The following is a 55872-nucleotide window of genomic DNA, read 5'->3' on the forward strand; positions in this document are numbered from 1 at the left end:
CAGACCGCCAAGGCGCTGACGGCGGCCGCCAAGATCGGCGGCGAGGTTCATATTCTTGTTGCGGGCTCGGGAGCCAAGGCCGCAGCCGAACAGGCTGTCAAACTGTCAGGCGTTTCCAAGGTGCTGGTTGCCGAGGATGCGTCGCTTGCCAACAATCTTGCAGAGCCCTTAGCGGCGCTGATCGTATCGCTTTCCGGTTCCTACGACACCATCATCGGTGCCGCCACCTCGGTCGGCAAGAACGTGCTGCCGCGCGTTGCCGCCCTTCTCGACGTCGCCCAGGTCTCGGAAATCATCGAAGTGGTCTCGGCCGATACCTTCAAGCGGCCGATCTATGCCGGCAATGCCATCCAGACGGTGCAGTCGACTGACGCGAAGAAGGTCATCACCGTGCGCACGGCCTCGTTTGCCTCCGCCCCCGAAGGCGGCAATGCTGCGATCGAGACGGTGTCGGCTGCCGCGAACCCCGGTCTCTCCACCTTCGTCGGCGATGCGCTGTCGTCTTCGGATCGTCCGGAACTGACCTCCGCCAAGATCATCATCTCGGGCGGCCGTGCGCTCGGCTCGGCGGAAAAGTTCAAGGAAGTGATCCTGCCCGTCGCCGACAAGCTCGGGGCTGCCGTCGGCGCAAGCCGCGCTGCCGTCGATGCCGGCTATGCGCCGAACGACTGGCAGGTCGGCCAGACCGGTAAGGTGGTGGCGCCGCAGCTCTATATCGCCTGCGGCATCTCCGGCGCCATCCAGCATCTGGCCGGCATGAAGGACTCGAAGGTCATCGTCGCCATCAACAAGGACGAGGAAGCCCCGATCTTCCAGATCGCCGACTATGGCCTCGTCGCCGATCTCTTCGAAGCGCTGCCGGAACTCCAAAAGGCGCTGTGATCGCGCCGATTGATCTTCTCGCAGTTGCGAGAGACTGGAAAATCGTCTCTTATAGGTCTATCAATCTTTGCCGGGCTAGAAATGGCCCGGCAAATTTGTGGTTAAGAGCATAGCGCATCGCCAGGAGCGCGCCGGGGAGTTGGCAATGAGTTCGCTGAAGACGATCGGTATTATCGGCGCGGGTCAGATGGGCTGCGGCATCGCCCATGTATCCGCCATGGCCGGCTACAAGGTCCATATCTACGACCTCTCGCAGGATCGCATCGAAAGCGGATTGGCCACCATCAACGGCAATCTTGCCCGCCAGGTCGCCTCCGGCAAGATGACCGACGAGGAACGCAAGGCAGCTCTTTCCCACATCACCGGATCGGCCGATCTCAACGATCTCGCCCAGGTCGATCTCGCCATCGAGGCCGCGACGGAAGACGAAAGCGTCAAGCGCAAGATCTATGCGCAGGTGTGTCCCGTCCTGAAGCCCGAGGCATTGCTCGCCACCAACACCTCGTCGCTGTCGATCACCCGGCTGGCCTCCGCCACCGACCGTCCCGAACGCTTCATGGGCATCCACTTCATGAACCCGGTTCCGGTGATGAAGCTGGTGGAATTGGTGCGCGGCATCGCCACCGATGAATCGACCTTCTCCACCGCCAAGAACTATGTCGCCTCGCTGGAAAAGACGATCACCGTCGCCGAGGACTTCCCCGCCTTCATCGTCAACCGCATCCTGCTGCCGATGATCAACGAGGCGATCTACACGCTCTATGAAGGTGTGGGTACCGTCGATGCCATCGACACCGCCATGCGGCTCGGCGCCAACCACCCGATGGGTCCCCTGCAGCTTGCCGACTTCATCGGCCTCGACACCTGCCTGTCGATCATGCAGGTGCTGCATGACGGGCTCGCCGACTCCAAGTATCGCCCCTGCCCGCTCTTGGTAAAATATGTCGAAGCCGGCTGGCTCGGCCGCAAATCCGGCCGCGGCTTCTACGACTACCGCGGCGAAGTTCCGATTCCGACGCGGTAATCGTCAAACCTGACCTCGCCAGAAATCAGGTCGTCCGTGGGCAACTATGCGCTCTGCGCCCAGGATGTACCGGCAGCCGAAACCGTAGAGCGGTACTCGTTGGCTCGCCGCTCCAGAAGTCGCTCGAACGCCTGTTTGATTCTGGTCACATGCGGTGTCTTGTACTCAAAGCCGATATTGTGAAGGTGGATCAGCATCGACGCGTTGACCTCGAAGATCACCACCCTGCCCTGGGAATCGAGCGAGCAGTCGATCCCAAAATAATCGAGACCGATCTGGCGGCGGATGGCATCAAGGGCAGCCATGCCTTTTGGCCCGAAAACACGGCGGGGCTCATTGAGAAAAGCCTCTTCCTCCCTGCGCATCCATTCGACGCTGGCCATGCGCGTCGAGGCATGATGTACCTTCCAGCCATCGCCGATGGCCAGATGATAGGGAAGGATCTGGTCCTCGACGAAGATGAAGCGATATTTGCGAAAAAGCCCATCGGGTGAGCTGTAGTTGACGAAATCAGTCAGATAGAGGGTCTGATCTCCGGCCTCTTCGGCAAAGCGCAACAATGCGTCGGCATCCCCGGCCAGCTCCATCATGTCGCCGCCGTGCTTGCCCGCATGACGTACGATCAGCGGAAAGGCATTCGTATCGCCGTCACGCACCCGCCGCCGCAGATCCTTAGCCTCGATCCGAACCGTCGCCGGCATGACGGCATCCGCAACACCGGTCAACCGCCGCGAGATGGATTCGCGATCCGTCGCCAGCATCAGCCGCGGATGATTGACGACCGGCCTGTGCAGGCAATCGGCGAGATCGATAGCGGACGCCATGACGTCTAGGCCAAAATCGGTTTCCGAAACGAGATTGACGACGACATCAACCCGGTCGCTGCAGTCTCGCGGGTCATTGCGATAATTGCGCAGGACAAACATCACCTCGCTATCGAAGCAACCGTCTCTGATCAGATCCTCATAAGGTGTGTTGCCGGCCTCGGGCGAGAAGAGCAGGAGCGCTCGGAACTTTGCCGGCTTCCTCGCTGCCGGGTAATTGCGCACCACGCCCATATCGGCGACGATTTGAAAACAGATATGCGCAGCCGCAGGATTTCCGAACCTGAGTTCGAGCTTTCCGCAAAGCACCAAGGCGTCGCGATCGCTCGGTTCGACACGCAGCGCCCGCTGCGCCGTGACCAGGGCTTCGCTGTAGCGCCCCGTCGCCTCCAGCGCCTGCGCCTTGTGGCAGAGGCAGCGGAAGTCCTCGGGAAAGCGCGACAGCCCTTTGTCATAGGTTGCGATTGCCTTGTCGTAGTCGCCGTATTTCTGCAGGAGGTCGCCAAGTCGCGACCACGATGTCACGTCTTCGGGTGACAGATGGCAGCTGCGCAAAGCCGCCTGCATGGCCTCTGGCACATTGCTCAGCGACTCCATGACCTCGCCGCGTTTGGCAAGGGCCAGACTATAGTCGCTTTTGAGGGAGATTGCCCGATCGAGACTCGAAAGCGCTTCGATCGACCGTCCCAGCTCTTGAAGCACAGTCCCCTGATGGTACCAGAACACCGCCTCGTCAGGCTGTGCGGCAACCGCTCTGTCGTAGCACCGCAACGCCCGGCCAAAGTCGCCACAGTTCTGATATGCCGTGCCGAGACCGGATATCGCATGAACATAATCTGGCTTGAGGTTGAGCGCCGTTTCGAACCACGAGACAGCATCCTGCGGCCTGCCGACCTGCAGCAGCAGAAATCCCAGCATGTTGCACATAACCGGTTCGCGGCTGACAAGCTCGCGGACCGATAGCAACACGTTGATGGCATCCTGGTAATTGCCGGCATCCATCAAAATCTCGGCCTGGGCCAAGACAGAGGGAACCGCCGATGCATCGGTCGAAGCATACGCTGGAGATTGGTTCATCTGGATCGATTTTCAAAAAAGTGCCTGGGGTGATTCCAGCCTCTCAGTTGGGGCTTACCCGAGGATGACTTTCATTCGATCAGTTCCAAATCTTCTGCCAGACGACCCGCGCAAACGGCTTCATAACGCTGTCGCAGCCTTCACCAGCTTCTTGGCATCCTCGCTGTCCCAGACCGCCGGCCCGTTCATGGCGGACAGCAGGCAGCCCTTGTCGTCGATGAGCAGCGTCACCGGCAGGCCGAAAGCCAATCCCTGCTTCTTCAGCACGTTGAACACGCCCATGGTGCTGTCGCGATAGTAACCGAGCTTGTCGATCGCATATTCCGTGCGGAACGCCTTCGGCTTTTCGTCGTCGCCCGTGTCGATGTTGACGGCAACCACCTCGAACTTGTCACTGCCGGTGCTCTTCTCCAGCGCGTTCAATGCTGGCATTTCCTCGCGGCACGGCACGCACCATGTCGCCCAGACGTTCAGCAGCACGGTCTTGCCGGCAAAGCTTCCGATCGACAGCGGCTGACCGTCCGCACCCTTGAAGGAGACATCCTTGAGCGAGATCGGCGCCGGCGGCAGGCTCATGGCGGCGACCTGCCCCTTGGTAAAGGGCGTCAGCGCGGCGGCACGATCCCTGGCCGTCCCGCATTGATCGGCCGAGGCCGTTTCACCAATGCCATTGCCATACCCTGCCTCCTTCACGTATACCGCTGCCGCACCGGCAATGACCCCAGCGACGGCGGCAAGCATAACGAGTTTCATGGACGGCAGACCGAACGGCTTCTTTGCTGTCATTTCATTCTCCAGGTGGGCATCTCATGACTGACGGCACGGACACCAAATCCTCCAACCAGATGTGGGGCGGGCGTTTCGCTTCCGGCCCCGCAGCCATCATGGAGGAGATAAATGCATCGATCGGTTTCGACAAGAAGCTGTTTGCACAGGATATCCGCGGCTCAATCGCGCATGCGGGTATGCTCGCCCATCAAGGCATCATTTCAACCGAGGATAAAGACAAGATCGTTCACGGGTTGAACACGATCCTGTCAGAGATCGAAAGCGGCAATTTCGAATTCTCGCGCCGTCTCGAAGACATCCACATGAACATCGAGGCGCGGCTCGCGACCCTGATCGGCCCGGCTGCCGGCCGTCTGCACACCGCCCGCTCGCGCAACGACCAGGTGGCGCTCGATTTCCGCCTTTGGGTAAAGGAAGAGCTGCAGAAATGCGAACAAGCGCTGACCGAGCTGATCTCCGCCTTCCTCGACCGCGCCGAAGAACATGCCGAAACCGTCATGCCGGGCTTCACGCATCTGCAGACGGCGCAGCCCGTCACCTTCGGCCATCATTGCATGGCCTATGTCGAGATGTTCGGCCGCGACCGTTCGCGCGTACGCCATGCCATCGAGCATATGGATGAATCGCCGATCGGCGCCGCGGCCCTTGCCGGCACCGGCTTCCCGATCGATCGCCACATGACCGCCAAGGCCCTCGGCTTCCGCGAGCCGACCCGCAACTCGATCGATACCGTCTCCGACCGCGATTTCGCCCTCGAATTCCTGTCGATCGCCGCGATTGCCGGCATGCATCTGTCGCGTCTTGCCGAAGAGATCGTCATCTGGTCGACGCCGCAATTCGGCTTCGTGCGCCTGTCCGACGCCTTCTCCACCGGCTCCTCCATCATGCCGCAGAAGAAGAACCCGGATGCCGCCGAGCTCGTGCGCGCCAAGACCGGCCGCATCAACGGTTCACTCGTGGCGCTCCTGACCATCATGAAGGGCCTACCGCTCGCCTATTCCAAGGACATGCAGGAAGACAAGGAACAGGTGTTCGACGCCGCGGAAAGTCTGGAACTGGCGATCGCCGCCATGACCGGCATGATGCGCGACATGACGATCAACACCGCTCGCATGAAGGCCGCCGCCGGCTCCGGCTACTCCACGGCCACCGACCTTGCCGACTGGCTGGTACGCGAGGCAGGCCTGCCCTTCCGCGACGCCCATCACGTGACGGGACGTGCCGTGGCGCTTGCCGAAAGCAAATCCTGCGAGCTGGCGGAATTGTCGCTCGCAGATCTGCAGGCGATCCATCCCGACATCACCGACAAGATTTTCGATGTTCTGACGGTCGAGGCCTCGGTCGCCAGCCGCAAGAGCTTCGGCGGCACGGCACCGTCGGAAGTGCGCAAGCAGATCGCCTTCTGGCGCGCCCGCAACTGAAAAGACTGACGAAAACGGGACTCAAACAATCGGGGTGCACAAGCGCGGGAAACTTCGCTAAGAAGAGTGACTTTCGCGCTAGAACCAAAGAAGTAGAGCATGATGCCGAAAACCGCTCACACTTTTCGGCATCATGCTCTAGTCGCCCAAGAGGATTTCGATGCAGATCAACATGCCGCACATCATCCGCCTGACCGTCGTGCTTTCGGTCGTCGGCCTTGCCGTCGTCGGATGTGGCCGCAAAGGCCCTCTCGATCCTCCGAGTGCTCATGCGACCAAAGGCGGTGACGTCTCCAAGCCGACGAAGGAGCCGGGTACGGAGGACAAGAAGTTCTTCCTCGACCCGCTTCTCTGATTAGGCAGCGACCGTGAACCATTTTGAGTATCGCGACGGCATCCTCTACGCGGAGGATGTTCCGGTCCCCCAGATCGCCAAGGCGGTCGGCACGCCCTTCTACGTCTATTCGACGGCAACGCTGGAGCGCCACTATCGCGTCTTCGCGGAAGCCTTCGGCGATGTCGATGCCATGGTTTGCTACGCCATGAAGGCCAATTCCAATCAGGCGGTGCTGAAGACGCTCGGCCGTCTCGGCGCCGGCGTCGACGTCGTCTCCGTCGGTGAGCTGCGCCGCGCGCTGGCGGCCGGCATTCCGGCAAGCCGCATCATGTTCTCCGGCGTCGGCAAGACGGCGCAGGAAATGGACGTGGCGCTCGAAGCCGGCATCTATTGCTTCAACGTCGAATCCGAACCGGAACTGGAAGTGCTGAACCAGCGCGCCGTCCGCGCCGGCAAGATCGCCCCCGTTTCCTTCCGCATCAATCCGGATGTCGATGCCCGCACCCATGCGAAGATTTCGACCGGCAAGAAGGAAAACAAGTTCGGCATCTCCTGGCAGCGCGCCCGCGCCGTCTATGACCGCGCCGCCAGCCTGCCGGGTATCAATGCCACCGGCATCGACATGCATATCGGCAGCCAGATCACCGAGCTGCAGCCTTTCGACGATGCCTTCAAGCTGCTGCGCGATCTCGTGGAAACGCTGCGCGGCGACGGTCACGATATCCATCACGTCGATATCGGCGGTGGCCTCGGCATCCCCTATCGCGACGACAACAACCCGCCGCCGCTGCCCGACGCTTACGCGCAGATCGTCAAGAACCAGCTGCGCGGCCTCAATTGCAAGATCGTCACCGAGCCCGGCCGCCTGATCGTCGGCAATGCCGGCATCCTGGTGACTGAGGTCATCTATGTGAAGGATGGTGGCGACAAGAGCTTCGTCATCGTCGACGGCGCGATGAACGACCTGATCCGCCCGACGCTCTACGAGGCCTATCACGAGATCCGGCCGGTTGCGGTCGGCGACGCCAGCGCACCGCGCATCAAGGCCGATGTCGTCGGTCCGGTCTGCGAGACGGGCGACTATCTGGCGCTCGACCGCGAGATGGCGATGCCGAAGCCGGGCGACCTTCTTGCCGTCGGTTCGGCTGGCGCCTACGGCGCCGTGCAGGCCGGCACCTATAACAGCCGGCTTCTGGTTCCCGAAGTGCTGGTCAAGGGCAATGAGTTCCATGTCATCCGCCCGCGCGGCACCTATGAGGAGCTGATTGCGCTGGATTCGATCCCGGCCTGGCTCGAAGGATAATCGGCTTCGCCCTTGAATTTGGGCGAGGAAGGGCAATCTGCCCACCACGCCCGGGCGATCACGTTTCAGCGAAGTCCGATGAAAAAACAGGCTTTGGCGCCGCTTGCCCTCGTCTTCGCCACAAAGAATGTTATCTTTGCTGAATAGGTGTCTCGCCGGGCGCCGCGAGCCTGGACGTGTGGGACGTCCGGCCATTTCCAACGGGCCACTAGAGTCGGATGATTTTAGATCGAATCGATCTAAAATCTGAATCCGCTCTAGAATGAAAGAAGTGGAGCATGATGTCGTCCGAAAACCGCTTACACTTTTCGGCATCATGCTCTGGCCATCAACTTCAGATCGGGAGAAAACCGGACCGATGACCAGCCCCAGCAACCCTAAGAAGGGCGCTTTCGCCACCCGTCCGGCGCTGGCGCGCATGGTTGCGGTCAAGCGTCTCTTTGCCCGGATTGTGCTGGTTTCCGAACAGCTTCTGCCGCGACTGCTGCTGCCGGCATCCATTCTGGCCCTGTTCCTGTCCGCTGCCTGGTTCGGCATTTTCCGCATTGCCCCGGATATTCTGCGTTTTCTGATGCTTGCCGTCTTCGCGGTCGGCTTTGCCATCTCCCTCTATCCGCTGCGCCGATTGCGCTGGCCGGAGACCGCCGAGGCAGATCGGCTGCTGGAGGAGCGCAATGGCCTCGCCCACCAGCCGGTCACGGTGCAGGAGGACGAGCCGGCGCTCGACACGCCCTTTGCCCGCGCGCTCTGGCGCGAACACCAGACCCGTATGGCCGAGCGCATCGCCGCCCTGGATGCCGGCCTGCCCAGACCCGATATCACGCGTTACGACCGTTTCGCCATGCGCGCCGTCCCGGCTTTACTGCTGGTGACGGCTTTCAGCTTTTCCATGTCCAACAGCGGCGGCTCGATCGGCGATGCCTTCACGGCATCCACCTCCATGTCGAGCAACCCGGATGTTCGCGTCGATGCCTGGGTGACCCCGCCCTATTATACAGGCGAAGCGCCTGTCTATCTCACAGGCAATGTCGACAACGCCGGCAATAGCCTGAACGTGCCGCAATTCTCCGAGCTTACGGTACGCGTTTCGGGTGCTGCGACAGATGAGAAAGTGCTGTTCCAGGCAGCCGGCGCGGAAAAGAGCATCGAAATTCCCGAGCAGGCGGCCGATGCCGACAAGCAAGGCCCGGCGGGCGCAAAGCCTGCAACTCCGCCTGTCGTACCGCCTGCCGCAAACAGCAGCGGCAATACTCCGGCTACCGAGGGAATGGTTGCCCGCACCCACGTTCTCAAGCTCGAGAAGGGCGGCGAACTGACCGTCAACGGCAAATCCTGGTCCTTCAACGTGGTCATCGACAAGCCGCCGGAGATCACCTTCGACGGCATTCCGCACGCAACGGCGAACGGCGCGCTGGAACTCGGCTTCAAGGTCAAGGATGATTACGGCGTCGAGGAAGCCCACGCCGAGATCGTACCGGTCGAATCCGATCCCGCCGCGACCCCGCTCTACGGGCTGCCGGAATACAAGCTGGAGATCCCGCGTCGCGACCGCCGCAACGGCAAGGGCCTGGCGAGCCACGATCTGACGCAGGACCCGCTCGCCGGCAAGCGCGTCCGCATCACCCTGGTTGCCAAGGATGGCGCCGGCCAGACCGGCCGCAGCGCGCCTTACGAGATGGTGCTGCCATCTCGCAATTTCAGCCAGCCGCTGGCCGCCGCCGTGGCCGAGGAACGCCAGGTCTTCGCGCTCGATACCCGCAGGATGCCGGAGGCGATCGAGCTCAACAAGTCGCTGACCATCCGCCCCGAAGAGACCATTCCCGACCTCGGCAATTATCTGGCGATCAAGTCCGCACTGACGCGGATGAAGCTCGCAAGCAGCGAAGCCTCGCTGAAGGATACGGCCGACTATCTCTGGCAGATCGCGCTCGGCATGGAAGATGCGCAGCTGACCGACGCGGAAAAGGCTTTGCGCGACGCCCAGCAGAAGCTTTCCGATGCCTTGCAACGCAACGCCTCCGACGCCGAGATCAAGAAGCTTACCGATGAGCTGCGCAAGGCGATGGACGCCTATATGAAGGAGCTGGCCGAGCGCATGCGCAACATGCCGGCCCAGCCCAACCAGCGCTCCGCCAATATCCTGCGCCAGCAGGATCTGCAGCGCATGATGGACCAGATCGAAAATCTCGCCCGCTCCGGCAATCGCCAGGCCGCGCAGCAGATGCTCTCGGAGCTGCAGCAGCTGATGAACAGCCTTCAGGCCGGCAAGCCGCAGCCAGGACAGCAGCAGAACCAGGCCGCAAACGACAAGATGCGCGAGCAGATGGACAAGCTCGGCCGCATCATGCGCGACCAGCAGAAGCTGATGGACCAGACTTTCAAGCTCGACCAGGCCATGCGCGACCGCATGCAGCGCGGCGATTCCAACGAGGATGGCGACGGCCTGATGGACCAGCCGCTGCCCGGCCTCAACGACCCGATGCGCCCGGATATGGGCCAGCGCAACCAAGGCCAGCAGGATCAGCAGCAGGGCCAGAACCAACAGGGCCAGAACCAGCAAGGTCAGAATCAGCAGGGCCAAAAGGGCAGTGATCCCACCGACGGCATGACGGCCGATCAGCTGCGCGATGCGCTGAAGCAGCTGCGCCAGCAGCAGGACGACCTCGGCAAGCAGCTCGGCGAACTGCAGAAGAACCTCGGCTCGCTCGGCATGAAACCGAACCAGAATTACGGCAAGGCCCAGCAGGAGATGAAGGGCGCGTCAGGCCAGTTGACCGAAGGCAATGGCGAAGGCGCCGTGCAGGGCCAGGGACGTGCGCTGGATGCGCTGCGCAAGGGCACGCGCGAGATGATGAACCAGCTCATGGCCCAGATGCAGCAGCAGGGACAAGGCCAGGGTCAGGGACAGATGCCGGGACAGATGGGTCAGGGCGGTCAGAACGGCCGCGATCCGCTCGGCCGGCCCCGTAATAACGACGGTCCCCTGGACACTCCCGATTCCGACATGGTGCCGAAGGTCATCGATGCCCAGCGCGCCCGCGAAATTCTCGACGCCATTCGCGAACGGCTGAGCAACAATCCCTCATTGTCGGAAGAGCGGCGCTATCTGGAGCGTTTGCTGAATCTCGGTCAATAGGGCAGCCTGCCATCGTCGTTGCCTGCCTTTCATGCTTCGTAAAGAGGGATGATATGAAGACCAAGCTTGCCAATATTTCAGATCTGCCTGTCACGACAGGACTGCCCGGTATTGCCGACGCGGATGCAAGGCTCAGCGGCAAGCACGAGATCAGACTGGCCAAGGCCGTGGGCATTACGCAATTCGGCGTGAATCTCGTCACGCTCGATCCCGGAAGCATGTCATCATCACGTCACTGGCATATGGCGGAGGATGAGTTCCTTTATATTCTGACGGGCGCCCCGACGCTGATCGACGAAAACGGTCCCCATATCCTCGGGCCTGGCGATGTCGTGGGATTCCCGGCGGGGCAACCGAATGCCCATCATTTGCTCAATCATTCCGCCGCCGCGGTGACGATGATCGTCGTTGGCTCAAGAAAGCCGGGGGAGGAAACCATCTACTATCCGGATGACGATTTCGGACCTATCCGCAAATGATGATGAAGTCGGCACAGGAAACGACTGCGCCGACAATCGACAAATTTCAAGCAGCCAAGGCTCGCGCAACCGCCTTGCGGATATCGGGCAGCGCAAATGGTTTGGCGACGACGTCGACGATCTTTTCCATGAGGTCGTCGGCGCGCTCGCGCTGCTCGGCATAGCCGGTCATCAGCAGGATCTTCATCCCCGGGCAGGCCGAATGCGCCTGATGGGCAAGCTCGATGCCGTCCATCACGGGCATGCGAATATCCGACAACAGCAGGTCGTAGCCGCCCTGCTTCAGCTTCTCCAGGCCTTCCGCGCCATCGGCAGCCTCTTCGGTCTCGTGACCGTCCAAGCGCAGCGCGCGGGCGACGAAGGTGCGAAGCGAATCTTCGTCTTCCGTGATCAGAATTTTTGCCATGGTCCGTGCTCCTGGTCCGTCATGTTCCGCGACCGAAATCACCAGAATTCCGTTTGCGATCGGTAAACGACGGACAGGCGATGGGCTCCGTGGTTAACGAGTCGTCATCGCTGGAGCAGAATGGGACAGGCGGACAGGCGCCGGCATTAACTCAGAATCAAGCCTCGACGTCGCCGGTGACGACGCCGACGAAGGGCAGTTCGCGGAAGGCGTAGGCGACATCCATGCCGTAGCCGACGACGAAATAATCCGGGCATTCGAAGCCGACATAATCGGCCTCCAGCTCTTCCTGGCGCTTGACGCTCTTGTCGAGCAGCACGGCCAGCGTGACGTTGCGGGCGCCACGCTCATAGAGCAGCTCCTTGGCAAAACGCAGCGTGCGGCCCGATTCCAGAATATCGTCGATCAAGAGGACGTCACGGTCCTTCACGTCGCTGTCGATATCCTTGACGATGCGAACGCCCTGCGAAACCGTGCCGGCGCCATAGCTCGAAAGGGTGATGAACTCGACCTCGGGAGCAAGCCCGGTCTCATGCAAGGCGCGCAGCAAATCGGCTGCGAAGATGAACGAGCCCTTGAGAATGGCGATGACGAGGAGATCTTTCGTCGGCCCGCTGGCGATTTCCTTCGCCAAGGCGTGATTGCGCTCGGCGATCTGCTCGGCAGTGAAAAGCGGCTCGATATTCTTCCCGCGTACGACAGGCATTGATTGGCATGCTCCATGGCTGCGCGGCCCGTGGCCGCCGATCAAGCCTTAGCCCGTAGCACAATCGGCAAGCCCGACACACCCCCAGAGTCGGATGATTTTAGGTCGATTCGACCTAAAATCTGGTTCCACCCCGGAATCGAATAGGCAGAGCATGATGTCGCCCGAAATCCCCTGACACTTTTCGGCATCATGCTCTAAGGCATAAAGGAAAGCCGAACATCCGGCGTTTTTCCACCGGGATGCTGCAATCGCGTCGAGAATCCGCGGCTTTCATGGGGCCCGAGGCGGTCGACCGGTGTATCGACGACAATACTCCTGACCAGCTGATTGCCGGCAAAGAGATCGGCCCGCACTTGCGGAACCGAAAGCGTGGCACCGCTGACATTCTCGATGATGCCGTTCAATCTCAATACGGGCAGGCCATTCTCATCCCGTGGCGTCAGCGTCACATGCGAAAACTGCAGCGGTTCGGTCGTCGCCTCGGCGGATGCGCCGGAGAAACCCGAGAAACCGCCCGAAAGCCCGAAAATTAGTATTGCGAGGCAGACGATAAGCGCCACGAAACTGCGCCGCGATGCCTGCTGCAAGACTTCCTCGATACCGCGCAGGACGGACAGGATGCGTGAGAAGGTGGTCTTGCGCGTCGCCGGCTGCGGCCTTGATTGCGGCCGTCCGCCGGAGCGCATGTTGACGCCCGATGCGGTTCTCCCGCGCGCGCCGGAAACGGTCACGAATTCGGCATCGACGATATCGAGCTTCGGCATGACGTAATGCGCCTGGCCAGATCCCGTTCCGCGCTCGGGCGGAATGAGGTCATAAACCAGCCCCATCTGCTGTTGACGGTGGCGAAAAGCGCCCATGATGGCCTCCCGTTGCGGTGATCCACATGGTTTCGACGCCCATTGCCAATCTGGGCATTGAAACGAATCCTGCCCAGTCGTAAATTTTATTGGTTAATGCTTCGCAAAGATCGCCATGAATGGGGCGCCTTTCCAGAAAAATTTACCGGCTGTTAATGCCATTGGTTAACAAGTCGCCTGATTGAACCCTGCGGAAGACTGGACTGCCCGTTGATTCATTTTGAGAACGTCGGTTTGCGCTACGGCATGGGTCCGGAAATCCTCCGTGACCTGAGCTTCGACATACCGAAGAAATCGTTCCAGTTCCTGACCGGCCCCTCCGGCGCCGGCAAGACGACGTTGCTGCGGCTGCTCTTCATGTCGCTGCAGCCGACCCGCGGGCTGATCCGCATGTTCGACCGGGAGATATCCTCGATCCCGCGCAGCGAGCTGCCGCTGCTTCGCCGCCGTGTCGGCATCGTCTTCCAGGATTTCCGGCTGCTCGAACATTTGACGACCTATGAAAACGTCGCGCTGCCCCTGCGCGTGCGCGGCAAGGAGGAAAGCTCGTACCGCACCGACGTCTTGGAGCTTTTGAAGTGGGTCGGCCTGGGCGAGCGCATCAACGTGCTGCCGCCGGTGCTCTCGGGCGGCGAGAAACAGCGTGCCGCCATCGCCCGCGCCCTCATCGACCGCCCGGAAATCCTGCTTGCCGACGAACCCACGGGCAATGTCGACCCGCCGATGGCGCGGCGCCTGCTCAACCTGTTCCTGGAGCTCAACCGTCTCGGCACCGCCGTCGTCATCGCCACGCACGATCTCGCCCTGATGGACCAGATCGAGGCCAGACGCATGATTCTATCGGGGGGGCATCTCGATATCTATGACTGAGCCCACCCCCCGCAGGAACGCCCCCAACGCCAGGGTCCCGCAGGCGCGACAGACGCCCGCGGCACCTGCGGAGCGCAAGCGCCCGGAGATGCGCGTTCGCCCGACCGGGCCGATCGTGCCTTCCTCCAACATTCAGGGCAACGCGCTGATCGTCGTCATTGCCATCATGGCCTTTCTCGCCTGCCTGACGCTCGGCGCGGTCAGCATGGTGCGCTCGACCGCGGCAAGCTGGGAAAGCCAGATTTCCCGCGAGATCACCATCCAGATCAAGCCCGACGACAATCTCGACATGGAAAAGACGCTGGCGAGCGCCCGCGACATCGCGCTAAGCTTCGTCGGCACCAAGTCGGGCCAGATCGTCGACGAAGCGGCGACCGCGCGCCTGCTCGAGCCCTGGCTCGGCGCCGGCCTCGACATCAAGGAACTACCGGTTCCGCGTCTCGTCATCATCACCATCGACGAGACGCATCCACCTGACTTCGAGGCGATGCGCAGCCTGCTCAAGGCGCAGATCCCGCAGGCGACCTTGGATGACCATCGCACCTGGGTCGACCGGCTGGTGTCGATGGCGCATACCACAGTCCTCATCGGTACCGGCGTCCTGCTGCTGGTCTTCACCGCCATGGTGCTGACGGTGGTCTTCGCGACGCGCGGCGCGCTGTCCGGCAACCGCCACATCGTCGAAGTGCTGCATTTCGTCGGGGCCGAAAGCACCTTCGTCGCCAATGAATTCCAGAAGCATTTCCTGAAGATCAGCCTCAAGGGATCGGCAGCCGGCAGCGGGCTCGCCGCCCTGTTTTTCGCAACGGCCGGCGTCCTGCAGAGCCATACGATCGCCACGCCGCAGACCGATCAGGCAACGGCACTCTTCGGAACTTTCTCCGTCGGCGCGCTCGGCTATGTCGGCATTCTCGCCACCATGATCATCATAGCGCTGCTGACGACGCTGACGGCACGCTTCACCGTGATGCGCACAATCTACGAGATCGATCTGATCCGTTCCGATCCCGGTCGGGCGGATAGCGTACAGAATTGACGTTTCGGTGATGTTTTTTTACCGTCTGCCAGCCCGTTCCTTGCCGCAATTGGCGTATAGTAGCGAATCATGAGCATGGATCTGACGACTCGCAAGACCGTGAGTTCGCAGACGCTGCGTGAGCAATCCCGCGGCGACAGACCTGTGCGCCGCAGCCTGTTCCGGCGCCTTTTGCGCTGGGGCGGCTTCGCCTTCATTTTCCTGGTCGCCATCGTTTTTGGCGGCTTCCTGCATTTCGCCGATTCGATCACCACCTTGAAGCCGCCGCTGGACCCGAAGGCCGACGCCATCGTGGTGCTGACCGGCGGCTATCAGCGGATCGATCAGGCCGTGGAACTGCTGCGCACGGGTGCGGGCAACCGCTTGCTGATCTCAGGCGTTCATCCGACCACGACGCCGGCGCAGATCCGCAAGCTGACGCAGAGCCCGGCCAATCTGTTCAACTGCTGCGTCGACATCGGCTATGACGCGCTCGATACGATCGGCAATGCCCGCGAAGCGGCAAAATGGATTCACGCCAGAGGCTACAAGAGCGTTCTCGTGGTGACGAACAACTATCACATGCCGCGCAGCCTGGCGGAACTGAAATATGTCGACCCATCGACCGACTTCATTCCCTATCCCGTCGTCAACTCCGATCTGAAGACCAAGAACTGGTTCACGGACCCGAATGCGCTGCGCACGATGATCGCTGAATATGCCAAGGTACTGCTCGCAGGCGCCCGCAACATCACCGGCCTCGGACGTCCTACAGGCTTGCGCTCGCGCCAACCGCTCGATGACGACGACTGAGGCATGTCGCTGAAGACACAAAACCGCGCGCGCGACGACTTTTTATTGACGCTGTAATCGTGTAGGCAAACCTTCGGATGCCGGCGCAAGCCGGTGCGTTGGGAAAGCCTCGATGATTATCTTGCGTTCGATCCTGTTCAATACAGCCTTCTATGCCAATCTGATCATTCGAATGATCGTGTTGACGCCGATCTATTTCCTGATGCCGCGCAAGGCGGCCTACGCGATCCCGAAGGCATGGGCGAAATCCAGCACCTGGCTGATGGAGAAGATCGTCGGCACGACCTTCGAGGTCGAGGGCCTGGAGAACATCCCCAAGGGCAGTTTCATCTTCGCGCCCAAGCATCAATCCTTCTGGGACACCTTCGCGCTGCTGCCCTATCTCGACGATCCGGTCTATATCCTGAAGCGCGAGCTCCTATGGATTCCGCTGTTCGGCTGGTATGCCATGAAGCAGCGCATGATCCCGGTCGATCGCAGCGCGCGCGGCAAGGTCATGTTCGACGTCCTGAAGCGCACCCGCGAGGAACTTTCCACGGGCCGCCAGCTCATTATTTATCCCGAAGGCACCCGCCGCCCGCCGGGAGCCGAGCCCGTGTATAAGTACGGTATCGCTCGCATGTACCGCGACCTTGGAATTCCCGTCGTCTCGGTCGCCATGCACCCCGGCCTGTTCTGGCCGCGCCGCACCTTCCGCAAATATCCCGGCCATATCAAGGTGCGCATCCTGCCGCCGATCGAGCCCGGCCTGGACCCTGATGCCTTCTTCGCGCGCCTGATCGAGGAAACGGAAAAGGCAAGCGACGAGCTGCTGGTCGAGACGGTCGCCGACAACCCGCATCTGCCGCTTCCTCCGACCGCGGCCCAGCGTCTCGCCGAAATCGGCAAGGCGAAGCCGGTGACCGCCGCGGTTTGAGACTCTCGACGCGAAGAAGCGGGCTCAGGATGCCTCTCGCATCCGCTCCACTTCACCGGCCACCTGCTCGAGCCAATGATCGCGGATGCCCATGTCGCGCAGATGCGTCAGCGTATTGAAGAGGTAGGCATCGTTCGGACCGGAGCGTCCGTTGGCGGCTTCCACCACATGGGCCGCCTCGATCGCATCCAGAGAACCGGCATATTGCCTGTGGTTGCGATCGACGACATAGGCGACGGCGGTGACGCGCCGGCCGTCGGCAAGCCGGATCGGCAGCGTTTTTTCCAGATAGACGTTGGTGACGAGCTCGCGGTCGCGCAGATAGGTCAGCACCTCATCCCAATCGGCGGCCGGCACGCGAAAGGCGATGCCGCGGCAGGAGCCGCCGCGATCGAGGCCAAGGACGAGGCCTGGGCTTTCTTCCGTGCCGCGATGGACCCAGGAATGGACGCAGAGCGAGCGGCGATAACCAAAAATAAGGGCCTCGGCCCGTTCGTCGTAACCAAAGCCCGGATTCCACATAAGCGATCCGTAGCCAAACACCCAAAATTCGTCCATATCCAACGCCAAATCACTGTGAAGCTTCAGTCCAACCATTGGAGAACAACATGGCAGCGTCAAGCCAGAGCGTAACGACTGGTCGAGGCAAGCGTCTTTGGCTTATCCTTCTGGGGCTGCTTGTGGTCGTAGCCGGGCTTTATACCGGCGGATGGTATTACGCGACGAGCTTCGTCAGAGCCAACGTCCTGAAGGCGCTCGGTCAGCAGAACAGCGCCGGCGTTGCCGGCAAGTGCGAGAACATGGCCTTCAACGGCTTTCCGTTCTCAATCGGCCTGACCTGCGACACGGTGACGGTAGACAACCAGACCCGCGGTGTTTCGGCCAATTTCGACATGCTGAGCGCATCGGCTCCGGTCTTCCAGCCCAACCACGTCAGCTGGAACCTGAAATCTCCGGCCGAATTGCGCACGACCGCCGGCCTGACGGTATCGGCCGAATGGGCCGACCTGCAATCGAACCTCGTCGCCAGGGGGCGCGGCGTCGCACAGAGCCAGACCGTTATCGATGGGCTGAAAGCAGGCATCGTCTCCTCCTTCACCGGCCAGAGCGTCGATGTCACGGCCGCCCATACCGAGATGCATGCCAGTCAGAACGGCAGCGACCTGGATTTCGCCATCGGCGTCGAAAACGCCAATGCCGTGATCAAGGATTTTCCACAGACCCTGCCGACCGCCTCGACCAGCGCCAACGTGACGCTGACGGGCAAGGCCGGCTTGCTCGACGGCAGCGACCGCGAAGGGCTTCGCGGCACCGCGGGCGTGCTGCACCAAGCCGTCATCGATATCGGCGACGGCCGCGTCATGACGCTCTCCGGCCCCTTCAATTTCGACGATAGCGGATTTTTGTCCGGCCAGTTCAAGCTGGAGATCAACCAGATCGAACCGTGGGGCGACAGCCTGACCGCCGCGCTTCCCGCCGCCAAGAGCATCATCAAGACAGCAACCAAGATGCTGAAGGCACTTGCAAACGGTGCTGACAAGGTTTCGGTCGACCTGACCGCCGATCGTGGCCGCCTGTCGCTCAGCGGCTTCATCCCGCTCGGCAAAATCCCGCCGATCTGAGAGATCGGCACTTTCGCCTCAACGGGGAGAACACAAGAGACTTCGCTACGCTTTGCCTCCGCCGGAAATATCCTTCAGGAAGAATATTTCCGGGCTCGATTGGACGATGCGAAGATCGATGCTGCCGGCCGCCTTGAAGCCATTGCGGCGATGCCAGGCCTGCGGCTCGACTTCAGCCCATTCGCTCGAGGTCATCAGATGCTCGGCGCCCTCTTCGATCATGGCGCTCTCCCAGGCCCGGAAAAGGGCGGTCCCCACGCCACCGCGCTGCTGCAATGGCAGCACGCGGATCATGTCCATATAGGGTATCTTGCCCCAGAAGCGGCTGAAGCGCAGGAAACCGAGGATTTCGCCATCCTGTTCGGCGATGAAATATTCGCCGTGCCGGATGCAACGCCCGATCCAGTCCTCGCTTGCGTCATCGTGCTCAAAGAGCCAGGGCAAGTCTTCGCAGCGCCCGCGTCTGACGATCATGAGCCCTCCCTCGGCCCCTCATCCGCCCTCCTGAGCTTGTCGAAGGGCGGCACCTTCTCCCAACGGGGAGAAGACGGAAGAGCAGCTACTCCTTCGCATCCAGCGCGTGACGGCCGAAGTCAGGCACGTCGACATCCTGGCCGGCCTCGACGATCGAGCGACGAATGGCGCGGGTACGGGTAAACAGTTCGAAGATCTTCTCGCCGTCCCCCCAGCGAATGGCGCGCTGCAGCGATGCGAGATCTTCCGAGAAACGCGACAGCATCTCCAGGATCGCATCGCGATTGTGCAGGCAGACGTCGCGCCACATCGTCGGATCGGAGGCGGCAAGGCGGGTGAAGTCCCGGAAACCGGAGGCCGAATATTTGATGACTTCCGATTCCGTCACCGTCTCCAGATCGTCGGCCGTGCCGACGATGTTATAGGCGATGAGATGCGGCAGATGCGAGACGATCGCCAGCACCTTGTCGTGATGCTCGGGGTCCATCTCGTCGACGCGGGAGCCGAGCGTTTCCCAGAAATTGCGGAGCGTCTTGATCGCGGCCTCGTCGGTACCGGGAACCGGCGTGAAGATGCACCAGCGTCCCTTGAACAGCCCGGGAAAGCCCGCATCCGGGCCGGACTTTTCCGTACCCGCCAGCGGATGGCCCGGAATGAAATGCACGTTGGACGGCATATGCGGCTGCATCTGCGCGATGACCGAGGCCTTGGTCGAGCCGACATCGGTGACGATGGCGCCCGGCTTCAGATGAGCGGCGATTTCCTTGGCGACGCTTTCCGAGGCGCCCACGGGCACCGAGACGATGACGAGATCGGCGTCCTTGACGGCTTCAGCCGACGACGGCGTGTAGCGATCGCCGAGCTGCAGCTCCTCGGCGCGCTTCAGCGTCTCGGCGCTGCGGGTCGAAATCACCACTTCCTTGGCGAGGTTCAGCCGCTTGAGGTCATGCGCGATGGAGGAGCCGATGAGGCCGATACCGATCAGCGCGATACGGTCAAACTGGATCTTGGTCATGCCTTGCGTCCCATGAATTCGGTCAGCGTGTCGACGAGGCCGAGATTGGCCTCTTCGGTGCCGATGCTCATCCGCAGCGAGTTCGGGAAGCCATAGGCGCGCACGGCCCGCACGATATAGCCGCGGCTGGTGAGGAAATCGTCCGCCTCGGTCGCCTGCTTGCCGTCGATATCAGGGAAGTGGACGAGAACAAAATTCGCGACCGACGGCGTTACCCGGAGGCCGATCGCCTCGAGCGCGGAGGTCACCTTCTCGATCCAGAGCGTGTTGTACGCAACCGCCTTCTCGGTAAAGGCCTGGTCGCGAATCGCCGCCGCTCCGGCAGCGATGGCGGCACCATTCATGTTGAACGGCATGCGCACGCGGTTGAGCGCATCGACGATATCGACAGGCCCGTACATCCAGCCGATGCGAAGCGCCGCCAGGCCGTAGATCTTCGAGAAGGTGCGGGTCATGACGACGTTCTGGTTGGCCGAGACGAGCTCGAGGCCGGCCTCGTAGTCGTTGCGGCGGACATATTCGGCATAGGCCGCGTCGAGCACGAGAATGACATGCTTCGGCAAGCTTGCCTGCAGACGGCGAATTTCGCTGACCGGCACATAGGTCCCGGTCGGATTGGCGGGGTTGGCGATGAAGACCATCTTGGTCTTCTCCGTGACGGCCGCAAGGATGGCGTCGACATCGACGGTGCAATCCCTTTCCTTGACCGTCACCGGCGTCGCGCCGGCAGCCATGATCTGGATCTTGTAAACCAGGAAGCCGTGCTCGGTGATGATGCCTTCGTCGCCGGTGTCGAGATAGGCGTGGCAGAGCAGGCCAAGCAACTCGTCGGAGCCGTTGCCGCAGAGGATGTTGGCCACGTTCAACCCGTGCACGTCGGCGATCGCCTGACGCAATTCCTTGGCCTGGCCATCGGGATAGCGCTCAAGCTGGCCGGCACTATTGCGGAAGGCTTCGATAGCCCTGGGGCTGGCGCCGAGCGGCGTCTCGTTCGAGGAGAGCTTGAACACGCGCGCAACGCCCGGCGCATGCTCCTTGCCCGGCACATAGGCAGCGATATCGAGAATGCCGGGACGGGGGGCGGGCTTGCTCATTTCCATGCTCATCGGATCGACCTTGGGAAGGGCCGGAAAATTCCGGCTTTAGACACCCCGTCGCATTAATGCGGATTGACAAATTTGTCGAGTGTGACGCTAAGCCGACCGCATCAGGGGCCGTCGCGTGTCGTCGGGACGCCGCGCGGTGCCAGAACCGGCACGAAGACACGGCGCGAGGCCCGAACCGCAACCGGGAGCCCCTGATAAAGCCGCTTTTGCGCCTCGACGATGATGACGCCGGAGAAGGCGGGCCACAGGGTGCGGCCGACCCTTTCGAAGGCGCGGCGCAGCCGCAGCACGGTGCGCAGCTTCGAGGGCGGGAAGAACAGCGCCTCGGCCGTCGCGCCCGGCGTGAAATTGGTTTCCCTGAGAAGCGCGGTCAGCTGGCCACGCGAATAGGGCCGGCCGGAGCCGAACGGCGTGTGCTCCATGCGCGCCCAGACGCCGCGCCGGTTCGGCACGGCTATAACGAGCCGTCCACCGGGCGCCAGCACCCGCCAAAGCTCCTTCAACGTCTCGCGCGGGCTTTCGGCGAATTCCAGCGAATGCACCATCAGCACGCGATCGATCGAACTGTCGGGCAGCGGCAGTTCCTCATCAAAAATCAGGGCCGTCGACGATGCCGAGCCCAGCGGCCAGTTCACCGCGCCCTGCCCGGCTGGCATGAAGGCGAAGGTGCGCTCGGTATCCGCGCGGAAACGATCGAGATAGGGGACGGCGTAGCCGAGGCCGACAAGCCGCTCCTCCGGCATGCGCGCCCAGATGGAGGAAAGCGCCATGGCGATCGACTGCTCCGCCAGGCGGCCGAGCTCGGAATGATAAAACTGGCGAAGATCGACAATATCTGCGTGCATCGAAACAAATGTTATCAGCCGAGCGTTGGACTTCAAGGCCGATCGGCTTACATTCTATGGCAACGGAAAAGACGAGGACGATTTTGATCATGAAACCATTGGAATTAGAGATTTTTATCTGCCGTTCCGACAATTACGGCGTCTTGGTCCATGATCCCGAAACCGGGTTGACGGCATCGATCGACGCTCCGGAGGCGGATGCGATCCTGAAGGCCGCCGATCGCCGCGGCTGGACGATCAGCCATATCCTGACGACCCATCACCACACCGATCATGTCGAAGGCAATCTGGCGCTGAAGGAGCAGTTCGGCTGCGAGATCATCGGCCCGATCAACGAGGCTGTCGCCATTCCCGGCCTCGATCGCGCCGTTGCCGGCGGCGATACGTTCGAGTTCGCCGGCCATACGGTCAATGTCATCGAAACGCCCGGCCATACCGCCGGCCACGTCTGCTATCACTTCGCCGACGACAAGCTGCTCTTTGCCGCCGACACGCTGTTTGCACTGGGCTGCGGCCGGCTGTTCGAGCGCACGCCGGCCGACATGTGGGCCTCGCTGCAGAAGCTCGCCGTGCTGCCGGACGAAACGGCCGTCTATTTCGGCCATGAATATACGCTCTCTAACGCCCGATTCGCGCTGACCATCGATCCCGACAACGAGCGGCTGAAATCCCGTGCGGCCGATATCGAGGCATTGAGGGCGGCCGGCAAGTTCACCATCCCGACGACGCTCGCGCTGGAGAAGGAAACAAACCCGTTCCTGCGTGCCGCCGATCCTTCGATCCGCCGCCACCTGCTGATGGAGAGCCGCAGCAACGACGAGGTCTTCGCCGAGATCCGCAAGCGCAAGGACAATTTCTGATGCAGGCAAAAGAGATCATCGAAACGCTTTCCATGCAGCAGCATCCGGAAGGCGGCTGGTACGTGCAGACATTTCGCGACGAGAACGGCGACGCACGCGGCCATTCCACGGCGATCTACTACCTGCTTGAAGCGGGCGACCGCTCGCATTGGCACCGAGTGCGCGATGCCGCTGAGGTCTGGCATTACTATGCCGGCGCGCCGCTCGCACTGCGTCGCTCGGCCGATGGCAAGGCCAGCGAGACGCTCGTGCTCGGCTTGGATCTCGCAAAGGGCGAACGCCCGCAGGCGATCATTCCGGCCGACTGGTGGCAATCGGCCGAAAGCCTCGGCGAATTCACGCTCGTCGGCTGCACGGTCGCCCCCGGCTTCGAATTCTCGAGTTTCGAAATGGCTGCCCCGGACTGGAAACCCTCCTTCAGCTGAACCTCTTTCAGCTTTCACCGACACAGGCCGGTATTGCGGCCAGACAACGCAGTGCGGCGACCTTGAAAAAGCGCCGCTCTGTGTCAGCTTTACAAGGGGAGAGAGAAGATTGATTCAACTGGAGGAGGTTTTTTCGTGCGCCTATTGTTTCCTTTGCTCGTCGCCGCAGGCTCTGTCATGAGCGCTCCTGCCCTTGCCATCGATGCGCCGGCGTCGCCACCGGCCGAACAGCCCCTGAAAAACTTCGTGACCTCGGTCGAAAAGGACGGTTCGATCACGTTCCGCCTCTACGCGCCGGCGGCAAAGGCGGTCTCCGTCGGCCTCGGATCGCGCGATCCGCTGGCGATGCAGCGCGGCGACGACGGCACCTGGAGCGTCAAGACGGACGTATTGAAGCCCGATCTCTACGAATATTATTTCAACATCGACGGTTTTCGCAGCATCGATACCGGCACCAATGCGCCCAAGCCGCAGCGGCACGTGAACACAAGCCTCATCCTGGTGCCGGGCAGCATTCTCGACATCCGCAACGTGCCGCATGGCGATCTCAGGCTCGTGACCCTGAATTCCAAGGCGCTGAAATCGGAACGGCAGATGTATGTCTACACGCCGCCCGGCTACACCGATTCATCGAAGCCGTTGCCGGTCCTCTATCTCTATCACGGCTTTGGCGACACCGTCGGCTCCTGGGTGGCACAGGGTCGAGCACCGCAGATCCTCGATAACCTTCTGGCCGAGAAGAAGATCGAGCCGATGATCGTCGTCATCCCCGACACGGAAACCGACGTGCCGGACGCCATCGCCGAGAATATGCCTAGCTCGGACATCCGCAAGGTGTTCTTTCCGGCCAATGCCGAGGCGGCCGATCGAGAGCTGATCGATGATCTCATCCCCTATATGAAGCAGCACTACCGGGTGCGGAACGACGCGGACGGCCGTGCCGTCGCCGGTCTTTCACAGGGCGGATACCAGGCGCTTGTCTCCGGGCTGTCGCATCTCGGCACCTTCGGCTGGGTCGCGACCTTCAGCGGCGTCAGCACCACCAGCTCGCCGAACAAGGCCGTCGATGCGGCGCTGAACGAACCGGACAAGGTCAACAAGGCGCTGCGCAACTTCACGGTGACGGTCGGCAGCAAGGATGGGGTCGTCGGCAAGGATGTGGCCGGCCTGAAGGCGACGCTCGACGAGAAGAAGATCAAGCACGAATACCACGAATATCCGGATCTCCAGCATGAAATGGATGTCTGGCGGCCGTCGCTTGCCACCTTCCTGGAAGAGGTCTTCAAGAAATGACACCGAGGATAACAGGCAGCGATCGCGGCGGAGCTATTCCGCCGCCTCAGCCTGTACGGGGCCGGTTTTGTCCCGGCGCAGGATCATGCGATGGGCGGCAAGCACCGCGCCGCCGGTGACGAGCAGGCAGGCAAGCGCTATGCCCCAGCTCGGCTCGGCAAAGCCGAAAAGCGTCAGGATCAGCGTCGAGAGCAACGGTGCGGCATAGCTTGCCGCGCCGAGAATCTGGATGTCGCCATTCTTGACGCCGTAATCCCAGGCATAGAAGGCCGCCCCGACCGGAAAGAGACCCAATCCGAGCACCGCGCCCCACTGAGCCGTGCTCTCCGGCCAGATGGTCTCTTCCAGCCCAAGATGGCAGAGGAACGAGAGAATCGATGTCGCGAGGCAGAATAGCGTGACGACGTCGGTGGAAACCGCCTCGAAACGGCGCGTGATCAGCGAATAGCCGGACCAGGTGAAGGCACACAGAAAAGCCGCGCCATAGCCAACGGCATAGGCGCCTTCGAAATGAAAGCCGTTGCGGCCGACGATCAGAACCGTACCCGCGAGCCCCATCAGCGCGCCGACGATGTGATACCAGCGTAGCCGCTCGCCGGGCAGCAAGGCCGAGCCGACGACGATCAACAGCGGCCAGAGATAGGCGATCAGCCCGGCTTCCACCGCCGGCGCATGACGCAGCGCCGTGAAATAGAGGAAGTGGTAGCCGAACAGGCCGACAATACCCGTGATCCAGACCCTGGCAGGCTGGCGCAGCAGTCGCAGACGCTCGGGTCGCAGCAGGAGCACGACGATGCCGGGGATGCTGCCGATCGCAAAGCAGATGGCGAGCAGCTGAAACGGCGGCATCTTGCCGGATGCCACCGTCAAAAGCGCCAGAAACGACCACATCACGATCGCCGAGAAACCCGTCAATGTCGCGCGAAATTTCACCCCTGCCCCCCGGCTCGTTACTGCGGGCATCCCAGACCCGCTGAAGCAATTCCAGGAAAATGCATAGCGATTTTCCATGCGGAATTGCGTAGAAATTGATGGCCTAGACCGTCAAGCGCCCCTATCGAGCTTTTGGCGGTCCTAGCTGCCGTATTTTACGGCTGTGATCGTCACCGTCCCATATTGCGTGGGTATGCGGACGTAGACCGGAGCATAGACATTCATGGCATCGGCCTTGGCAAACCAGATTTCCATATTGTCGCTCTTGGCGAGATAGACATAATCCTTGCGCGTGCTCTTATAGCCGCTCTTCGGCGTGAAACGCACGCCGCAGGCAACCGTCTTACCCTTGAAGCCGTCGGTCGAGAAGGGATGCGATCCCTTTGGCGACAGTTTCAGATCCATGCGCATCTCGCCGTCGAACACGGCCAACGTCTGATTGCAGAGGTTGAGGCTCGGCGTGATCGGAAAAATCATGCCCGATATCGGATCGAGCACGGACTTCAGATCCTCTCCCGTAAGCGGGACCCAGGTATCCGGCCGCTTCGGTTCGGGCGTGATCGTATTCGACGTCACATTGCCGTTGGCATAGGCAACATCATAGGTACGCTCTTTCTTGCCGCTCTTGTAGAAGAGCGTGTAGTGCGTTGCCTGCAGCTTGCTGTCGGCGACGACACCGGTCACATCGGTCCTCGCATCGATTGACGTGACAAGATCGGCAAGCCCCGCGGACGTGATATCGCCACGGATGGTGAACTGCTTGCCGGTGACCTCGGTCTTGAAATCGGCCCTGGCGATCGGCAGCCCGGCCAGGGAAACGCGATAGCGCGTTTCGTGCCGCAGCACGTCGGCCAATGCCATCGCCGGCATCGACGCAACGATCGCTGAAATGAGAAGCCACTTCCGAATTTGAACCATAATCAGGGCCTTCAACGAGGATCAGGCAAGTTATATAGTCGTTTTGCTCACCTGCTGCGAGCGCCAGACAACAGCAGCTTTTTGACGGAATTACGGGAAAACACAAGGTTTGGCTTGACGCGGCCGGCCGCTCTGACTATAGAACCGCAACTTTCCAATTATGGCCTGTTGGATTGCGCGTCGGGTTTTGCCCGGGATGTCTATTCGATGGCCGAGAAAAACAAAAGTAGGTGTACCATGTCCCGCATGTGCGAATTGACCGGCAAGGCCGTCCTCGTGGGCAACAACGTTAGCCACGCCAACAACAAGACCAAGCGTCGGTTCCTGCCGAACCTCTGCCAGGTCACGCTGATCTCCGACGTTCTCGGCCAGCGCTATCGTCTGCGCGTTTCCGCTGCAGCGCTTCGCTCGGTCGAACACCGCGGCGGTCTGGACGCTTTCCTTATCAAGGCAAGCGAAAACGAGCTCAGCATGCGCGCCCGCCTGCTGCGTCGCCAGATCGTCAAGAAGTCCGCTGAAGCGGCAGTCGCTGCCTAAGCTCTAGCACTTCGCGACTATCATACGGACTGAGAGGCTTGCACGGATCATTTCCGGACAAGCCTTTTTCCATGTCCGGTTTCGTTCAACTGGTGGCATCTCCCAGGATAAAAAAATGCTGACACTACGTCACACCCTTATCTACGTTCTGTTGATGACGCTGGTCGTCGTTGCCTCGAACATCCTCGTGCAGTATCCGCTGCAGGCCACGCTCGCCGGCATCAATCTCGCGGATATCCTGACCTGGGGCGCTTTTACCTACCCGGTCGCCTTCCTCATCACCGATCTGACCAACCGCCAGTTCGGCCCCAAGGCTGCGCGCAAGGTGGTGTTTGCCGGCTTCGTCGTCGGCGTCGCGCTGTCCTTCTATACGGCGCAGCCGCGCATCGCGATCGCTTCCGGCTCGGCCTATCTTGCCGGACAGCTGCTCGACATCTCGGTCTTCAACCGCCTGCGCCGCATGGCCTGGTGGCGCGCGCCACTGTTCGGCTCCCTGATCGGCTCGATGCTGGACACGTTGATCTTCTTCTCGTTCGCCTTCGCGCCCTTCTTCGTCTTCTTCGGACCGAACGATCCCTTCGCGATCGATTGGGCGCCGATCCTCGGCACCTTCTCCACATCGGCACCGCGCTGGGTTTCCTGGGCGATCGGCGATTTCTCGGTGAAGGTAACCGTCGGCCTCGTCATGCTGCTGCCCTATGGCGCGCTGATGAACATGCTGAAGCCGATGTCGCAGGCGCCGACCGCCTGAACGACTGACGACAGCGCATACAACATGCTTGTCGAGCAAAAGCAGTAGCGGGCGGAACTGACCGTCCGCTATTTCTCGTTCTGGCTCATGACGTTTTCGTCATGCAGGCGAAATTCCAGCATGAGGCTGCGCTGCAGGATCGAGTGATTGTCGTCCGAGATCAGGATGAGATGCAAAGAGCCGTCGGTGGCGCGGAAGACGTCTATGCCTTCCATATTGTCGATCTGATCTCCTGAACCGGCCTCGAAGATCACCTCGCCATCCACAACCGCGCCCGGCTTGATATCCTTGCCGGCAATGCGGCGGATGCGCGCGCCGAGACCATGCATCAGCGCGAAGCGTCGTTCCAGCAGCAATAGATCGCCATCGGGTAGAAACACGCCGTCGCTGACGCTGAAGCCGGCATGATGCCGGATGGTAAAACGACCATTCAACGGCCCGTCCAGAATGGCGGCAAGCATATTGCCCTCATCGTCCAGGCTCTCCTCGGTGACGATGACGGCACCGCCGGCAAGCGGGCTGGACTGTGGCGCGATCATCAGCGCCTCGAGGCCGCGATTGGCGCGCAGCTGCAACCTCGGGATGGGGACGGGCAAGGCGCCATCAGGCGGCGAAATCTCGAAGCCAGGATCGGGATAGGCATCGACGCGGTGATATTGCTCATAGCTGACGAGGACTTGATTGCCCCGCAGTGCCAGCCCCTCCGCATCCAGCCCCCCCTTGCCGACATCGGCAGCGCCGCGGCGCTCGATCATCGGCATGATGCGTGCGTCGCCGATCCCCTTCAACCGTCCGCCGTCGTCGCGCTCGATCGCCCCGGTCAGCCAATGACCGGTATCCAGTACGGAGATGAAATTGCGTTGGTCGGGACGGAAGCGAATGGCAGAGATGGCGCCGAGAAGCGCGTTGTCCGAACTGAGTTCGAGGCCGCCGACGAATTCCAGCGCGCCGAACCGCGTTTCATTCGAACCCGGCCTGAAGGTGGAAATCACCGTGGCGCGGATATTTGCCGAACCACCTTCTTCTCCATCATCGCCCGAATTGCAGCCGGCGAGCAGTGTTGCAAAAACAGCCGCCGTCAAAACGGTCCATGCTTTGCGTGCACGTCGGCCAGAGAAAGCAATGCCCCCGGGCGGAAAGGGCACCGGCCGCAAGGCCGATGCCGAAGGAGGCCCGAGCGCGCTCAGCTGGCGCGGCGCATGCGCGAGCGCGGCATGCTCGTCTGATCTTCGAACAGTGAGGCAAGCTGCTCCGTCATGGCACCTGCGAGCTCGTCGGCGTCGACGATGGTAACGGCGCGGCGATAATACCGCGTCACGTCATGGCCGATACCGATGGCCAGAAGTTCGACGGGCGAACGCGTTTCGATCTGATCGATCACGGCACGCAGGTGCCGCTCCAGATAATTGCCCGGATTGACCGACAGCGTCGAATCGTCGACCGGCGCGCCATCCGAAATCATCATCAGAATGCGGCGCTGCTCGCGCCGCCCGAGCAGGCGGTTATGCGCCCAGATCAGCGCCTCGCCATCGATGTTCTCCTTGAGCAGGCCTTCGCGCATCATCAGGCCGAGATTGCTGCGCGACCGGCGGTAGGGCTCGTCAGCCGACTTGTAGATGATGTGACGCAGATCGTTCAGCCGGCCCGGTGTCTGCGGCTTGCCGCTGGCAAGCCACTTCTCGCGTGCCTGCCCGCCCTTCCAGGCCTTGGTGGTGAAGCCGAGGATCTCGACCTTCACGCCGCAGCGCTCCAGCGTGCGTGCCAGAATGTCGGCGCAGGAGGCGGCAACCGTGATCGGCCGTCCGCGCATCGAGCCCGAATTGTCGATCAGCAGCGTCACGACCGTATCGCGGAACTGCGTGTCGCGCTCCATCTTGAAGGAGAGCGCCTGCATCGGGTCGATGATCAGACGCGGCAGCCGGGCCGGATCGAGATAGCCCTCTTCCAGATCGAAATCCCAGGAACGGTTCTGCTGCGCCATCAGACGACGCTGCAGGCGGTTTGCGAGCCGGCCCACCGCACCCTGCAGATGCGCAAGCTGCTTGTCGAGGAAGGCGCGCAGGCGTTCGAGTTCGGCCGTGTCACAGAGCTCCTGTGCCGTCGTGGTCTCGTCGAACTCCTCGGTATAGACGTGGTAGTCGACCTTCTCGTTGAAGTCAGCGAAGGGCGTGTTCGGACGGCGGGTTTCACCCGGCGTTTCCGAATCTTCCTCGCCTTCTTCGCTCATGTCGTCGTCGGAAATCTCGCCGCCGTCTTCGGTTGCGCCGTCCTCCATCTGCTCGTCGGAGGCCTCGCTGTCCTCCGCGGGAGCGGCGTCGGAGCCCTCGTCTTCCTTGACGTCGTCATTATCCTGGTCTTCGCCGTTCGGCTTGTCCTCTTCGCTCGGCTGCTCGTCGCTGTCGGGCTCGGACTGCTCGTCACCATACTCTTCGGCCATCTCCATGGCCGACAGCATGGTGCGCACGACACGGGCGAAGCTCTGCTGGTCGTTGATCGCCGAAAGCAGATTATCTAGTTCGCCGCCGGTCTTTTGCTCGATGAAGGGGCGCCAGAGATCGAGAACCTTGCCGGCGCTCTCCGGCGGCTTCTGGCCGGTCAGCTTCTCACGCACGATCATTGCCATGGCTTCGCCGATCGGCGCGTCTTCCTGCCGCTCGATGCCGGAGAAGTTCGCCTTGGCGTATTTCTCCGTATTCATCGAATTGAGGTTGGCGGCGACGCCGCTCATGCGCAACGAGCCGATCGATTCGACGCGTGCCTGCTCGACGGCATCGAAGATGCTGCGGGCATCGGCACCCTGTGGCGCCATGACGGCATGCACGCGGGCGTCGTGACAGGCAAGACGCAGAGCCATCGAATCGCCAAGCCCGCGGGTCACCGCGAGCTCATGGGCTGTCGGCCGCTTCGAAAGCTCCGGCAAGCGGATGCGCTCGCCGGTCATCCCCGGGCGTTCGTTGGCAAATGCCACCTCGACCTCGGCATCGCCGGCGATCGAGCGCACGCAGCCTGTGATCGCCCTGCGCAACGGCTCCATGTCCACCGGAGCACCCGGCTTCGCTTTGGAATTATCTCCGCGACCTGACATGATGTGTCGGCTTTTCCTTAGGCTTCGAGCACGATGTTGGCGGCACTTTCCTTCAGCTCGACACCGAAGGCGCGCTGATAGTGCTCGGCGACCAGCGGGCGCTCCAGCTCATCACACTTGTTGAGGAAGGTGACGCGGAAGGCAAAGGCGACATCGCCGAAGATTTCCGCATTCTCAGCCCAGGTGATGACGGTACGCGGGCTCATGACGGTCGACAGATCGCCGTTCATGAAGGCCGCGCGCGTCAGGTCGGCGACGCGCACCATCTTGGAAACGGTGTCACGACCCTTGTCGGTGCGGAAGGACTTCACCTTGGCGAGCACGATATCGACTTCGTTGTTGTGCGGCAGGTAGTTCAGCGTCGTCACGATCGACCAGCGGTCCATCTGCGCCTGGTTGATCTGCTGCGTGCCGTGATAGAGGCCGGTCGTGTCGCCAAGACCGATCGTGTTGGCGGTCGCAAACAGGCGGAAGGCGGGGTGAGGACGAATGACGCGGCTCTGGTCGAGCAGCGTCAGGCGGCCCGACGATTCCAGCACGCGCTGAATGACGAACATCACGTCCGGGCGGCCGGCATCATATTCGTCGAAGACGAGCGCGACATTGTGCTGATAGGCCCAGGGCAGGATGCCATCCTTGAATTCGGTGATCTGCAGCCCGTCCTTGACGACGATCGCATCCTTGCCGACGAGGTCGATACGGCTGACATGGCTGTCGAGGTTGATGCGGACGCAAGGCCAGTTGAGGCGCGCGGCAACCTGCTCGATATGCGAGGACTTGCCTGTGCCGTGGTAGCCCGAGATCATCACGCGGCGGTTGTGAGCAAAGCCGGCGAGAATAGCGAGCGTGGTCTCGCGGTCGAAGAGATAGTCCGTGTCCAGATCGGGCACGTAGGCGCTGCCCTGACTATAGGCAGGAACGCGAATGTCGGAATCAATGCCGAAGGCTTCACGGACCGAAACGGTTGTGTCGGGAACTTCGGAAATATCAAGGTCAATCTTGCTCATCATGTCTCCAGGGCGGGTGGCTCTCACCCTGCCATATCAAACTCAACCGATTTATCCGAAACGCCGCAGCTTGTTGCCCGCATCCGTTCGGTCGGAACAGCGGCGATACTTCTCCGGGACTAAAGCAAAATCTCGGCGCGATGATATGATCGCTTGCGAGCATCCTTGAACAGAGTCCCCGGACAAGAAACGCCGCGTCCGGAAAGTTGACCGAGGTGCAGCAAGCCAAATGCGCACCCTGCCGCGGTTGCCCGCAGCTTCAGCCGATTTGGACCATACCTGATTGAAGGCGGAGAGCAAGGACGGGAATTAACAAAAACCGTTCTGCTTCAATAATTGATAGGCCTGAATAACCGCGCGAAAGCGCTCCTCGGAACCACGGTCGCCGCCATTGGCATCGGGGTGGTGCATTTTCACGAGTTCCTTGTAACGTCGCTTGATATCCGGTGCCGAGGCATTGGCGCCGAGCCCCATCGTGTCGAATGCTTTCGCCTCCAGCGTTTTCAGCTTGCGCTGCTGCGGGAAACGCGGGCCGCTGCCGCGGCCGTCGCCATCCTTGACGAACCCGAAGGGATCGCGAACCCGGGTATAGGCGCCAGAGCGGATTTCCGACTGCAAGGGGCTGTTCTTTGCCGCCTTGTTGACGCCGACCGTCCAGGTCGGACGGTGGCCGGTAATGGCTTCCTTCTGGTAGCGCGCGATTTCCCCGTCCGAGAGGCCGGAGAAATAATTGTAGCCCTTGTTGTATTCTTTGACGTGCTCGAAGCAGAACAAAAAGAACTGCCCTTCCGCATTGCGCCCGACCGGGGCGCGATGCGTGCCGTGCTTGTCGCAGCCGTCCCACTGGCACGTCGGCGGGCCCTGCTCGGGCTCCTGCGCGCGTTTGCGGCGGGTACGGATGCGATCGAAATATTTTGAATCAAGTCTCATGGCGCCCTAATTATGGGGCCTTGGTTACCCCACAACAAGAATTGACAAACAGGAATGTTATAGGCTTTGTGGGAGCCTTTTTTCGAGAGCGAGGTCGAAGCGGGAATATGGAAACGACACTGCAATCCCGCATTGAGCGGAAGCTCAGCGACGCTTTCGCGCCCGAGCGCCTTGCCGTCATCAATGAAAGCCACCTGCATGCGGGCCATCAACCCGACATGACCGGAACCGGTGAGACTCATATAAGAGTTCGCATCGTTTCCGCCAAGTTCGCGGGCATGCCGCGTCTTGCGCGGCACAGGGCGATCAACGAGCTTTTGAAGCCGGAACTGGACGCAGGCCTGCATGCGCTGGCCGTGGAGCCTGCAGCCCCCGGCGAATCGGTTCGCTGGTAGCCGGGCAAAAGGTGGCGGCCTAGTCCGGCTTTGCCTCTTCCGTCTCGGCGGGGCGAATGCGCAGCTTGGTGATGCGGTTCTTTTCCCGCTTCATGACGATGAAGCGCTTGCCGTAGAAGGTGAACGCCTGACGCTCTTCCGGAATGGTCATCGATTCGTGGATGACGAGGCCGGCAATGGTAGTCGCCTCTTCGTCGGGCAGGTCCCAGTCGAGCGCGCGGTTGAGGTCGCGGATAGGCACGACGCCATCGACGACGATCGAGCCATCGGCCTCCTGACGCACGCCCTGGATATCGAGATCGTGCTCGTCGGCGATATCGCCGACGATTTCCTCCAGAATGTCCTCCAGAGTAACGATGCCCTGCACCTCGCCATATTCGTCGACGACGACGGCAAAATGCTGCTTGCGGCGCAGGAAGGCATTGAGCTGATCTTCGAGATTGGTGCTGTCGGGCACGAACCAGGGTTTTTGCGCGATCTTGACGATGTCGAGATTTTCCGGCTCGACATTCCGCTCCGCCAACGCCCGCAGCAGATCCTTGGCGTGGACCACGCCGATGATGTTGTCGATCGTGCCGCGCCAGAGCGGCATACGCGTATAGGGACTGTCGAGGATGGCGCGCACCACGATCTCTGGCGGGTCGTCGGCATTGATGGCGCGCATCGCCGTGCGGTGAACCATGATGTCGGACAGTTCCAGCTCGCCGAGATCGAGCACGCCGCCCAGACGGTCGCGGTCGGCCTTGACGACCGATCCCTCGCGATGAAGCAGGTCCACCGCACCGCGCAACTCCTCATGCGCCGACAGCATCGATACCTCCCTGGAAAGGTTGATGCCGAACAGGCCGAGAATCCAGCGGACGATGGCATTGACGAAACTCGAGACCGGGCCGACCACGGCAACGAATAGCCGCACGGTGCTGGCGACGTTGAGGGCGAAACGATCCGGCGTCGAAATCGCCCAGCTTTTCGGCAGCACTTCGGCGAAGATGACGAGGATGACCGTCATCGCCGCCGTCGCCAGCGCCACGCCGGAATTGCCGAACAGGCCGAGGAACACGCTGGTCGCAAGCGACGAGGCCAGAATGTTCGCGAGATTATTGCCGATGAGCAAGGCGCCGATCAACCGGTCTCGCCGCTCGATCAGGCGACGCACGATCCCGGCCTGCTCGTCGCCGTTCGCTTCCAGCGTATGGATGCGGGTGCGCGAGACGGCGGTGAGCGCCGTCTCCGAACCGGAGAAAAAAGCCGACAACAGCACGAGCACGACGATCGAGACGATCTCGGGCCAATATTCCAACAACACAGCCAGCGTGCCCTCGACCGTCATCAGGGATGCTTTTCCTTCAGGAAGCTCAGGACCTCGGAAGACGGCACGTCGTCGGCAACGAAGGACTGGCCGATGCCATGGGTCAGGATGAAGGTGAGTTTGCCGCTCTTGACCTTCTTGTCCTGCGCGATCGCGTCCATCAGCGTTTCGGCCGGTGGCAGCTCGCCAGGGATATCTCCCATCCGTGTCGGCAGGCCCACGGCCTTCAAATGGGTCTCGACGCGCTTTGCATCATCGGGACTTGCCAGATTGAGGCGTGCGGAAAATTCATGCGCCAGCACCATGCCGATCGCGACACCCTCGCCATGCACCAGCCGGCGGCTATCATAGGCAGTGGCCGCTTCGAGCGCATGGCCGAAAGTGTGGCCGAGATTGAGCAGGGCGCGCGGTCCGTTTTCGCGCTCGTCGGCAACGACGACATCGGACTTTGCCTGACAGCTTGCCGCGATCGCCTCGATGCGGGCCGCGCCACCGGAAAAAACATCCTTCCAGTTTGCCTCCAGCCAGGCGAAGAAATCCGGCTTGTCGATCAGGCCGTATTTGGCGACTTCGGCATAACCGGCGCGGAATTCGCGCTCGCTGAGCGTATTCAGCACATCGGTATCGGCAAGCACGAGATCCGGCTGATGGAAGACGCCGACGAGGTTCTTGCCGTGACGGGTATTGATGCCGGTCTTGCCGCCGACGGACGAATCCACCTGCGACAGAAGCGAAGTCGGAACCTGGACGAAACGGACGCCGCGGCGCACGATGCCGGCGGCAAAGCCCGAGAGATCGCCGATGACGCCGCCGCCAAGCGCAATCACCGCATCGTTGCGCTCGACGCGCGCGGTCAGCACCGCGTCGCACACGGTGATCAGATGCTCGAAGCTCTTGGTCTTTTCCCCGGCGGGCAGAACGAGACTGGAGGCCTGGATGCCGGCCGCTTCAAGGCTTGCGACCAACGCATCGAGATAGAGCGGTGCGACGTTCTCATCGGTGATGATGGCCGCCTTGCGGCCCTTCAACCGCGCTGCGATCTCACGCCCTGCACGCGCGATCAGGCCGGGGCCGATCAGGATGTCATAGGCGCGCTCGCCAAGAGGCACGCGCACGAGACGCTCTGCTAAGGCCGGTGTGATCGCATTCATGGCATTTTGCTTTCTGCTGTCTTTCCCTCGGCGATGGCGGCAAGAACTTCCTTGACCATGATGTCCTTGCTGACGTCGCGGGAAAGAACCGTGAGATCGGCTTCCGCATAGATCGGATAACGCGCATTCATCAGGTTCTCGAGGGTCTGTTTCGGATTCTCGGTCTTGAGCAGCGGCCGCGTGTCACGCTTGTTGACCCGGTCCCAAAGCACGTCGAGATCGGCCTTCAGCCAGACGGATAGGCTGCCGCGCTTGACATGTAGCCGTGTGCTTTCATTGATGAAGGCGCCGCCGCCGGTCGAAACGACACGCGGGCCGCCCTTGAGGAGCCGCTTGATGACGCGCGTTTCCAGCGCCCGGAACTCCACCTCGCCGTAAGCGGCAAACAGTTCGGCAATCGTCATGCGCGACACGCGCTCGATTTCGATATCCGTATCGACGAAGGGAAGGCCGAGCTGCTGCGCAACGGGCCGGCCGATCGAGGATTTTCCTGCGCCCATCAATCCCACGAAGACGAGATTGCGCTGACCCAGCGCAGCGCGCGCCCTGTCTTTAAGGCTCTCGGCAAGGGTCAGGACTTGTTCACTCATCGGCCCATTCACAATTTCTTTGGAAACGGTATCGTCAAATGCGCTGGTAGCGTCAAGACGCCGCTGCCGTAAACATGTCTGCAATATCCTTCAGCTAACCCTTGAAGGACATAATTATCGCGCATCGCCACGCCAATGAACGGGCGAAGGAGAGTTTTCGAATGCCGACCCTGTTTCGCTTCCTTGTCATCTGCGCGGTCATCGCCGGATCGGTCTATGGAGCGATGTGGGCGCTCGTGCTATTCGTCGATCCGCAGCCGCGCGACGTGACGATCCGTATTGCGCCTGAGCGCCTCAACCCGCCAACGACTGGCTCGCTGAAACCATGAGCGCGCAAACCGGGAATGCAAGGACCGAGAACACACGAACTGCCAAGAGGGATCTGGGGCGAGCCCATCTGGAAGCCTTTCTGGAGATGATGAGTGCCGAGCGCGGCGCGGCAATCAACACGCTGCAATCCTATGAGCGCGATCTCGAAGATCTTCATTCCTTCCTCTCCGGGCAGGGTGTCCGCCTGACGGAGGCCGGCCCCAACGATCTTGGCGCCTATCTTTCCAGCCTGTCGAGCCAGGGTTTCAAGCCATCCTCCCAGGCACGCCGCCTCTCTGCCATGCGGCAGTTCTACAAGTTCCTCTATGCGGAAGGCCTGCGCACCGACGACCCGACGGGAATTCTCGATGCGCCCAAGAAGGGACGCGCCCTTCCCAAGACGATGGGCGTCGAACAGGTGACGAGGCTTCTGACCCAGGCGGAACAGGAAGCCTCGACCGACGGACCCGACCGGTTGCAGCGCCTGCGCATGCTGGTGCTTCTGGAAATGCTTTACGCCACCGGCATGCGCGTCAGCGAACTCGTCTCGCTGCCGGCAAAGGTGCTGGATCAGGAAGGTCGCTTCCTCATAATCCGTGGCAAGGGCAACAAGGAGAGGCTGGTGCCGCTGTCGCATTCGGCCATTTCAGCGTTGAAGGCCTATGGGCGGCTGCAGGCCGAGATTGCGGCAAAGGCCAAGCATCCCGCCCCGGAAAGCCCATGGCTTTTTCCCGCCGCCTCCAAACAGGGCTACCTGCCGCGCCAGGTCTTCGCGCGCGATCTCAAGGATCTTGCCATTCGGGCCGGTCTCACGCCTTCGATGATCTCGCCGCATGTGATGCGCCATGCCTTCGCAAGCCATCTTCTCGCCAACGGTGCCGACCTGCGCGTGGTGCAGGAACTTCTCGGCCATTCGGACATTTCGACGACGCAAATCTATACCCATGTGCTGGAAGAACGCCTTCATCAGCTGGTCCAAACGCATCACCCCCTTGCCAAACAGGCAAAAAAACAGGATTAGGACCGGCATACACGCTAAGGCCGCCATCTCTCGTCACGGGCAAAAGGATCGGAAACGCACCTCATGCACAATTATCTGGACTTCGAAAAACCCATCTCGGATCTCGAAGGCAAGATTCACGAGCTCAAGAAACTGGCGAGCGAAGACGAAAGCATCGACACGTCCGAAGAAGTCGGGCGGCTTGAAATCCGCGTCCGCGAGGCAACGGCCGATATCTATTCCAAGCTCAACGCCTGGCAGAAGACTCAGGTCGCGCGCCATCCGCAGCGCCCGCATTTCGTCGATTATGCCAGCACGCTGTTCACGGAATTCACGCCGCTGGCCGGCGACCGCCAATTCTCCGAGGATGCCGCCATCCAGGCGGGCTTTGCCCGCTTTCGCGGTCAGCCGGTCGCCCTCATCGGTCAGGAAAAGGGCAACGACACCAAGAGCCGCCTGAAGCATAATTTCGGCAGCGCCCGGCCGGAAGGCTACCGCAAGGCGATCCGTATCCTCGAAATGGCCGACCGCTTCCAGCTGCCGATCATCACGCTGGTCGACACCGCCGGCGCCTATCCCGGCGTCGGGGCGGAAGAACGCGGCCAGGCCGAAGCGATTGCCCGCTCGACCGAGATGTGTCTTGGCGTGAAGGTGCCGATCATCTCCATCGTCATCGGCGAAGGCGGTTCGGGCGGCGCCATCGCGATTGCCGTCGGCAACCGCGTCTACATGCTCGAGCATTCGATCTACAGCGTCATTTCGCCCGAAGGTGCGGCCTCGATCCTGTGGCGTGATTCCACCCGCGCCAAGGAAGCCGCAACCAACATGAAGATAACGGCCGATGACCTCAAGGCTCTCGGCGTCATCGACGGCATCATCTCCGAGCCGGTCGGCGGCGCGCATCGCGATCCGAACGCCGTGATAAGCTCGGCCGGCGAGACGATTGCGAACGCGCTTGCCGAACTTTCCAGCCGTTCGGGCGAACAATTGCGCAACGACCGCCGCCAGAAATTCCTCAACATCGGTCGCAATCTCTAAGCAGCATTCGGAAAAAGTGATCGCTGAAAGCGGGAATGAGGCCAAACCTTGGCCACATTTCCGTTATCGAAGCTGTTATGGCAAAGAAAAGCTTGCCGGCGCGTCGCGGGCACGTCATAGGCTGGTAAGGAATTTTCAAGTATAAGCCGTTTATGATTCCGTTTCATGCTTCGAGGGGAGTGGCGAAACAGACCGAACTGCCACTCTTCGCATTTATGGGCTAAGTCAGAATGCGCATCCGTCACCTTGCCTACGTCTCTTTGATGGCGCTGACGCTCGCCGGCTGCAACGATGCGCTGGATACGGCGTCGGTCGACCTGTCGACGGTCAAGAACAAAGTCGAGCAGCCGCTCCCGAGCCATATCCTCGCCGACATGACCAAGAAGGGCATGGACCGCAATTCGCCGATCATGATCCGCATCTTCAAGGAAGAGGGTGCGATGGAGATCCTGAAGGCGAACCAGAGCAACCGTTTCGAAGTCATCGCGGATTACAAGATCTGCGCCTGGTCCGGCCGTCTCGGCCCGAAGGTGAAGGAAGGCGACCGGCAGGCACCGGAAGGCTTCTACATGCTGACACCGGCCAACCTGAACCCGAATTCGAAATATTATCTCGCCATCAACACCGGCTTCCCGAACCGCTATGACGCCGCCAACGGCCGCACCGGCGCCGATCTGATGATCCATGGTGCCTGCTCGTCGTCCGGCTGCTATTCGATGACCGACCAGCAGGTGCTGGAGATCTATGCCTTCGCGCGCGACGCCTTCAAGGGCGGCCAGAAGGCCGTTCAGCTCGAAGCCTTCCCCTTCCGCATGACGGCGGAGAACATGTGGAAGCACCGCCTCAGCCCGAATATCGATTTCTGGAAGATGCTGAAGGTCGGCTACGATAATTTCGAGGTCACCAAGCGTCCGCCTGAAGTCGAGGTCTGCGAGAAGAAATACGTCTTCAACCAGCAGGCCAGCGGCCCGTTCAACGCCAGCGGCAAATGCCCGGTCATGACCACGCCGCCCGCCTTGCAGATGGCGCTTTCGACCTATGACAAGCAGTATCAGGCAGATTACGCCACCGCCACGAAGAAGTTCGATGGCATGGCCTGGTACGACCCGACAGAAGCCGAACGCAAGGCTGTCGTCGCCAAGCAGCGCAAGGGCCACGATCTCGCCTATGCTCCCACAGGCACGGCACTTGCCGCCGGCAAGATGATGAAGGTCGCCGATCTCGAGTCGATGATGTCCAATCAGTCGGCCCAGCAGATCGCGCGCGGCGGCACGGCAATTGCCCCGACAGCCAATCCGGCAACCGCCAGCATCCGCGTAGCAACGGCTGCGCCAGCCGGCCCCACCGCGACAGCACAGCAGCCTGCCGCCGGTCCGCTGATTGCGGCCAACGTTCCAGCGAATGTTCCGATCCCGACGGCGAACCCGATGACCTCCGGCCCGGCCATCGGTGCTCTCGCCTACGCGCCGAATCCGGCTGTCGAAACCGCGCAGACCGAACCGGCAAAGAAGCCGCCATTCTGGAAATTCTGGGCCAAGAGTGAATAGCTCGGACGCTGAGATCTATGATCTGCGCGGACTGAAGTGCCCCTATCCGGCGATCAAGACGGAAAAGCGCCTGCGCGGTATGGCAAGCGGCGCCACGTTGATCGTGGAAACGACGGACCCTCTCGCCATCATCGACATTCCGCATCTCTGCAATGAAAAGGGCCACGCCCTGCTATCGAGCGAAAAGACCGACGGCGGCCATCGCTTCGTGATCCGCAAGGGCTGATCATTTGCGTCCGGGGCCGTCCTCTTGGTTCGAGGGTCGCCATGCTTCCCACCTCACCATGAGGATGGAGCGACCGCAGGTTGCCCTTGTCGCGCCGCCTTCTCTCTGATCGTCGGCGACCGTGTGGCCAAGATCAGCCTCACCCTGAGCCTGTCGAAGGGCGAGGCGGGTTGTTGGATCTCATCGGGGCGAAACTAGAACTTCATCCCCGGCACGGCGAGCGGATTGTCCTGCAGCGCCGCCCTGTCCGGCGCATCGACGCGCGGCTTGCTGAGGAAGGCATCGAACAGGCCCTTCACGAAATCCTCGGGCAGATCCTTGGTAATGATGACCATGCGCGTGCGCCGGTCTTCCGGATCGGGCCACGCCGGCAATCTTTCTGGCGCATGAAAGATATTCTGCACGCCATGCAGTACGACGGGACGCTCCGGCCGGTCGGACACGGCAACGATCGCCTTCATGCGCAGCAGCTTTTCGCCATGCGCCGAACGCAGCAGGTCGATGAACATCTCCAGCGCCATCGGATCGATGGGCTGCGTCTCGACGATCGAGAAGGACCGGATCGACCCGTCGTGACGGGTGACGTCATGAGCATGCTGATGCCGATGGCCGTGGTGGTGCCCATGATGGTGGTGATGATGACCATGGTCTCCGTGATGATGATCATGATCGTGGTCATCATGGTGACGGTGATGATCGTCGTCCGCCTCCAGCTCGTCCTGCAGCCAGCGGCCGACATCGGCGATCTTGGAAGCCGGATCATAGAGGCCGTTGATGAGGATGGCGGCGCGGCCGGCTTCGTCGCTGTCGGCATTCAGGATCTGCGCACGCGGATTGAGCGCCCTCAGCCGGTTCTCCAGCTGCACTTCGGATACTGCGCCGGCAATCCCGGTCTTGGACACGATCAGCCGGTCGGCAACCGCCACCTGCTTGCGCGCCTCTTCGTGATTGTCGAGCGTCTGCAGGCCGTTGACGGCATCGACGACGGTGACGACGCCATCGAGATCGAAATTGGTCGCGATGATCGGATTGCCCATGATCGACTGCATGACGGGCGCGGGATCGGCAAGGCCGGTCGTCTCGATGACGACGCGCTTCAGCGGCCGGATGCGGCCGGTCTGCATGGCATCCATCAGGTTCGCCAGCGTATCCACCAGCTCGCCGCGCACCGTGCAGCACAGGCAGCCATCGGAAAGCTCGATGATGGCATCGCCGGAGCTCTCCACCAGCAGATGGTCGATACCGACATCGCCGAACTCGTTGATGATGACGGCCGCATCGCGCATCGCCTCATCCTTGAGGATGCGGTTGAGCAAGGTCGATTTGCCCGCACCGAGAAAACCGGTCAGGATGGCAACCGGCACTCTTTGCTGCGAAACGCTCATGATTTCAATCCGATATTAGAGCAATTCCAGGAAAAGTGCGTAGCGGTTTTCCGTCCGGAATTGCGTGAAGACAAAGAGACAGAGCGGTTCAGAGATTCCGTGAAAAGCTGAATCGCTCTAGAAAGTGGGACGCGGCATCGGGATCGGCACGTTGGACGCGCCGCCGGAAATGGCGATCTTGCTGTCCTTGGTCGCCTTGTCGCCCTTGGCGGTGGCATCGTCCTTGTCGCCCTTGGCGGCGGTCGCGATATCCTGGCCGCCGATCAGGCCGGCATAGACGAAATTGGGCTCATGATCCATTTCGTGGATATAGGGCGACTGCACCTTGGTACGGCCGAACGGATCGCGCGTTTCGCTGCGGGCCTGCGCGCCCTTGGTGCTGCAGATGTCGGCGGTGACATCGGCGACATCGGCCGTGAGCGGCGTATCGGGCCTGAGGGTCGCAAGCGTATCCCGGGTGGACAGCTGGTTCTGGAAGCCCTTTTCCAGCAGATTGGCGGAATCATCTGCGCGCGACGCCAGGCTGTCGGTTCCGAGCACGACCGAAATCAGCGTGCGGCCGTTGCGGGTCGCAGAGGCGATCTGGTTGAAGCCGGCGGCGCAGATGAAGCCGGTCTTCATGCCGTCGGCACCGTCGAAGCGGCCGATGAGCATGTTGATGTTCGGCACCTGCTTCACGCCGTTGGTGAAGCCCTCCAGCGAGAAATAGCCGGCATATTGCGGAAATTCGCGGCGCAGCGCGACGCTTAAGATGGCAAGATCGCGCGCCGTCGAATATTGACCCTTGCCAGGCAGGCCGTTCGGATTGACGAAATGCGAATCGCCCATGCCGAGGCGGACTGCCTCCGCATTCATCCGCGCCACGAAGCCCTGCTGCGAGCCACCGACCGTCTCGGCGACGGCCATGGCGAGATCGTTTGCCGATTTGACCAGCATCATCTTCAAGGCATTGTCGAGCGTCAGCTTCTGGCCAGGCTTGAAATACATCTTCGCCGCCGGCTGCGCGGCAGCAAGCTTCGACATGACGACAGGCGTATCGAGCCTGACCTGGCCGGACTGGAGCGCGCGGAAGGTGACATAGGTCGTCATCAGCTTGGTGAGCGAAGCCGGATACCAGCGGCGAAACGCCTCTTGCTGGTCGAGGACACGGCCCGTGCTGACATCGACGAGAATATGCGGATTGGCTCCGGCCGTCTGGGCGGTCGACAGGAAAAGCATGGATGCTGCTGCGGCCATAGGAACGAGCCGCAGGGCGGCATACAAACGATTCTGCTTCGTCGGCACGATCTATCCTTCAGAAGTCCGGAATTTTCTCGAAAGCTTCGTCTATTTAACCTATATGGCTAGGAGAAGGCAAAGGCGATCGACGACTTTATTTCCCCGGTGGCACGCCGCAAAGGCCGCCATGAACTGGCCAGTGCCGTGCGGCACACCGAAGAGTTGAACCAGAATCGATATTGAGCAGCAGGAAAATCAGCACATGCCGATCTTGAACAGAGCCGCAGAACTCCAGGGCGAAGTGACCGAGTGGCGCCGCCATATCCATGCGCATCCGGAGCTCCTCTATGCCGTTGAAAACACGGCTGCCTTCGTGGCCGAGAAGCTGCGCGCCTTCGGCGTCGACGAGGTGGTGACCGGCATCGGCCGCACCGGCGTCGTCGGCCTGATCCGCGGCAAGGGCGAAGGACGCACCGTCGGCCTGCGCGCCGATATGGACGCCCTGCCGCTGACGGAAATCACCGGCAAGCCCTATGCGTCCGAGACCCCGGGCAAGATGCACGCCTGCGGCCATGACGGCCACACCGCCATGCTGCTGGGCGCTGCGAAATACCTTGCCGAGAACCGCAACTTCAACGGCAACATCGCCGTCATCTTCCAGCCGGCCGAAGAAGGCGGCGCCGGCGGCGACGCCATGGTCAAGGACGGCATGATGGAGCGCTTCGAAATCGCCGAAGTCTATGGCATGCACAATATGCCGGGCCTGCCCGTCGGCCATTTCGCCATCCGCAAGGGCGCGATCATGGCTGCGACCGATGAATTTACCGTCTCGATCAAAGGTGTCGGCGGCCATGCCGCCATGCCGCACAAGACGATCGACCCGATCGCCATCGGCGCGCAGATCGTCTCCAACCTGCAGCTCATCGCCTCGCGCAGCGCCAATCCGCTGAAATCGGTGGTCGTTTCCGTCACCACGTTCAACGCCGGCAATGCGCACAACGTCATCCCGAACGAGGCGAGCTTTGCCGGCACGGTGCGCACGCTCGATCCCGAGATGCGCGATCTCGCCGAACAGCGCTTCAAGCAGATCGTGACAGGCATCGCCGCAAGCCATGGCGCCGAAGTCGAGATCGAATTCCAGCGCAACTACCCGGTCACCTTCAACCATGCCGACGAGACCGATCATGCCATCGCCGTCGCCGAGGAAATCGCCGGCGCCGGCAACGTCATCCCGGATATCGACCCGATGATGGGCGGCGAGGATTTCTCCTACATGCTGCTTTCCCGCCCCGGCGCCTTCATCTTCGTCGGCAACGGCGACACGGCCGGCCTGCACAACCCGGCTTACGACTTCAACGACGAAGCCATCGCCCACGGCATTTCCTACTGGGTGCGGCTGGCCGAACAGCGCCTCAACGCCTGAGACGCCGCCACCATTTGCCGTGCGCCTTGCCGGGGCACACGGCCCGCAAAAGCGAATTGTCCTCAGGACGGAAAAGGGCTTGGCTTCCGGCCTTTGCTTTTGTATGGATCATCCCGAGTGGTCTCGTAGCTCAGCAGGATAGAGCACCAGATTCCTAATCTGGGGGTCACGCGTTCGAATCGCGTCGAGATCACCATTTTCTACCTTTAGTATGCTCTCTCTTCATCGGCTCGCGGCGGAGACGTCGAACCAATCACAGAGTGATGCCAGCCGCTCGCCAGAAATTATCGCATCCGACTCTGTCGCTACGACTATCGTCTGGTGGGCGTCACAAGTCTGCGCCATAGTCTTTCCATGCACCCAGCCGCGATGCAGGGTCTGGGCTCGTTCAATGGAGATTCATGTGGCAGGATTTCTTAACTCCCGACGCTCTTCAAGCCTGCTACGGATGAGTACGCTCGTCGTCGCTCTCGGCGCGTTCGTGGCCACAACAGCCGACGCATCGGCAACGACCGTAGTGGCGCTCGGCGCAAGCCAGACCTATGGCAAGGGTGTGGCGCGCGGCAAGGATTTTCCGGCGCAGCTGGAAATCCTGCTGAAGGCCAAGGGCCTTGCCGTCCATGTCATCAATGCCGGCATCAACGGCGATACCACCGCGCATATGGCCGCCCGCCTCGACAGGGTTTTACGTCCGGACACAAAGGTCGTCATCCTGCAGCCGGGTGGCAATGACGCACGGAAGGGACAGGGCGATCGGCGCGAAGGCAATTTGACGTCAATCCGCCAGACCCTGCAGAGCCGCGGCATCAAGGTCGTGATGGTGCCGAATTCGATGTTCCACTCACTTCCGCGCAGCGCCGACCAACAACATCTGACGCCAGAGGGCTACCATCAGCTCGCCTCGGAGCTTGTTTCCGAAGTGGCGAGCGCGCTCCAGCATTGAGAAGGCGAAACCCCGTCGGCTTGCTCAGTCACTTGTAATTGAAAGCATCCGGATGGTTCTCCAGACTGCCCGTCAGCGCCGCGTACAAAATCGTCCTGCCGTCGATCGTTTCATTGCCGCCGCCGAGGTTCATCCATGTCAGCTTCGCCGCGGAACTGGGAGCTTAAAGAAAGACCTGTTGCACGCGGCCATCAGCGCCAGCATCCCAGGCGTTCGCCATGTCGAGCACATCGTCAAGTGGCTCGTCGGGATGTGATGTTGTGCAAAGAAACCGGCTTGGATTGCTGCCGTCTCCAACAACAATCCAATCCACCTGATCTTCAAGTGCGCCTGCTTCTGGCCCGACGATCGCAAGCAGCGATACGCCTTCGGTAAGGCATCGTTCTACAAAATCTCGTAGATCGGCTTCAGCCGAGATCGGGCTGTGAAGGACTATTTTACGAGCAAGGGCCATAGGCTAGCTTCTACTGCAGAACCGACGCGGCAGCAATCCGACGGTGTCGATCATATGGCAACTGAGGAAGCTAAAGCCGAAGGGGAGCGTTATCACCCGCCCCCTCCCTACCCTTGCAACCCCGGCCAGCCGGTCCGGTCGGGGGCTGATCCGAGAAGCCAATGTCGCATTTCTATCTGGCCGAAAGCGTCGCAGCCCTATTCAGCTTTGACAACCTCGAGAACGGAGTGCCCGTGAGCCAGGGCGAGTGTCTATGAAATGAGGTCCTTGCCGCGTCCGCCTTCTCCCCTCGGGGAGAAGGAGCTTTCGCTTCTATGCGATCGCCCGACCGTGAGACCCATCGTGTGTAGCATGAACGTGAGTTCAAAAGCGGATATCACCCCACCGCAATCCTGTTTCTCACCAGCCGCACACCGGGAATGGATTCGGCAACGGCGGTTGCCCGCTTCACCTCCTGATAGGTCGCGACCGAGCCATCCAGGCGGATCTCCTGGCCGGCGGCGGTCACCGTGACATCGGAAGCATCGATTCCGCCGGCAACGGCAAGCGCATTGGCAACCGCGGATTCCAGCGCCGAGCGCCTGACATGCTCGCTTTCCAGATAAAGTGCCGTGCCGTGAAACGTTGCCGCCTTGAAAACCATCCATCACCCTCCGCATTCGAGTGGTCGGAAAACGCAGCACCGCGCATTTGGTTCAATAATGCCTGAAAAATATCAGCAAATCAGTGATTTCGCCTCTCGCGAGCATTTGTCGCCGAGCCGAGGTTGCATAGCGGCGGACTTGCCGCTCCCGGCAATCCCCTGTAGAGCCATGGGGAACAGCAGCAAATGCGGATACCTGAATGAACACCGGCAGCAAGGCGCGTCGCCGCCTGACGATATTGGGTTCGACCGGCTCCATCGGCCAGAATACGCTCGACGTCATCGCCCAACTGGGTGGACGCGACGCCTTCGATATCGCCGCCATCACCGGGCATGACAATATCGAGCTGCTGGCAGCCCAGGCCAAGGCCTGCGGCGCCGCCTTCGCCGTCACCGCCAGGCAAGAGCGCTATCAGGATTTGAAGGATGCGCTCGCCGGATCTGGCATCGCCGTCGGCGCCGGCAAGAATGCCTTGATCGAAGCCGCCTCCATGCCATCGGATTGGGCGATGGCGGCGATCGTCGGCACCGCCGGACTGGCGCCGACGCTGGCCGCTGCGCGCCGTGGCGCCGATATCGCCCTTGCCAACAAGGAATGCCTCGTTTCCGCCGGCGATCTCTTCGTGCGCGCCGTGGCGCAAGGCGGCGGCCGGCTGATCCCGGTCGACAGCGAACACAGCGCCATTTTCCAGGCGCTGGAAGACGACCAGCAGCACGCGGTCGAGCGCATCATCATCACCGCGTCGGGCGGCCCCTTCCGCACCTGGACGCGCGAGCAGATGGCCAATGTCACGCCGGCGACCGCCCGCGCCCATCCCAACTGGTCGATGGGCTTCAAGATCTCCATCGGCAGCGCCTCGATGTTCAACAAGGCACTGGAGATGATCGAGGCCAAGCACCTGTTCAATGTCCGCCCCGATCAGATCGAGGTCGTCGTCCATCCCCAATCCGTCATCCATTCCATGGTCGGCTACACGGACGGCTCGGTGCTGGCGCAGCTCGGCTGTCCCGACATGCGCACGGCCATCGGCTATGCGCTCACCTACCCCGCCCGCACGAAACTCAGCGTCGACCGGCTGGATTTCGCCAAGCTCGCCCGGCTGGATTTCGAGGCGCCGGACGAGGTTCGCTTCCCCGCTCTGCGCCTTGCCCGCACCGCTTTGGAGCGCGGCGGCCTGCAGGGCGCGATCATGAACGCCGCCGAGGAAATCGCCTTCCATGCCTTCGTCGATGGCCGCATCGGCTTCCTCGAAATGGCCGATATCGCCGAGGCCGTCATGGACGAGATGATTGCGACCGGCAGCGCCGAAACCATGGATGCCGTCTTTGCCGCTGACGAGGAGGCACGCAGCCGCGCAGCCGTGCTCATCGCACAGCGAGAAAAAGCAGCTTAAACCACGTCGCCAACAGCGCTCGCCGGACAGATCATTCCATGCCACTTCACCTCGAAACTCCGCTCCTCGAATCCAAACCACTCAGCCAGGTATCGGGACGCTCGATCTGGTTGAAAATGGATGCGCTGCAGCCACCCGGCTCCTTCAAGATCCGGGGCATCGGTGCGGCCTGCGAACATCATGCCGGACAGGGAAAGCGGCGCTTCGTCTCCTCCTCCGGCGGCAATGCCGGCATCGCGGTCGCCTATGCCGGACGTCGCCTTTCGATCCCGGTATCGGTCTTCGTTCCCGAAACGACGACGGAGCGGGCGAAGGCGCTGATCCGCCAGGAGGGTGCCGAAGTCTTCGTGCATGGCGCATCCTGGCAGGAAGCAAACGAACGCGCGCTACAGGCGGTCGACGCGGAAACCGCCTTCATCCATCCCTTCGATGACCCGCTGCTCTGGACAGGTCACGCAACGATGATCGACGAGGTCGTCAAGGCCGGCGTCGCGTTCGATGCCGTCGTTCTCTCGGTCGGCGGCGGCGGTTTGCTATCAAGCGTCTCGGAAGGGCTTGACCGCAACGGTCTCAAACATGTTCCGATCATCGCCGCCGAAACGGATGGAGCCGCCTCGCTGGCAGCTTCGATCAAAGCCGGCAAGCTGGTGGAACTGCCCGGCATCACCAGCATCGCGACGTCGCTCGGCGCCCGAAGAGTCTGTGAGCGCGCCTTCGAGATCACCCAAAGCAGGCCGGTCCATTGCGTCACCGTCGATGACCGGACTGCCGTCGATGCATGCCTACGTTTCCTCGACGATCATCGTGTCCTGGTGGAGCCGGCTTGCGGTGCTGCATTGGCTGTCGCCTATGCCCATGCCGATCGGCTGGCGCGCTTCGAACGGGTATTGATGATCGCCTGCGGCGGAGCGACCGCCACCCTTACCCAACTGCAGGCCTGGCAGGCATCCTGATCGTCACCGGAGGTTTGTCAGCCGCACTCTTCCATGCAAGTGGCCCGGTCTCGTTCCGGCAAGACCATCAGTGGAGTGTATAGAGGAGGGTGCCGTAACCGAGCTGGTCGTAGCCGCCACTGTTCGGGCCGTAGTCGCCGCCACCGCCCTCGGCGCGAAGTTTGGACGCGAAGGCGGAAACATAGGGGGCATCGAGCCCCTTCAGGACGACATAGTGGTTATAGAGCATTTCCCAGACCGGCCGCGCCGTTCCCCTGCCCGCGTCTGAAATCGATGTCTGGGTGACATCGCTGTTCTTGTAGGTCGTGTACGGTACCTCATGGCCGAGATTGTATTTGGCGGCATATTCGGCGCCGGCAAGCACGAGGTTGTTGTCATAACCGTAGAGATCGTCGCCCTGGGACCAGGCCATCTGGCAGATCGCGCCGATAAGAGCGATATCAAGCGTCGCGTGTCCCTGGTCACGACCGGATTCCTGGACCTGGGCCAAGCCGCCATCATAGACCTTCCAGAACGTCTTGTTCAGCGCACCATTCCCGGCGCCGTTGTGGAGATAGTCGATCGCTTCCTTGTAGATATCGGCTCTATCGGTCAGCACGCCGATCGCCAGCATGGAGGCCAAGTTCGCCAGATCCCAATTCGCCCAATAGTGGTCTACCTTGGCGCCATTGTGCCTGACCAGAAAATCATGGTTCATCGGGTAAAATACCCTAAGCATCATGCTCTGGAACCTTGCCAGGTCGTCTGCTTTCCAGCCTCCATAGCTTCGCAGGATCTCCGCTGCGTTGGCCATCTCATAGCCATAGATCCCCGACGCGAGAAACTTGTCCGAGGTGCCGTCTATTTCCGTCAGCGTCGACGACCACGCGTTCAACACCTCGACCGCCTTGGCCGCGTAAGCCGCATCTCCGCTAATCTTCCAGCGGAGGGCCAAGGCGTAGGCGGCGGCGGCATCATTGAAGATCAGCGCATAGTTTTGAGCGTGACCGCTGTCATTGCCACGAAAAATACTGGAAACCGGCCTTGGCATATAGCTCAGCGACGCGTGCTTGTTGCTGACCAGCATTTGCCAGCCAGCGACGGTGGGCTGGGAGCCGGCGGCAATCTGCTTGATGATCCGATCGAAATCCGCCTGGCTTTGCAACAGGCCCGGATGGACGAATCTTCTTGCGACGCTGCCTGTCGTGATCGTGTCGGCGTGGCTAATGGCGGCGCTATTGGTGGAAGCCTTGACGGACGTCGACTTGCCGTTCGCCGCCGAAGCCTGGGCTTCAGCTAGGCTGTTGCTCGTCAGACTGAGGCAAAGCCCCATCGCGACAAGCAAACCTGCCCTTATTCGCTTGCCGCGATGGTCGTACAAATACATGGTTCACCCGGAGCTACCGCAAGATATTCCCCGCAACTGCCGGTTCTTACGGACTGCAAAACAATCAATCCACCGACCGTCACGACTAATCCCCACACTGTGGACCATGGGGCGCCGTGTTATTACTCTGAATTTTGGGAATTTGAACAGCTTGCATTCGCAAACTGAATGCCGCCTCCAGAAAACAGCGCATAGCGGATTTCACCTGCGCATTTCGTATCACTATCGAGCTTGGAAAAAACAATGCCGACCGCAGACACGCTGCGATCGGCATATTTACGACAGGGCAAAAACCTGGGTCTACGCGACAGCCCTTGCCAGAGCACAGCGCGACCAGAGGGCGTGCAGCGCGCCTACAAGATGCTCGATATCGCCATCCGAATGCAGCGGCGTCGGCGTGATGCGCAGGCGCTCGGTCTTCTTCGGCACAGTCGGATAATTGATCGGCTGGACATAGACGCCAGCGTCGAGCAGCAGGTCGGAAATCCACTTGCACTTAGCGGCATCGCCAACCATGACAGGCACGACATGGCTCGGATTCGGCATATGCGGAATGCCAGCGGCATCTAGCTGCGCGCGCAGTCGGCGCACACGGTCCTGATGGCGCGCACGTTCGAACTGGCTGACCTTCAGGTGCTGGATGGAGGCAACGGCGCCTGCGGCCAAGGCCGGCGGCAGCGATGTCGTGAAGATGAAGCCGGACGCGAAGGAGCGGATGAAATCGCAGAGCGCGGTCGAAGCGGCGATATAGCCGCCCATGACGCCGAACGCCTTGCCGAGCGTGCCTTCAATGACAGTCAGACGATCCATCAATCCCTCGCGCTCGGCAATGCCGCCGCCGCGCGGGCCGTACATGCCGACGGCATGCACTTCGTCGAGATAGGTCATCGCGCCATACTTGTCGGCGAGATCGCAGATTTCCTTGATGGGGGCGATATCGCCATCCATCGAATAGACGGATTCGAAAGCGATCAGCTTCGGCGCCTTCGGATCGGCGGCCTTCAGCTTGGCTTCGAGATCGTGCAGATCATTGTGCTTCCAGATGACCTTGTCGCACTTCGCATAGCGAATGCCTTCGATCATCGATGCGTGGTTGAGCGCATCCGAGAAGATGATGAGGCCGGGAATGCGCGCGCCGAGTGTGCCGAGCGTCGCCCAGTTGGAAATATAGCCCGAGGTGAAGATCAGGGCCGATTCCTTGCCGTGCAGATCGGCGAGCTCCTGCTCGAGCAGAACATGGTAGTGGTTGGTGCCAGAAATATTCCGGGTGCCTCCCGCACCCGCGCCACAGTGATCTATGGCTTGCTTCATCGCCTCGATCACATTTGGATGCTGGCCCATGCCCAGATAGTCGTTGGAGCACCAGACGGTCACTTCCTGCGGGCCATTCGGGGTATATCGTGTCGCGCGCGGAAAATTGCCCCGGCGGCGCTCCAGATCGGCGAACACGCGGTAACGACCTTCATCATGCAGGCCGTCCAGCTCGCCCTTAAAAAATGCTTCGAAATCCATCATCTGCTCCAGTACCGTGCAACCGTTTTCAAGAATGGCGGTTCACGCGTCAACCCCTCCGCATTGCTTTCGCGCCTCGCTGCGGCAAATGGCCCCTAATTTTGAACAATTCCAGACAAGAATAGCCAATCACGTCAAATTGACAATCGAAACCGTGGTGGAAACACTCTCACCGGAGCGGAGGGTAAACCCCGCCGCTCCGGGCTTGTTCATGGCGAATCTAGGCGGCGGCCACGGCGCGCTTGGCCATGACCTTGACCAGATTGGCACGATATTCCGCCGTGGCGTGCAGATCGGATAGCAGCGTCGAGGAGTCCACAGTCACACTCGTAGCCGCATCCGGCAGCCAGTTCGCCGTAAACGCCTGCTCAAGTTCAGCATGGCGGAAAACACCGTCCGCGCCTGCGCCGGTAACGGCAACGCGAACGCCGCCGGCGCCCTTGGCGACGAAGACCCCCGTCATCGCATAGCGCGAGGCCGGGTTGGGGAACTTGGCATAACCAGCCCTTTCCGGCGCGTCGAAGGCGATGGAGGTAATGAGCTCGGCCCCCTCCAGCGCCGTTTCGAACAGGCCCCGGAAGAAATCGTCAGCCAGGATCTGGCGCCGATCGGTGACGATGGTGGCATTCAGCGCCAGCATCGCCGAAGGGTAATCCGCCGCCGGATCATTGTTGGCGACGGAGCCGCCGATCGTGCCCATGTGCCGGACATGCGGATCGCCGATCATGCCGGCGAGATCGCAGAGCGCCGGACAGACGGCACGGATCGCCGTCGAGGCGGCAACCTCGGCATGGGTGGTCGCCGCCCCGATGGTCACCCTGCGGCCATCGACGCGTATTCCTTTGATCGAAGGGATATGTCTGAGATCCACGAGATCGCTCGGCGATGCCAAACGTTGCTTCATGGTGGCGATCAGCGTCATGCCGCCGGAGACGTACTTGCCCTCTTCGGCATTGGACAGAAGCTTCACGGCCTCGTCGACCGAGGAGGCACGATGGTAATTCGTTGCGTACATTGTCTTCTCCTCCTCTCGTTTCAGGCCGTAGCCCGTGCCGCTTCCCACACCTTGAGCGGCGTGGCCGGCATGGTCAGCGTGTTGTTGCCGATGGCGTCGGTGATGGCATTCATCAGCGCCGGCGGCGAACCGATGGCGCCCGCCTCGCCGCATCCCTTGATGCCGAGCGGATTGCTCGGGCACGGCGTATTCTGGTGCGAAAGCTGGAAGGACGGCAGATCGTCGGCGCGCGGCATGGTGTAGTCCATGAAGCTCGCCGTCAGAAGCTGGCCGCTCTCGTCGTAATGCACGCCTTCCAGCAGTGCCTGGCCGATGCCTTGCGCGATACCGCCATGCACCTGTCCCTCGACGATCATCGGGTTGATGATGTTGCCGAAGTCGTCGGCCGCGACGAACTGGATGATCTCGGTCTTGCCCGTTTCCGGATCGACCTCGACCTCGCAGATGTAGCAGCCGGCCGGGAAGGTGAAGTTCGCCGGATCGTAAAAGGCGGTTTCCTTGAGGCCCGGCTCCATACCGGCGGGCAGATTGTGCGCGGTGTAGGAGGCCAGCGCCACCTGGAACCAGGGCAGCGCCTTGTCCGTGCCGGCCACTTTCAACTCACCGTTTTCGATGACGATATCGCTTTCGTCGGCCTCCATCAGATGCGCGGCGATCTTCTTCGCTTTCGCCTCCACCTTGTCGAGTGCCTTGACGACGGCGGACATGCCGACGGCGCCCGAGCGGGAGCCATAGGTGCCCATGCCCATCTGCACCTTGTCGGTATCGCCATGGACGATGGAGACGCTGTCGATCGGCACGCCAAGCCGGTCCGAGATCAGCTGTGCAAAGGTGGTCTCATGCCCCTGCCCATGGCTGTGCGAGCCGGTGAGCACTTCAATCGTCCCGACCGCGTTCACGCGCACCTCGGCCGATTCCCACAGGCCGACGCCGGCTCCGAGCGACCCAACCGCCTGCGACGGCGCGATGCCGCAGGCCTCGATGTAGCAGCTCATGCCGATGCCGCGCTTCATGCCGCGGCGGGCGGCTTCCGCCTTGCGGACTGGGAAGCCGGCCCAATCCGCCTGCTGCATGGCGGCGTTGAGCGAGGCCTCGTAGTCACCGGCGTCGTAGTTCATGATGACCGGCGTCTGGTACGGGAAGGAGCGGATGAAATTGATCCGTCTGAGCTCTGCCGGCGAGACGCCGAGTTCGCGCGCTGCCGTTTCCACCGTGCGCTCGAGCAGATAGGTCGCCTCCGGCCGCCCCGCCCCGCGATAGGCATCGACCGGCACCGTATTGGTATAGACCGTCCGGACATTGGCGTGGATCGCCGGAATGGCGTACTGGCCCGACAGCAACGTCGCATAAAGGTAAGTCGGCACCGCCGAGGAGAACAGCGACATGTAGGCGCCGAGATTGGCGATCGTATCGACCTTCAGAGCCGTCATGCGGTTTTGCGCATCGAAGGCCATCTTGACCTTGGAGAGATGATCGCGGCCATGCGCATCGGTGAGGAAGGCTTCCGTGCGATCCGCCGTCCATTTGACCGGCACACCGGTCTTCTTCGACGCCCACAGGCAGACGATTTCCTCCGGATAGATGTAGATCTTCGAGCCGAAGCCGCCACCGACGTCAGGTGCGATGACACGCAGCTTGTTTTCCGGCGCGACATTGTAGAAGGCGCTCATGACGAGCCGGGCGACATGCGGGTTCTGGCTGGTCGTATAGCAGGTATAGTGGTCTTCGGCCGCATCATAGATGCCGAGCGTCGCGCGCGGCTCCATGGCATTCGGCGAAAGCCGGTTGTTGTGGATCTCGATTTCGGTGACGTGCGCGGCCTCGGCAATCGCCTTGTCGGTCGCCGCCGCATCGCCAAGCTCCCAGTCGAAGATCAGATTGTTCGCCGCTTCCGGATGGATCTGCGGCGCGCCCGCTTTCAGCGCATCCACCGCCTCGACGACGGCTGGCAGCTCCTCATAGTCGACAACAACGGCCTCGGCCGCATCGCGGGCCTCGCCGAGACTGTCGGCCACGACGATGGCGACGGCATCGCCGACATAGCGGACTGTGTCGACCGCCAGGGGACGCCAGGCGCCCATATTCATGGGCGATCCGTCCCTGGAATGGATCATCCAGCCGCAGATCAGATTGCCGATGCCATCGGCAAGCAATTGCTTGCCCTCGAGCACGCCGATCACGCCCGGCATGGAAAGAGCCGCCGAGGCGTCGATCCCCTTGATCTTCGCATGCGCATGCGGGCTGCGGACGAAAAAGGCATATTTCATGCCCGGCGTCACCATGTCGTCGGTGTAGCGCCCCTTGCCCGTCAGAAATCGCTTGTCTTCCTTGCGCGCCACGCGCGCGCCAATGCCTTCAACGCCCATCACATCCTCCATTGGGGTTCCGGGCCCGGCAATCCGCCAAGATCACAGTCCCGGCGCTTCGCCAGACGATCTCGGTGAAACTTTATTCGGCCGCTTGATTGGCGGCGTGCATTTCAGCATTGGCGGAGAGAACCGCCTGGACGATATTGTGATAGCCGGTGCATCGACAGATATTGCCTTCGAGCTCGCTGCGCACCGTTTTCTCATCCAGCTTGCCGCCATGACGGTTGATCATGTCGACTGACGTCATCACCATGCCCGGTGTGCAGAAGCCGCATTGCAGGCCATGATGTTCCTTGAAGGCAGCCTGAACCGGATGCAGTTCGCCATTGGCGGCCAGACCCTCGATGGTTGTGATCTTGGAACCGGAAGCCTGAACGGCCAGGATGGAACAGCTCTTCACCGACCTGCCATCCATGTGAATGACGCAGGCGCCGCATTGGCTCGTGTCGCAGCCGACATGCGTTCCGGTCAGGCCGAGTTTTTCCCTGATGAAATGGACAAGCAGCGTGCGATCCTCGCACTCGCCGCTGACCGAACGGCCGTTCACCGTCAAAGTCACTTTTGCCATATTTTCCTCCTCGCCTCTCCTCCAGAGGCAGGGGGTATCATTTGACTTTTTCGCAATCCAATCAACCTCTACTTTAGAGATGAGGCTGATTTTATGCTTCCTAAGGACTGTTTTATTCCCCAAAGACGAAGCCGCCTTTGTTCAGCAATAAAAAAACTGCGGTCCACCAATAGACAATCATATTTTGCACGATATTTTCTATCATTGCAGGACTGAAAGACAGCCCATCGTGGTGGAGCTGAAGAATTGGGACGACGTTGGCCGGGGTTCGGCTTAACTAACGTTGGAGAGAGTAAATGAAAAAAATTCTTATGCTCGCATTGGTCGGCTTGTCTATCGCAAGCTGCACGCCGACCGAACAGGGCGCCGGCATCGGCGCGGCGGGTGGCGCCATTATCGGCG

The 55872-nt window shown here is 61.3% G+C and carries 56 protein-coding genes and 1 tRNA gene (1 of these 57 only partly in view); 29 read left to right on the top strand and 28 right to left on the bottom strand.

Features of this window, described 5'->3' with window-relative positions:
- Together ACIQWP_RS18100 and ACIQWP_RS18105 are read left to right on the top strand one after the other, a co-directional pair.
- Positions 1–882 (top strand): electron transfer flavoprotein subunit alpha/FixB family protein (locus ACIQWP_RS18100; RefSeq protein WP_402789924.1); only part of this gene is annotated, 882 nt, incomplete at its 5' end.
- A 145-nt stretch (positions 883–1027) separates the two neighbouring features.
- Positions 1028–1906: a 3-hydroxybutyryl-CoA dehydrogenase gene (locus ACIQWP_RS18105; RefSeq protein ID WP_402789927.1), complete on the top strand. Its 879-nt coding sequence runs from the start codon at positions 1028–1030 to the stop codon at positions 1904–1906.
- Positions 1907–1950: 44 nt separating this feature from the next.
- On the opposite strand, the gene ACIQWP_RS18110 is transcribed toward ACIQWP_RS18105, so the two are convergent.
- Positions 1951–3807, bottom strand: a complete 1857-nt coding sequence (locus tag ACIQWP_RS18110; protein WP_402789929.1) for a tetratricopeptide repeat protein — start codon at positions 3805–3807, stop codon at positions 1951–1953.
- Between the two features lie 120 nt (positions 3808–3927).
- Positions 3928–4593, bottom strand: a complete 666-nt coding sequence (locus tag ACIQWP_RS18115) for a TlpA disulfide reductase family protein (protein WP_402789932.1) — start codon at positions 4591–4593, stop codon at positions 3928–3930.
- Positions 4594–4616: 23 nt separating this feature from the next.
- Between ACIQWP_RS18115 and argH the strand changes: the two genes are divergently transcribed.
- The 5 genes from argH to ACIQWP_RS18140 all read left to right on the top strand — a co-directional run bounded on the left by argH (position 4617) and on the right by ACIQWP_RS18140 (position 11272).
- On the top strand, positions 4617–6017 hold the full coding sequence (argH, locus tag ACIQWP_RS18120; RefSeq protein ID WP_402789935.1) for an argininosuccinate lyase: 1401 nt from the start codon (positions 4617–4619) through the stop codon (positions 6015–6017).
- Between the two features lie 160 nt (positions 6018–6177).
- Entirely contained in the window at positions 6178–6372 is a 195-nt protein-coding gene (locus tag ACIQWP_RS18125) for a lipoprotein (RefSeq protein ID WP_015341316.1), read from the top strand.
- A gap of 13 nt (positions 6373–6385) precedes the next feature.
- Positions 6386–7657 carry a diaminopimelate decarboxylase gene (lysA, locus tag ACIQWP_RS18130; protein WP_402789939.1) on the top strand — a complete coding sequence of 424 codons (1272 nt, stop codon included), beginning with the start codon at positions 6386–6388 and terminating at the stop codon, positions 7655–7657.
- Positions 7658–8015: 358 nt separating this feature from the next.
- Entirely contained in the window at positions 8016–10793 is a 2778-nt protein-coding gene (locus ACIQWP_RS18135) for a TIGR02302 family protein (protein WP_402789942.1), read from the top strand.
- A gap of 53 nt (positions 10794–10846) precedes the next feature.
- Positions 10847–11272, top strand: a complete 426-nt coding sequence (locus ACIQWP_RS18140) for a cupin domain-containing protein (RefSeq protein ID WP_402789944.1) — start codon at positions 10847–10849, stop codon at positions 11270–11272.
- Between the two features lie 46 nt (positions 11273–11318).
- Here ACIQWP_RS18140 and ACIQWP_RS18145 read toward each other — a convergent pair whose 3' ends face one another.
- From ACIQWP_RS18145 to ACIQWP_RS18155, 3 genes are all read right to left on the bottom strand, one after another.
- Positions 11319–11678 carry a response regulator gene (locus tag ACIQWP_RS18145; protein WP_402789947.1) on the bottom strand — a complete coding sequence of 120 codons (360 nt, stop codon included), beginning with the start codon at positions 11676–11678 and terminating at the stop codon, positions 11319–11321.
- A gap of 157 nt (positions 11679–11835) precedes the next feature.
- The gene (gene hpt / locus ACIQWP_RS18150) at positions 11836–12384 is read right to left on the bottom strand and encodes a hypoxanthine phosphoribosyltransferase (protein ID WP_402789950.1); all 549 of its coding nucleotides are present in this window, start codon (positions 12382–12384) and stop codon (positions 11836–11838) included.
- Positions 12385–12581: 197 nt separating this feature from the next.
- Positions 12582–13247, bottom strand: a complete 666-nt coding sequence (locus tag ACIQWP_RS18155) for a hypothetical protein (RefSeq protein ID WP_402789953.1) — start codon at positions 13245–13247, stop codon at positions 12582–12584.
- A gap of 210 nt (positions 13248–13457) precedes the next feature.
- Here ACIQWP_RS18155 and ftsE point away from each other — a divergent pair, with 210 nt between their 5' ends.
- The 4 genes from ftsE to ACIQWP_RS18175 all read left to right on the top strand — a co-directional run bounded on the left by ftsE (position 13458) and on the right by ACIQWP_RS18175 (position 16861).
- Positions 13458–14117 carry a cell division ATP-binding protein FtsE gene (gene ftsE / locus ACIQWP_RS18160; protein ID WP_402789956.1) on the top strand — a complete coding sequence of 220 codons (660 nt, stop codon included), beginning with the start codon at positions 13458–13460 and terminating at the stop codon, positions 14115–14117.
- Positions 14110–15153, top strand: coding sequence for a cell division protein FtsX (locus ACIQWP_RS18165; protein ID WP_402789959.1), 1044 nt, complete (start codon positions 14110–14112; stop codon positions 15151–15153). Before ftsE ends, ACIQWP_RS18165 begins: the two co-directional genes overlap by 8 nt.
- 75 nt (positions 15154–15228) lie before the next feature.
- Positions 15229–15945: a YdcF family protein gene (locus ACIQWP_RS18170; protein ID WP_402789962.1), complete on the top strand. Its 717-nt coding sequence runs from the start codon at positions 15229–15231 to the stop codon at positions 15943–15945.
- Between the two features lie 112 nt (positions 15946–16057).
- Positions 16058–16861 carry a lysophospholipid acyltransferase family protein gene (locus tag ACIQWP_RS18175; RefSeq protein ID WP_402789965.1) on the top strand — a complete coding sequence of 268 codons (804 nt, stop codon included), beginning with the start codon at positions 16058–16060 and terminating at the stop codon, positions 16859–16861.
- Positions 16862–16885: 24 nt separating this feature from the next.
- Here ACIQWP_RS18175 and ACIQWP_RS18180 read toward each other — a convergent pair whose 3' ends face one another.
- A complete protein-coding gene (locus ACIQWP_RS18180; protein ID WP_402789968.1) occupies positions 16886–17458 on the bottom strand; it encodes a gamma-glutamylcyclotransferase in 573 nt (190 codons plus the stop codon).
- Positions 17459–17469: 11 nt separating this feature from the next.
- On the opposite strand from ACIQWP_RS18180, the gene ACIQWP_RS18185 reads away from it, so the two are divergent.
- On the top strand, positions 17470–18483 hold the full coding sequence (locus tag ACIQWP_RS18185) for a DUF2125 domain-containing protein (RefSeq protein WP_402789971.1): 1014 nt from the start codon (positions 17470–17472) through the stop codon (positions 18481–18483).
- Between the two features lie 45 nt (positions 18484–18528).
- Here the strand turns inward: ACIQWP_RS18185 and ACIQWP_RS18190 are convergent, their stop codons facing one another.
- The 4 genes from ACIQWP_RS18190 to ACIQWP_RS18205 form a co-directional block, all read right to left on the bottom strand.
- Entirely contained in the window at positions 18529–18957 is a 429-nt protein-coding gene (locus tag ACIQWP_RS18190) for a GNAT family N-acetyltransferase (protein ID WP_402789974.1), read from the bottom strand.
- An 85-nt stretch (positions 18958–19042) separates the two neighbouring features.
- Positions 19043–19972, bottom strand: a complete 930-nt coding sequence (locus tag ACIQWP_RS18195) for a prephenate/arogenate dehydrogenase family protein (RefSeq protein WP_402789977.1) — start codon at positions 19970–19972, stop codon at positions 19043–19045.
- Entirely contained in the window at positions 19969–21078 is a 1110-nt protein-coding gene (gene hisC / locus ACIQWP_RS18200; protein WP_402789980.1) for a histidinol-phosphate transaminase, read from the bottom strand. Before hisC ends, ACIQWP_RS18195 begins: the two co-directional genes overlap by 4 nt.
- A 101-nt stretch (positions 21079–21179) precedes the next feature.
- Positions 21180–21959, bottom strand: a complete 780-nt coding sequence (locus ACIQWP_RS18205; protein WP_402789983.1) for a class I SAM-dependent methyltransferase — start codon at positions 21957–21959, stop codon at positions 21180–21182.
- 53 nt (positions 21960–22012) lie between these two features.
- Here ACIQWP_RS18205 and gloB point away from each other — a divergent pair, with 53 nt between their 5' ends.
- From gloB to ACIQWP_RS18220, 3 genes are all read left to right on the top strand, one after another.
- A complete protein-coding gene (gloB, locus tag ACIQWP_RS18210; RefSeq protein ID WP_402789985.1) occupies positions 22013–22783 on the top strand; it encodes a hydroxyacylglutathione hydrolase in 771 nt (256 codons plus the stop codon).
- The gene (locus tag ACIQWP_RS18215; RefSeq protein ID WP_402789988.1) at positions 22783–23208 is read left to right on the top strand and encodes a cupin domain-containing protein; all 426 of its coding nucleotides are present in this window, start codon (positions 22783–22785) and stop codon (positions 23206–23208) included. The genes gloB and ACIQWP_RS18215 overlap by 1 nt, the downstream gene beginning before the upstream one ends.
- Positions 23209–23343: 135 nt before the next feature.
- Positions 23344–24501, top strand: coding sequence for an esterase (locus tag ACIQWP_RS18220; RefSeq protein WP_402789991.1), 1158 nt, complete (start codon positions 23344–23346; stop codon positions 24499–24501).
- A gap of 33 nt (positions 24502–24534) precedes the next feature.
- Here ACIQWP_RS18220 and ACIQWP_RS18225 read toward each other — a convergent pair whose 3' ends face one another.
- The gene (locus ACIQWP_RS18225; RefSeq protein WP_402789994.1) at positions 24535–25434 is read right to left on the bottom strand and encodes a DMT family transporter; all 900 of its coding nucleotides are present in this window, start codon (positions 25432–25434) and stop codon (positions 24535–24537) included.
- Between the two features lie 141 nt (positions 25435–25575).
- A complete protein-coding gene (locus ACIQWP_RS18230; protein WP_402789996.1) occupies positions 25576–26352 on the bottom strand; it encodes a DUF3108 domain-containing protein in 777 nt (258 codons plus the stop codon).
- Between the two features lie 237 nt (positions 26353–26589).
- On the opposite strand from ACIQWP_RS18230, the gene rpmB reads away from it, so the two are divergent.
- On the top strand, positions 26590–26889 hold the full coding sequence (gene rpmB / locus ACIQWP_RS18235; RefSeq protein ID WP_004107717.1) for a 50S ribosomal protein L28: 300 nt from the start codon (positions 26590–26592) through the stop codon (positions 26887–26889).
- A 115-nt stretch (positions 26890–27004) separates the two neighbouring features.
- Positions 27005–27640: a queuosine precursor transporter gene (locus ACIQWP_RS18240; protein WP_402789999.1), complete on the top strand. Its 636-nt coding sequence runs from the start codon at positions 27005–27007 to the stop codon at positions 27638–27640.
- A gap of 68 nt (positions 27641–27708) precedes the next feature.
- Here the strand turns inward: ACIQWP_RS18240 and ACIQWP_RS18245 are convergent, their stop codons facing one another.
- The 4 genes from ACIQWP_RS18245 to ACIQWP_RS18260 all read right to left on the bottom strand — a co-directional run bounded on the left by ACIQWP_RS18245 (position 27709) and on the right by ACIQWP_RS18260 (position 32662).
- Entirely contained in the window at positions 27709–28722 is a 1014-nt protein-coding gene (locus ACIQWP_RS18245; RefSeq protein WP_402790002.1) for an esterase-like activity of phytase family protein, read from the bottom strand.
- Between the two features lie 101 nt (positions 28723–28823).
- Positions 28824–30725: a cobaltochelatase subunit CobT gene (cobT, locus tag ACIQWP_RS18250; protein ID WP_402790005.1), complete on the bottom strand. Its 1902-nt coding sequence runs from the start codon at positions 30723–30725 to the stop codon at positions 28824–28826.
- A 17-nt stretch (positions 30726–30742) separates the two neighbouring features.
- Positions 30743–31732, bottom strand: a complete 990-nt coding sequence (cobS, locus tag ACIQWP_RS18255; protein WP_402790007.1) for a cobaltochelatase subunit CobS — start codon at positions 31730–31732, stop codon at positions 30743–30745.
- A gap of 309 nt (positions 31733–32041) precedes the next feature.
- Positions 32042–32662, bottom strand: a complete 621-nt coding sequence (locus ACIQWP_RS18260; RefSeq protein WP_402790010.1) for a J domain-containing protein — start codon at positions 32660–32662, stop codon at positions 32042–32044.
- Between the two features lie 107 nt (positions 32663–32769).
- Between ACIQWP_RS18260 and ACIQWP_RS18265 the strand changes: the two genes are divergently transcribed.
- Positions 32770–33057 carry a BolA family protein gene (locus ACIQWP_RS18265; protein WP_402790013.1) on the top strand — a complete coding sequence of 96 codons (288 nt, stop codon included), beginning with the start codon at positions 32770–32772 and terminating at the stop codon, positions 33055–33057.
- Between the two features lie 19 nt (positions 33058–33076).
- Here ACIQWP_RS18265 and ACIQWP_RS18270 read toward each other — a convergent pair whose 3' ends face one another.
- The 3 genes from ACIQWP_RS18270 to ACIQWP_RS18280 are packed head-to-tail and all read right to left on the bottom strand — an operon-like array spanning position 33077 to position 36107.
- Complete coding sequence (locus ACIQWP_RS18270; RefSeq protein ID WP_402790016.1) at positions 33077–34387, bottom strand: HlyC/CorC family transporter; 1311 nt, start codon at positions 34385–34387, stop codon at positions 33077–33079.
- Positions 34387–35517: a 3-dehydroquinate synthase gene (gene aroB / locus ACIQWP_RS18275; protein WP_402790019.1), complete on the bottom strand. Its 1131-nt coding sequence runs from the start codon at positions 35515–35517 to the stop codon at positions 34387–34389. Before aroB ends, ACIQWP_RS18270 begins: the two co-directional genes overlap by 1 nt.
- Entirely contained in the window at positions 35514–36107 is a 594-nt protein-coding gene (locus ACIQWP_RS18280; protein WP_402790022.1) for a shikimate kinase, read from the bottom strand. Before ACIQWP_RS18280 ends, aroB begins: the two co-directional genes overlap by 4 nt.
- A 161-nt stretch (positions 36108–36268) precedes the next feature.
- Between ACIQWP_RS18280 and ACIQWP_RS18285 the strand changes: the two genes are divergently transcribed.
- The 5 genes from ACIQWP_RS18285 to ACIQWP_RS18305 all read left to right on the top strand — a co-directional run bounded on the left by ACIQWP_RS18285 (position 36269) and on the right by ACIQWP_RS18305 (position 40227).
- Positions 36269–36436, top strand: coding sequence for a hypothetical protein (locus tag ACIQWP_RS18285; RefSeq protein ID WP_402790024.1), 168 nt, complete (start codon positions 36269–36271; stop codon positions 36434–36436).
- The gene (gene xerD, locus ACIQWP_RS18290) at positions 36433–37437 is read left to right on the top strand and encodes a site-specific tyrosine recombinase XerD (protein ID WP_402790027.1); all 1005 of its coding nucleotides are present in this window, start codon (positions 36433–36435) and stop codon (positions 37435–37437) included. Before ACIQWP_RS18285 ends, xerD begins: the two co-directional genes overlap by 4 nt.
- A gap of 63 nt (positions 37438–37500) precedes the next feature.
- A complete protein-coding gene (locus ACIQWP_RS18295) occupies positions 37501–38454 on the top strand; it encodes an acetyl-CoA carboxylase carboxyltransferase subunit alpha (protein WP_402790030.1) in 954 nt (317 codons plus the stop codon).
- 230 nt (positions 38455–38684) lie between these two features.
- A complete protein-coding gene (locus tag ACIQWP_RS18300; RefSeq protein WP_402790033.1) occupies positions 38685–40001 on the top strand; it encodes a L,D-transpeptidase family protein in 1317 nt (438 codons plus the stop codon).
- On the top strand, positions 39994–40227 hold the full coding sequence (locus tag ACIQWP_RS18305) for a sulfurtransferase TusA family protein (RefSeq protein ID WP_402790035.1): 234 nt from the start codon (positions 39994–39996) through the stop codon (positions 40225–40227). The genes ACIQWP_RS18300 and ACIQWP_RS18305 overlap by 8 nt, the downstream gene beginning before the upstream one ends.
- Before the next feature lie 194 nt (positions 40228–40421).
- On the opposite strand, the gene ACIQWP_RS18310 is transcribed toward ACIQWP_RS18305, so the two are convergent.
- Both ACIQWP_RS18310 and ACIQWP_RS18315 read right to left on the bottom strand, forming a co-directional pair.
- Complete coding sequence (locus ACIQWP_RS18310; RefSeq protein WP_402790038.1) at positions 40422–41612, bottom strand: CobW family GTP-binding protein; 1191 nt, start codon at positions 41610–41612, stop codon at positions 40422–40424.
- Between the two features lie 117 nt (positions 41613–41729).
- The gene (locus tag ACIQWP_RS18315) at positions 41730–42896 is read right to left on the bottom strand and encodes a D-alanyl-D-alanine carboxypeptidase family protein (protein ID WP_402790041.1); all 1167 of its coding nucleotides are present in this window, start codon (positions 42894–42896) and stop codon (positions 41730–41732) included.
- A 196-nt stretch (positions 42897–43092) separates the two neighbouring features.
- On the opposite strand from ACIQWP_RS18315, the gene ACIQWP_RS18320 reads away from it, so the two are divergent.
- The 3 genes from ACIQWP_RS18320 to ACIQWP_RS18330 all read left to right on the top strand — a co-directional run bounded on the left by ACIQWP_RS18320 (position 43093) and on the right by ACIQWP_RS18330 (position 45196).
- Entirely contained in the window at positions 43093–44253 is a 1161-nt protein-coding gene (locus ACIQWP_RS18320) for a M20 aminoacylase family protein (RefSeq protein WP_402790043.1), read from the top strand.
- 119 nt (positions 44254–44372) lie between these two features.
- Positions 44373–44449 (top strand) — tRNA-Arg (locus ACIQWP_RS18325).
- 207 nt (positions 44450–44656) lie between these two features.
- On the top strand, positions 44657–45196 hold the full coding sequence (locus ACIQWP_RS18330; protein ID WP_402790045.1) for a GDSL-type esterase/lipase family protein: 540 nt from the start codon (positions 44657–44659) through the stop codon (positions 45194–45196).
- Between the two features lie 163 nt (positions 45197–45359).
- Here ACIQWP_RS18330 and ACIQWP_RS18335 read toward each other — a convergent pair whose 3' ends face one another.
- Both ACIQWP_RS18335 and ACIQWP_RS18340 read right to left on the bottom strand, forming a co-directional pair.
- A complete protein-coding gene (locus ACIQWP_RS18335; protein ID WP_402790048.1) occupies positions 45360–45650 on the bottom strand; it encodes a hypothetical protein in 291 nt (96 codons plus the stop codon).
- Positions 45651–46026: 376 nt separating this feature from the next.
- Positions 46027–46293: a BON domain-containing protein gene (locus ACIQWP_RS18340; protein ID WP_402790051.1), complete on the bottom strand. Its 267-nt coding sequence runs from the start codon at positions 46291–46293 to the stop codon at positions 46027–46029.
- A gap of 200 nt (positions 46294–46493) precedes the next feature.
- Here ACIQWP_RS18340 and dxr point away from each other — a divergent pair, with 200 nt between their 5' ends.
- Entirely contained in the window at positions 46494–47687 is a 1194-nt protein-coding gene (dxr, locus tag ACIQWP_RS18345; RefSeq protein WP_402790054.1) for a 1-deoxy-D-xylulose-5-phosphate reductoisomerase, read from the top strand.
- Positions 47688–47725: 38 nt separating this feature from the next.
- Positions 47726–48640, top strand: a complete 915-nt coding sequence (locus tag ACIQWP_RS18350; protein ID WP_402790057.1) for a pyridoxal-phosphate dependent enzyme — start codon at positions 47726–47728, stop codon at positions 48638–48640.
- Positions 48641–48707: 67 nt separating this feature from the next.
- Here ACIQWP_RS18350 and ACIQWP_RS18355 read toward each other — a convergent pair whose 3' ends face one another.
- From ACIQWP_RS18355 to ACIQWP_RS18375, 5 genes are all read right to left on the bottom strand, one after another.
- Positions 48708–50006, bottom strand: a complete 1299-nt coding sequence (locus ACIQWP_RS18355) for an alginate lyase family protein (protein WP_402790060.1) — start codon at positions 50004–50006, stop codon at positions 48708–48710.
- A gap of 300 nt (positions 50007–50306) precedes the next feature.
- On the bottom strand, positions 50307–51518 hold the full coding sequence (gene hemA, locus ACIQWP_RS18360; RefSeq protein WP_402790063.1) for a 5-aminolevulinate synthase: 1212 nt from the start codon (positions 51516–51518) through the stop codon (positions 50307–50309).
- Positions 51519–51738: 220 nt separating this feature from the next.
- Positions 51739–52533: an FAD binding domain-containing protein gene (locus ACIQWP_RS18365; RefSeq protein ID WP_402790065.1), complete on the bottom strand. Its 795-nt coding sequence runs from the start codon at positions 52531–52533 to the stop codon at positions 51739–51741.
- A 20-nt stretch (positions 52534–52553) separates the two neighbouring features.
- Positions 52554–54899, bottom strand: a complete 2346-nt coding sequence (locus ACIQWP_RS18370; RefSeq protein ID WP_402790068.1) for a xanthine dehydrogenase family protein molybdopterin-binding subunit — start codon at positions 54897–54899, stop codon at positions 52554–52556.
- A gap of 82 nt (positions 54900–54981) precedes the next feature.
- Complete coding sequence (locus ACIQWP_RS18375) at positions 54982–55470, bottom strand: (2Fe-2S)-binding protein (protein WP_402790071.1); 489 nt, start codon at positions 55468–55470, stop codon at positions 54982–54984.
- Between the two features lie 296 nt (positions 55471–55766).
- Here ACIQWP_RS18375 and ACIQWP_RS18380 point away from each other — a divergent pair, with 296 nt between their 5' ends.
- On the top strand, positions 55767–55872 hold the beginning of the coding sequence (locus ACIQWP_RS18380; RefSeq protein ID WP_402790073.1) for a glycine zipper domain-containing protein. It continues 170 nt past the right edge of the window; only the first 106 of its 276 coding nucleotides appear in the window; its start codon is at positions 55767–55769; the stop codon falls past the right edge of the window.

The organism is Rhizobium sp. NPDC090279, assembly GCF_044769665.1.
In the GTDB taxonomy this organism is placed as follows: domain Bacteria; phylum Pseudomonadota; class Alphaproteobacteria; order Rhizobiales; family Rhizobiaceae; genus Rhizobium.

What these genes read in the sequence shown, in the direction of transcription:
- ACIQWP_RS18310 (WP_402790038.1), bottom strand. Translation starts at nt 41,612, where the DNA reads ATGAGCGTTTCGCAGCAAAGAGTGCCGGTTGCCATCCTGACCGGTTTT.
- hisC (WP_402789980.1), bottom strand. Translation starts at nt 21,078, where the DNA reads ATGAGCATGGAAATGAGCAAGCCCGCCCCCCGTCCCGGCATTCTCGAT.
- ACIQWP_RS18110 (WP_402789929.1), bottom strand. Translation starts at nt 3,807, where the DNA reads ATGAACCAATCTCCAGCGTATGCTTCGACCGATGCATCGGCGGTTCCC.
- ACIQWP_RS18155 (WP_402789953.1), bottom strand. Translation starts at nt 13,247, where the DNA reads ATGGGCGCTTTTCGCCACCGTCAACAGCAGATGGGGCTGGTTTATGAC.
- ACIQWP_RS18370 (WP_402790068.1), bottom strand. Translation starts at nt 54,899, where the DNA reads ATGGGCGTTGAAGGCATTGGCGCGCGCGTGGCGCGCAAGGAAGACAAG.
- ACIQWP_RS18115 (WP_402789932.1), bottom strand. Translation starts at nt 4,593, where the DNA reads ATGACAGCAAAGAAGCCGTTCGGTCTGCCGTCCATGAAACTCGTTATG.
- ACIQWP_RS18190 (WP_402789974.1), bottom strand. Translation starts at nt 18,957, where the DNA reads ATGATCGTCAGACGCGGGCGCTGCGAAGACTTGCCCTGGCTCTTTGAG.
- ACIQWP_RS18165 (WP_402789959.1), top strand. Translation starts at nt 14,110, where the DNA reads ATGACTGAGCCCACCCCCCGCAGGAACGCCCCCAACGCCAGGGTCCCG.
- ACIQWP_RS18340 (WP_402790051.1), bottom strand. Translation starts at nt 46,293, where the DNA reads ATGGTTTTCAAGGCGGCAACGTTTCACGGCACGGCACTTTATCTGGAA.
- ACIQWP_RS18180 (WP_402789968.1), bottom strand. Translation starts at nt 17,458, where the DNA reads ATGGTTGGACTGAAGCTTCACAGTGATTTGGCGTTGGATATGGACGAA.
- ACIQWP_RS18185 (WP_402789971.1), top strand. Translation starts at nt 17,470, where the DNA reads ATGGCAGCGTCAAGCCAGAGCGTAACGACTGGTCGAGGCAAGCGTCTT.
- ACIQWP_RS18375 (WP_402790071.1), bottom strand. Translation starts at nt 55,470, where the DNA reads ATGGCAAAAGTGACTTTGACGGTGAACGGCCGTTCGGTCAGCGGCGAG.
- ACIQWP_RS18355 (WP_402790060.1), bottom strand. Translation starts at nt 50,006, where the DNA reads ATGTATTTGTACGACCATCGCGGCAAGCGAATAAGGGCAGGTTTGCTT.
- ACIQWP_RS18270 (WP_402790016.1), bottom strand. Translation starts at nt 34,387, where the DNA reads ATGACGGTCGAGGGCACGCTGGCTGTGTTGTTGGAATATTGGCCCGAG.
- ACIQWP_RS18300 (WP_402790033.1), top strand. Translation starts at nt 38,685, where the DNA reads ATGCGCATCCGTCACCTTGCCTACGTCTCTTTGATGGCGCTGACGCTC.
- ACIQWP_RS18320 (WP_402790043.1), top strand. Translation starts at nt 43,093, where the DNA reads ATGCCGATCTTGAACAGAGCCGCAGAACTCCAGGGCGAAGTGACCGAG.
- ACIQWP_RS18335 (WP_402790048.1), bottom strand. Translation starts at nt 45,650, where the DNA reads ATGGCCCTTGCTCGTAAAATAGTCCTTCACAGCCCGATCTCGGCTGAA.
- ACIQWP_RS18145 (WP_402789947.1), bottom strand. Translation starts at nt 11,678, where the DNA reads ATGGCAAAAATTCTGATCACGGAAGACGAAGATTCGCTTCGCACCTTC.
- ACIQWP_RS18365 (WP_402790065.1), bottom strand. Translation starts at nt 52,533, where the DNA reads ATGTACGCAACGAATTACCATCGTGCCTCCTCGGTCGACGAGGCCGTG.
- rpmB (WP_004107717.1), top strand. Translation starts at nt 26,590, where the DNA reads ATGTCCCGCATGTGCGAATTGACCGGCAAGGCCGTCCTCGTGGGCAAC.
- ACIQWP_RS18240 (WP_402789999.1), top strand. Translation starts at nt 27,005, where the DNA reads ATGCTGACACTACGTCACACCCTTATCTACGTTCTGTTGATGACGCTG.
- argH (WP_402789935.1), top strand. Translation starts at nt 4,617, where the DNA reads ATGACTGACGGCACGGACACCAAATCCTCCAACCAGATGTGGGGCGGG.
- ACIQWP_RS18280 (WP_402790022.1), bottom strand. Translation starts at nt 36,107, where the DNA reads ATGAGTGAACAAGTCCTGACCCTTGCCGAGAGCCTTAAAGACAGGGCG.
- hpt (WP_402789950.1), bottom strand. Translation starts at nt 12,384, where the DNA reads ATGCCTGTCGTACGCGGGAAGAATATCGAGCCGCTTTTCACTGCCGAG.
- ACIQWP_RS18295 (WP_402790030.1), top strand. Translation starts at nt 37,501, where the DNA reads ATGCACAATTATCTGGACTTCGAAAAACCCATCTCGGATCTCGAAGGC.
- ACIQWP_RS18195 (WP_402789977.1), bottom strand. Translation starts at nt 19,972, where the DNA reads ATGACCAAGATCCAGTTTGACCGTATCGCGCTGATCGGTATCGGCCTC.
- cobT (WP_402790005.1), bottom strand. Translation starts at nt 30,725, where the DNA reads ATGTCAGGTCGCGGAGATAATTCCAAAGCGAAGCCGGGTGCTCCGGTG.
- dxr (WP_402790054.1), top strand. Translation starts at nt 46,494, where the DNA reads ATGAACACCGGCAGCAAGGCGCGTCGCCGCCTGACGATATTGGGTTCG.
- ACIQWP_RS18175 (WP_402789965.1), top strand. Translation starts at nt 16,058, where the DNA reads ATGATTATCTTGCGTTCGATCCTGTTCAATACAGCCTTCTATGCCAAT.
- gloB (WP_402789985.1), top strand. Translation starts at nt 22,013, where the DNA reads ATGAAACCATTGGAATTAGAGATTTTTATCTGCCGTTCCGACAATTAC.
- ACIQWP_RS18230 (WP_402789996.1), bottom strand. Translation starts at nt 26,352, where the DNA reads ATGGTTCAAATTCGGAAGTGGCTTCTCATTTCAGCGATCGTTGCGTCG.
- aroB (WP_402790019.1), bottom strand. Translation starts at nt 35,517, where the DNA reads ATGAATGCGATCACACCGGCCTTAGCAGAGCGTCTCGTGCGCGTGCCT.
- ACIQWP_RS18170 (WP_402789962.1), top strand. Translation starts at nt 15,229, where the DNA reads ATGGATCTGACGACTCGCAAGACCGTGAGTTCGCAGACGCTGCGTGAG.
- hemA (WP_402790063.1), bottom strand. Translation starts at nt 51,518, where the DNA reads ATGGATTTCGAAGCATTTTTTAAGGGCGAGCTGGACGGCCTGCATGAT.
- ACIQWP_RS18135 (WP_402789942.1), top strand. Translation starts at nt 8,016, where the DNA reads ATGACCAGCCCCAGCAACCCTAAGAAGGGCGCTTTCGCCACCCGTCCG.
- cobS (WP_402790007.1), bottom strand. Translation starts at nt 31,732, where the DNA reads ATGAGCAAGATTGACCTTGATATTTCCGAAGTTCCCGACACAACCGTT.
- ACIQWP_RS18265 (WP_402790013.1), top strand. Translation starts at nt 32,770, where the DNA reads ATGGAAACGACACTGCAATCCCGCATTGAGCGGAAGCTCAGCGACGCT.
- xerD (WP_402790027.1), top strand. Translation starts at nt 36,433, where the DNA reads ATGAGCGCGCAAACCGGGAATGCAAGGACCGAGAACACACGAACTGCC.
- ACIQWP_RS18140 (WP_402789944.1), top strand. Translation starts at nt 10,847, where the DNA reads ATGAAGACCAAGCTTGCCAATATTTCAGATCTGCCTGTCACGACAGGA.
- ACIQWP_RS18125 (WP_015341316.1), top strand. Translation starts at nt 6,178, where the DNA reads ATGCAGATCAACATGCCGCACATCATCCGCCTGACCGTCGTGCTTTCG.
- ACIQWP_RS18260 (WP_402790010.1), bottom strand. Translation starts at nt 32,662, where the DNA reads ATGAGACTTGATTCAAAATATTTCGATCGCATCCGTACCCGCCGCAAA.
- ACIQWP_RS18105 (WP_402789927.1), top strand. Translation starts at nt 1,028, where the DNA reads ATGAGTTCGCTGAAGACGATCGGTATTATCGGCGCGGGTCAGATGGGC.
- ACIQWP_RS18350 (WP_402790057.1), top strand. Translation starts at nt 47,726, where the DNA reads ATGCCACTTCACCTCGAAACTCCGCTCCTCGAATCCAAACCACTCAGC.
- ACIQWP_RS18285 (WP_402790024.1), top strand. Translation starts at nt 36,269, where the DNA reads ATGCCGACCCTGTTTCGCTTCCTTGTCATCTGCGCGGTCATCGCCGGA.
- ACIQWP_RS18215 (WP_402789988.1), top strand. Translation starts at nt 22,783, where the DNA reads ATGCAGGCAAAAGAGATCATCGAAACGCTTTCCATGCAGCAGCATCCG.